A 56,655-nucleotide genomic window follows, 5' to 3' on the forward strand; every position below is an offset into this window, starting at 1 on the left:
GATTAGCCCTCGATAGGTAAATGACCAAGGTTGACCGGCTGAGAATGAATGGCCATTGCTATCCTAGGGCTAAAAAGAACTTTTTACCTTTCGACTCAGCTTTTAAGTGTCTATCTATTTGATATCTTTATGATATCACTTTGAAACGGTATAAGCAAGAAAAGAACGATTAAATCCAAAAAATACCGTCAAAAAGATTTGCGAGTTAATTTAAAAGTTGTTTTAGGGCTAGTTTTTAGGGATAAATTAGTATATGATGGTAAAAATTTAGCTTTACAAGCAATTGCAAGATGAGCGTTTTTTGCAAGCGCTAAGTAGCAGGTCAAGTGAATCGAGGAGGATGAAACATGCTGGAAGTAATTGGTGTAGGAATCGTGGTTTATTATCTGCTGGGCTGGAAAAAGCAGAGAAGTCAAAACACTTCTGATTCCAAGAGCGATCCCAAGCAGCCTTTTATGAGCTCACTTAGCTGGTCGCTCTGTTTACTGGGCTGTATGGGGATTATTTCTCATAAATTGCCTCTCTACTTAGGTTTAGGGCTGCTTCTCTTAGTCATTGATTATTTTGATAGGGCTTAGTGATTCCTTTACATATCAGCGAGTAAAAATAAGAAAACGGTATAGCTGGCCTTGGTAGCTAGCTATACCGTTGTTTTTATTTTATGGCTTGAACAATGGAACGAGTAAAGTCACGGATTGGTTGTTCGGCTTGATCTTGGTATTGGTCGATTAGTTTAATGATAGCAGATCCGATAATTACTCCGTCAGACAGGTTAGCCATTTTTTTTGCTTGGCTGGGGTTGGATACTCCAAAACCGATGGCGGCTGGAATATCAGGGTTGGCTTGGCGAATGGCTTGGACCATGGCGTCTAGGTCGGTTTGAATGCTTTGTCTGGTCCCGGTTACTCCTAGTGAAGATACCACATAAAGGAAACCTTCTGCTTCTTTGGAAATTTTATGGATGCGGTCATGGGAAGTGGGGGCGACCAGAGAAATCAAGGCGACACCATATTTTTGACTGTAGGAGAGGAGTTCATCTTTCTCTTCGTAAGGGACATCGGGCAGAATTAGGCCTTGGATGCCTACTTCTTTGCAGCGACGCATAAATTTATCAGGGCCGTAACCAAAGACGATATTGGCGTAGGTCATAAAGACGAGGGGAATATCGATCTTCTCTTGGAGGCGTTCGACCATGGCGAAGACGTCATCGGTACGCAGGCCTCCCTTTAAGGCGGTTTCAATGGCGTGTTGGATGACAGGGCCTTCCGCGGTAGGATCGGAGAAGGGAATGCCGATCTCAATTAAACTGGCACCCTCCTCAGCCATGGCTTGGATATACTTTTCCGTGCTGGCTAGGTCAGGGTAGCCGGCGGTAATATAAGGGATAAAGGCTTTTTTATTTTGGAAAACGGATTGAATACTAGTCATAAATTTCTTCCCCCGGTAACGTGCAATGGCGGCACAATCCTTATCGCCACGACCAGACAAGGTAATACAGATAATTTGGTCGGGACGCATAGTTTTGGCTAATTTGATGGCGTAGGCCACGGCGTGAGCGGATTCGATAGCAGGAATAATCCCTTCCACGCGGCTAAGGTATTCAAAAGCTTGGACCGCTTCTTCATCAGTAATCGGAACATAATTGGCCCGCTTTCTCGCAGCCAGGTCGGCGTGCTCAGGACCAATGCCTGGGTAGTCAAGACCAGCAGAGATGGAATAGACCGGGTTGACCTGGCCATCCGCATCTTGAGCAATAATGGTCTTCATGCCGTGGTAGACGCCAGTACGTCCCACTTGCATAGTGGCAGCGGTATCTGGGCTATCCACTCCATGACCAGCGCCTTCGCAACCGAATAGTTGCACTTCAGGGTCATCGATAAAGGCGGCAAAAGACCCAATAGCGTTAGAGCCCCCGCCGACACAGGCTAGTACTGCATCGGGTAAGCGACCTTCGCGTTGGAGAATTTCTTGACGCATTTCTCTTGAAATGACGCTTTGGAAGTCACGTACCATGGTTGGGAAGGGGTGGGGACCCATGGCCGAACCGATGCAATAGTGGGTGTCTTCCATGCGCCGGCTCCATTCCTTCATGGTCTCGTTGACTGCATCCTTTAAGGTCCCGGTGCCGGAATCGACGGCCACCACTTGGGCACCTAATAACTTCATACGGTAGACATTTAAGGCTTGGCGTTCAGTGTCGTGCTTACCCATGTAAACCACACAGTCCAGGTTCAATAAGGCGCAGGCCGTAGCAGTAGCAACACCGTGCTGGCCTGCTCCAGTTTCAGCGATGATCCGGGTTTTACCCATCTTCTTAGCCAGAAGAACTTGGCCGAGGACATTGTTTATCTTATGGGCTCCAGTATGGTTGAGGTCTTCACGTTTAAGATAGATTTTTGGTCCCCCTAAATCTTCGGTCATATTCTTAGCATAATAGAGTAGGCTGGGACGGCCCGCGTAATTATTTAATAAATCGGTCAATTCGCTTTGAAATTCAGGATCATTCTTATATTTATTGTAGGCTTCTTCTAATTCGATGACAGAAGGCATTAAAGTTTCTGCCACGAACTGTCCACCGTATTCTCCAAATCTTCCTTTAGACATTTTTTACCATCCTTACTATTTCTTTGATTTTATCTGGATCTTTGTATCCTTGATTTTCCACTCCAGTCGAGAGGTCCAAGCCAGCGGGGTGGACTTGGGTCATAGCGGCTTGTATATTAGTGGCATTGAGTCCTCCGGCGAGGATAAAGGGGCGGTCGAAATCCTCTAAGAGCTCCCAGTTAAAAGACTTGCCACTGCCGGCCTCCTTATAGTCGAGGAGAATCTGGTCAGCGGGACTGGCTTTAGCCTTTGCTAAGTCGCTAGCCTCACTAATGGCAAAGGCCTTCCAAATGGACTTGTTAGTGAGATTTTGTAAATAGATAATGTCAGCTGGGCTTTCTTGGCCGTGCAGTTGGGCGATATCGATGACGCCTTCATTTAATAAGTCAGCAATAACTTCTAATGGATAGTTGACGAAGACGCCCACTTTTTGAATTTTAGGGTCGACATCTTGGCTGAGTTGTTTTAAGGTGTCGATCGTGATTGAGCGTTGACTTTTAGGGAAATCGACAATGAAACCGACATAGTCTATCGGGAGGGGGTTACAGTAGCTGATATCGATTGACCGCTTGAGGCCACATATTTTAAGCTTGGGCATGGTGGCTGACCTTTCGAAAGGCTTGGATAAGGGCACTGGGGTCGGCTTGGCGCATCAAGGCTTCGCCCACCAAGACGGCATCCGCACCAATTTCAGTGAGGGAGCGAATATCTTCTGGACCTTGTACCCCGCTTTCTGCGACAAAGAGGACCGAATCTGGAATCCGACTCCTTAGCTCGGCTGCATGGTTGAAGTCAACAGAGAAGTCCTTTAAATTACGGTTGTTGACGCCGATAATTTTAGCGCCATAGGCTAGGGCCAGGTCGATTTCTTCCAGGTTATGGGTTTCCACCAGGGCACTGAGCCCTAGGTCATCGCAAATGCTGAGATAGTTTTCTAACTTCTTGGGGTCTTGGTCTAAGAGGGCGCAGATAATCAAGACCGCATTGGCGCCCATGATTTTAGCTTCATAGATCTGATAGGGGTCGACGGTAAAGTCTTTTCTAAGCATGGGCAGGTCAACGGATTGTCGGATTTCTTCAAAGATTTCCTTAGAGCCCATAAACCATTTGGGTTCAGTTAATACCGAGATGGCGTCTACTTGATTGTCTTGATAGTGCTTGGCAATGTCTAAATAGGGAAAGTCTTGAGAAATGATTCCTTTAGAGGGGGAAGCCTTCTTGATTTCAGCAATCAGGCTCAGTCCTTCCTTGGCCAAGGCCTGTTCAAAGATAAGTTCTCCCTTAGCAAGACTGAGTGCGCGCTCTTTAACGGCTTCTAGGGGAAACTTGGCCTGACTGGCTTGGACCCGTTCCTTACTATGTAAGGCTAACTGCTTTAAGATCATGGGCGACTCCTTCCTGGCTAGCGGCGATATAATCTTGTAGGAGTTGGTAGGCAGCGCCAGAATCGATGATTTGACGAGCCAGGTCAATCCCTGCTTCTAGGCTAGCCGCTTTTCTGGCCGCGTAGAGACCAGCTGCGGCATTGAGGAGGGTGATATCCCGTTTGGCGCCGTGTTCTTTGCCAGTTAAGATGTCGATAGTAATTTGAGCGTTGTCAGCTGGCGTTCCTCCGACTATATCAGCCTTTTGGTAGTTAGAAAAACCATAGTCTTCTGGTTTGATGGTGAAGCTTTCTTCATAGTCACCATCGAAGAAGAGGGCGGAAGTCGGTGCCGAGATAGAGATTTCATCCATCCCGTCTTGGCCGTAAACCACTAGCCCCCGTTCAACCCCTAAGTTCTTAATGACCTTGGCCATAGGTTGAATCAGGTCTTCTTGGTAGACACCTAGTATTTGGTATTTGGGTTTGGCTGGGTTAGTGATGGGACCTAGGATATTGAAGATGGTCTTAATCCCTAGGTCTTTGCGGACGCCACTAACGTTTTTCATAGAAAGGTGGTAGTTTTGGGCAAAGAGGAAGCAGATTCCCACTTGGTCCAATAATTGATTGGCTAGGTCAGGATCTTGGTAGAGGTTGATGCCCAGCGCTTCGATACAGTCAGCGGCACCGGATTTGGAAGAGGCTGATCGGTTGCCGTGTTTGGTAACGGGGACGCCAGCTGCGGCAATAATTAAGGAAGCGGTCGTTGAAATATTAAAGGAATAGGATTGGTCGCCACCGGTTCCGACAATTTCTAGAGTGTCTTTTTGGGTGTCGATACTTTTGGCTTGGTCACGCATAGCCGCTGCAGCTCCTGCAATTTCTTGGTCACTGGCGCCTTTGATGGCTAGGGCGGTCAGGTAGGCAGCCATTTGTGCTTGGCTGACTTGGCCAGACATCATGGCCTTAACCGCTTGGTAGGATTCTTGGTAAGATAAGTCTTGGTGTTTAATTAATTGTTCGATTGCTGCTTTCATTATGTTCTCTCCTTTTTAGCTCTTGATAGACAAAAAAACTTGCCCTTATAACTAACTTCATTGCTGATTAGTTATAAGGACAAGTTGTTTAACCTGCGGTACCACCTTGATTGGCATCACTCGATGCCCACTTAGGAGCGGTCAGTCTGACCACTCGGCTGCTGATAACGCCAGCCTTGCGTCTTGCTTTTGGCTCTAATAAGCCCTTGGCAAGCCTTCCAAAGGTCCATCGCTAAGGCTGGCTAAACGTCTTCCATCACCACGTTCTTGCTCTAAGCTAGCTACTTAGCTATTCCTTCGTCATAAGTTTCATTTACAAATAAAAAAGCGCTTATCCATAAAACATTAAAAAGTTAATGTTCTAAGGACAAGCGCTTTTCAACCTGCGGTGCCACCTTACTTGATCGCCTGGGCGATCCTCTCGAGATAAGCTAAACAGCTTATCCCTCAACCCAGCTAACGGGGGTCAATCCGTTATGGCTACTCTCCAGTTCACCATACCCTCCAAGGCCCATCCATTAAACTAATCAGACGCTCTCACCCTTCGTCCTCGCTAATGATTAGTGGTTTAATGTTACTTCCTCTTTAACGGTTTCTCGATTTCATCCATCATAGCCAAGTCTATTGATAAAAGCAAGATAAATTTAATTTTTATGAATTTTGATTATATGATCTAAATTGATCGCCTGGGCCTAAGCAAGGTGATTTAAAGTGTTATTGACAATAATAGTTAATGGCTTTTTGGACAAAGTTTGCCGTACCTTCTCCTGCAAAGGTGTCGATATTTTTGGTGAAGTCTCCACCGCTAGCATACATTTTTCCTAGTTCCATTAAGATATCATTAGAGCAAGGATAAAAGTGTGTGCTGATAAATTCTTGTAATTTTTTTACTAACTTTTGAGCGTCTTGGGACTGATAATTTTGGTTTTTGACCTGGGAAAATTCAACAAATATCAGCATTAACTGTTGATGGATTGTATTTTTTTGAATCTTAGACTGCTGGCTTTGCTTTTCTTCGTAGCGACGATATTCTTTAGTATCTCCCCAGTAATCCTTAGCTTGTTGCGTATAGTGAGCGATGTTTCTTCTATCAAAGGCCTGAAAATTGACAGAGTCCACGCCCAACACCTTGATTCCCTTAGCAAAAAGAATTAGATTTTCTAAGTGTTCCTTTTTTAAGGTTAATAATTGGATTTGTTGGTCTAAGGCCAGATCTTTATCAAAGTTTTTACTGTTGATGATCTCCTTAATCTCTTTTAAAGAGAATTCTAATTCCTTAAATAATAAAATATATTGTAACTTTTTCAGATCTTCATGACTGTATAGTCTATAGCCAGAAGCAGAACGTTTAGAAGGGGTTAGCAGGTTGATTTTGTCATAATAATGCAAAGTTCTGATACTTATGCCTGCCAATTTGCTAACTTCTTTAACTGTTTTCATATGATCACTTCCTAACTATTAAGTAATTGTCTGGCTTTTTGACTAGATAAATGGCTATTCATTATTTAGACCGGCCAATATTTTCTTTGGCTTGTTTTATAAGTTTAATAGCCTTAGAAAAATCATTATAGGTCACCATACAATCTTTTCCATCTCTAGCAACGGCAGTGGAACTAGCAGATATGACGACATTAAGAAGATCGCCACCAGAAAAGCCAGATGTTTCTAAAATGATTTTATCTTTTTCTGCTTTATCAATGCTTACTGGCAACTTGTCTGGTAAAAAGTGTTTAAAAATAACTGTTCTAGCCTCTTTTTCGGGGAGGGGAAATTCAATATGGCCTAAAATTCTTCTGATAAAGGCAGGGTCATAATTCTCCCCAAAATTCGTTGTAAAGATGACAATTCCTGAAAAATTATCCAGCTCTAATAAAAGAACTGATTTTGTGACATTAACCGCTTGGTCTGTACTTTGATTAACCTGGGCTAATCGCTTACTTAAGAGGGAATCAGCTTCATCAAAAATAAGAACAGCATCTGTTTCAGTGGCCTTGGCAAAAATGGCTTTAATATTTTTAGGGGTTTCGCCGACAAATTTAGATTCAATTTCAGCGTAATTTGCCCTTAATATATCTTTCCCGAGTTCATGAGCTATGGCCTCTGCTGTAGCACTCTTGCCGGTACCTGGAGGGCCGTAAAGGTTAATAGCCGTCCTTCCGCCACTAGGATCGATCTCTTTTAAGCCAAAGGTATTATATAATAGATCATGATGTTTAATTTTAGCGAGTAAGCTATTGATTTGTTCTCGTGTTGACTTACTTAAAATGATATCATCTAAGCTTTTTTGAGGTTTTTCAATGGAAAATATGTCTGAATGACCTTGTTTATTATTCAGTTGGTCAGGAGAGACGTATCTCCCTTTAGTCGAATTGGTTTTGCTCATTTGTCCATCTTACTTTCTAGTGCTTTTCTTCTAAGGTGTTTAATTGTTCTTGCAGCCAAATTTCTTCTAAGGAATCGACATAGTTATTAATTGTTCCAAATAGGAAATCAGGCAAATCGGGATCGACTTGTGCTAAATTCTTTCTAAAGCGCTCGTCGTCACGGTAGACATAACTTAAGCCTCTAAGAATTTCTAATGAAGGCTCATAGGACATCCCAATAAAGCGATGCCATCTTTGCATGGCTTCTTGTAGTTTTTGGCTGTCAGGGTCTTCGTTTTTTAATTGAGCAAGGTTTTTAAATACGGCCTTACTTTCATCCACCATATCTTGTTTTTCTTTTGGATCATAGTACCGCCAATTCATCTCTGCTTCATGTAATTTTTCTGATCCCCATTTATTCTTTACTTCTTGTTTTTCCTTTTTTCTCTTGATGGCAAGCGCTTTTTTCTGTTTTTTACCCGCTTTTTTCATTGAGCTCCTCCTAGTCAATAACAATCCAGTACTCTCTATTCACAAATAATAGTCCCTTTCAATATAAAGTATGACGTAAGGTTAGGGTCAAGAAATAATTTTAAAAGTGAATCTTTTCTAGTTAATCAGACTTTTTATGATTAGGAAGAGAATGGTATACTTAATAAACCGAGATGTCAGGAAAGGAGCGGTAGAGATGGCTGAGAGAATATTTGTGGTTGAGGATGATCCGGTAATTGCGACCGGCCTGGAGCGGGAACTGACCAAGTGGCATTACCAGGTCAAAAGGGCGGAAGACTTTGAAATTATCGACCAGGAATGTCGGCGTTTTGACCCTCATCTAGTCCTTTTAGATTTGAACTTGCCGTCTTATGATGGTTATTATTGGTGCCAGATGATCCGTAAAGACAGTGCGGTTCCCATCCTTTTCCTATCGGCCCGCGATACCAGTATGGACCAAGTCATGGCTATGCAGGTAGGGGGCGACGATTATGTCACCAAACCCATCGACCTGCCCCTATTGCTGGCCAAGGTCCAAGCCCTCTTACGCCGGGCCTATCGCTACAGTTCAGCCAGTGAGCTCTTGTCTTTTTCTGGGGTCCAACTTGATTCCACCAAGGCTAGGCTGCTGTACCATGGTCAGGCTAGCGATTTAACCGCTACTGAACTTCTCATCCTTAAGCAACTCTTTCAGGCTCAAGGGGACTATGTCAGCCGGGAAAGCCTGATGGAGGAGTGCTGGTTGGGGGAGAGTTATATTGATGACAATACCTTAGCGGTCAACATTTCTCGTTTGCGTAAGAAATTAGCTCAGCTGGGGCTGGCAGACTTTATCAAGACCAAGAAGCGGGTAGGCTATGCCTTAAATGAGGAGGTTGCTAGTCAGTGAAAAACTTTCTTAAGCGTCAAGGGTTGACCCTTTTTACTATGGCTTTTACCTTTCTGGTTTTAGTATTAGCGGTCCTACTTTTTGATTTAGATGACCTGGTTGCCCGTTTTCTCTTGCTTTTCTTGGGCTTTTTTTATGGCCTTACTTTGTTTATTAGCTATTGGATTTCGGGACGGCAGGTTGACTACCATAAGCTCTACCTTGAAAGCCAGGCCAAGGCTGAAGCTGACCGGGTCCAAGCTGACCTGGTCAAGCAAGAGCAGCAGGGCTATTTCTTGACCTGGCTCCACCAGATCAAGACGCCCATCGCAGCAGCTAAACTTCTCATCCAAGATCTGGACCCCAAGACCAAGGCTGACTTGGAAGCTCAGTTACTAGCTATCGAAAATTACACCACCATGGTGCTCACCTATTTGAAGGTAAGTAATGAGAAGAAGAACCTGCAGATTAAGGCTGTCAGTCTTGATGCCCTCATCGCTCCCTTACTCAAAAAGTACCGGCGAATCTTTATTAATAGTCATACCCGCCTCCACTACCAAGCCATTCCTGACCAAGTCATGACTGATCCTACGGCTTCTGAAATCATGATTGAACAGGTCCTTAATAATGCCCTTAAGTACGCCGCTGGAAGAGAGATTTGGATTACATATCAAGCGGACCAGGCCTGCCTCACTATTAGGGACAACGGCCGGGGGATTAAGGCCAGCGACTTGCCCAAGGTCTTTGACCAGGGTTACTCAGCTTTTATGGGCCAGAGTTTGCGGCGGTCAACGGGGATCGGTCTTTTTCTGGTCAAGCAATTGGCCGATCGTTTAGACCAACCGGTAGAATTAGACTCTACTTGGGGCCAGGGAACCACGGTTAGAATTTACTTCCACCAAGATGCCTTCAGTGGGTTGTAGCTTACAATTTTGTAAGATTGGGTCCTGCTTTTGTTAGTTTAGATAAAAGCAGGACGCTTTTTTTCTTTCTATAATTAAGATAAAGAATGGAGGAAAGAAGAAATGCTATTAAACGTGATTCATTTAGAAAAAATATATGGCCAGGGCGGAAATGCCACGACAGCCTTACGGGACGTGAGTTTTCAAGCGGAAGCTGGTGAGTTTGTTGCCATTATGGGGGAGTCCAGCTCAGGGAAATCCACCCTCTTAAATATTATTGCCACTTTGGATAAGGCCACTGGGGGGCAAGTCCTTTTAAATGGCCAATCCCTGGCTAACTTAGGGGAAAGAGACCTGGCTGCCTTTCGCCGCCAAGAGTTGGGTTTTGTCTTCCAAGATTTCAATATGCTTAATACTTTCACCAACCGGGACAATATTCTCCTGCCCCTAGTGCTTTCCAACATGGATTACCCAGAAATGGAGCGACGTTTAGCGAAGATTGCTCCCTTACTGGGGATTGAAGACCTCTTGGACAAGTATCCCTATCAGATTTCCGGAGGGCAGCAGCAAAGGGTGGCTATTGGTCGGGCCATTATTACCCAACCCAGCCTGATTCTGGCTGATGAGCCGACTGGGGCCTTAGATTCTAAAAACAGTGAAGCAATCATGAAACTCTTTACCCAGTTAAACCAGCAGGGTATGACCATTTTCATGGTAACTCATTCCTTACGCTGTGCGGCTTATGCTAAACGCGTTCTCTTTATTAAGGATGGGGTAGTTTACCATGAAATTTACCGAGGTGAAGATTCTTTAGCTGATTTTCAGGAGAAAATCGCCAACAGTCTCTCCTTTTTAAACCGGGAGGAGGGCTAGTATGAACCGACGCTTAATCTGGCAGTTAGCCAAACGTAATTTAAAGGTTAGCAAGTTAATTATTCTGCCTTTTCTCATAGTGAACGGGCTCTTATTTGCCCTCCAATATGTGATGATTTCCTTAATAGGTAATCAATTTGTCTTAGAGCGAAATCCTTATTTTCCAACGGTGATGGCCTTTGCTGCTGTTATTAGCTTTTTCTTAGCCCTAGCCTTTATCCTCTATGCCAATAATTTTATTCAGAAGTGGCGTAGCCAGGAGTTCGCCCTCTATAGCGTATTGGGCATGGAAAAGCGGCATATTAAGGCCCTGCTCGCTCGGGAAAGCCTCTTGGAGTTGGGATTCATTCTCCCCTTATCCATTATTGGCGGGCACTTGATTGGGACTTTTGCCTTTATGGCTGTCAACAAAGTCATGCGCCAATCGGGGATGACTTTAATGGATTATCCCTTGAAGTGGGAGGTCGCTTTGATAACCATCCTGGAAATTCTCCTGGTTCATGCCTTAGTTTATCTTCTCAATCGACGTCGCATTCAGAAAAATAACCCCCTCGAACTGATGCAGAGCGGTCAGGCAAGGGAAAAAGAGCCTAAGGGGAATGTTATTGTCGCTGTTCTCGGCTTGGCTTTGGTGGGGATCGGCTATTATATTTCCCTAACCACAACGAATATTATGCAGGTCATTTATCAATTGCTCCTCGCCATTGTCTTAGTTGTGCTGGGGACTTATTGCCTCTATAATTCCCTATCGATCATATTTTTAAACTGGCAGAAACAACGGAAGTCCTATTACTATCAACCTAAGCATTTTCTCAGCCTTTCCGGCATGCTTTACCGGATGAAGGCCAATGCCTGGAGTTTGGCCTCCATAGCGGTTCTTTCCACTGGCGTCATGCTGGTCTTAGGTTTAACCGTTTCAACCCAACGGGGGATTGAAAATTTGATTGACCGTTTTCAAGCCAGAGACTATAAAATTGAATTGCGGGGGCCAGTGGTTGAGGAATCCTTAGACCAGCAACTCGAGCGTTTAGAGACAGCAGTTGATGAATTTAGTCAGTTAGCCCCTTTGGAAGAAGTTAACTATCAGTTGAGTTTTGGCCAGTTAGCTGTTAGCCAAGTGGAGGATAAGAACTTAGTCTTACAAGCCTTTACCCCAAATAACCAAGTCACTGAGGGCCTAGTTTTCTTTGGAGAAAGTTTGGATGGCTATAACCAAAACTATGCCAGTCAGGAAAGTTTGGCAGAAGACCAGGTCTTAATGGCCACTAGTCAAGACCAATTGGACAAGGTAGACCAAATTAAATTGGGGGATAAGGTCTACCAAGTCAAGCATATGCCAAAGGACCGTTTACCTGTGGTGGCGGGGCTGGATGCCTTGATGCTGGTTTTTCCTAGTCAAGAGGCTTTAGTGCAAGCCTACCAAGCGACTAATACTAGCCAAGACATTGGTTATCTCAAGAGTCCGCTAAGTTATAATGTGACTTTTGACGCTAAGGGCAATAAGGAAGACATTGACAAGCACTTGGAGGATTATGAAGGGACAGGGATTGAAGTCACTTCCAAAACTATCTTTCGGGAATCCTTCTATCAGCTTAATGGCGGTTTTATTAGTATCGGCGCCATTGTTTCCTTGGTTTTATTGATTGGTTGCTTCTTGATGCTCTACTATAAGCAGCTTTCTGAAGGCCAGGAAGATATGAAAAACTATCGAATTATGCGCCAAATCGGTTTGCCCAATTCCTTGATCAAGGCAAGCATTCGCCAGCAGATTTTCTGGGTCTTTGTTTTACCGCTTTTGACCGCGGTTATTCATATGGGCTTTGCCTATCCCATTCTGCGCCAAGGCTTAGGTTTGATTGCCATCAAAGACCGAACCCTCATTTTAACGAGTTTCTTTGCGGTCATTGTCTGCTTTAGCTTAGTCTATTATCTCATGTATATTTTGACTTCTAAGGCTTATTACCGCATGGTAACTACAGACCAATAATGATGAATTGCATAGTCTTTCTTTTAAAGACGCAGTATACTTGTTGTTTTACAAACTTATTTTGTAAGAAGAAAAGTTTAGCTTGTAGGGCTTTCCTTCGTTAATGAGTCGATTTATTTAGACTTGTTAAAGTGATGCAAAAGGAGGTTGCATTGATGACTGAAGAAAATAAGATGGAAGAGAAGAGCTGGGGCCAGCGTTTCTTGGATATTTTGAAATGGTTGGCTCTGATGGTCTGGGGAACCCTGCCCTTTGGAATGATGTTTGTAGTTAACAGTCGTTCCCACCTGTTCTCCTGGCCAGTAGTGGCTGAGTTGACGCTCTTAGTTCTGGTGTTTGCCTATCTGACCTATCGCTTTCTTTATAAGTTTTATTACAAGCGCGCCCAAGGCAAGGATAACTTTGACCGCTTGGGCTGGAAGGACGTTGGGATTACCTTTCTCTATTATCTTGGCTTTCGAGTGGTGGTGGTAGGCTTGACCGTGGCCAACCAAGCACTCTATGGTAATGAGCTATCGGCCAATGATCAGATGCTATTTTCGGGGGATTCTAACCTAGTGTCACCGATATCCAATATTACTTTTTTCCTTATGATGGGCTTTGTGGTACCTATTCTAGAAGAATTGGTCTTCCGCGGCATCTTTCACCACCTCTTCTTCAAGGCTGAGAGTTTCTGGTGGCCGTTAATTTTGAGTTCACTGATTTTTGGCCTCAACCACATGTCTAGTAATCTCGTTGAGGCGCTCATGTATATTCTCATGGGAATTGTCCTCTATCTTGCTTACCGCCGGCGCAAGAACATTAAGGATGCCATCCTACTTCATATGATGAACAATGGTGTTGCGGCGATTATTCTTTTAGGATCCTATCTTTACGAATTTTTTGCCTAATTCACGACTCTTAGTCTCCTTAAGCTAAGAATTTCTTACTGAATACGATTAACAAGTTTTTCAGGACAGTCTTTCTCTCAAATGAGTGAAAAGACTGTCTTTTTACTGTATAAAAATATCTGAGGATATTATTTTTCATCTAGCGGAATGGTTTTTACTTGAAAATGAAAGCGCTTTATATTAAATTATATGGGAAGGCTATTTACTTATTCAAAAGGAGGAAAATCATATGGCAGATTATGTTGCAGGTACTGAAGTTAAAGACTTAAAAATCGTTAACTTATATGATGTAGAAGAAGAGGCTAGAGAAATCATCCCTGAAGCAGGCTATGGTTATATTCGTTCTGGTGCAGGGGATGAATTTACTTTAAGAAGAAATATTACCTGTTTTAACAGTAAGGGCATCCTACCGCGGGTGATTGGTGATGTTGAGCATCCAGATACATCAACTAGATTTCTAGGAAAAGATTACTCAGCGCCCTTCTTCTATGCACCAATTGCTGCTTTAGGAATTGCTCATGAAGAAAAAGAAATTGGCATGGCTAAAGCCTTTAACGAATTCGGCACCGCCTTTTCAATTTCCTCTTATGCAGGATCTAGCTGGGATGAAATGGCACCTTCCTATGAAGGTTATGAAGACCGCCCACGTTACTTCCAGTTATACATGAGTAAGAACCATGGCTTTAACGAAGCGATGTTAAACGAAGCCAAAGACTTTGGCTGCCAAGCTATTATTTTAACTGCGGACTCTACTGTTGAAGGAAACCGTGAATTAAATAAACGGAATCATTTTACTTATCCATTTGGTATGCCAATCGTTGAACGCTACTTAGCAGGTTCTGGCGAAGGTATGGCCCTAAAAGATGTTTATGCTTCCTCTAAACAAAAGATTTCACCCAAAGATATTGAATACATTAAATCCATTTGTGACCTACCAGTGATGCTTAAAGGGGTACAAACGCCTGAAGATGCCTTGAAGGGTATTGGTGCTGGTGCGGATGTGATTTACGTGTCTAACCATGGGGGACGTCAATTAGATGGAGCTCCTGGATCCTTTGAAACCCTTGAAGCCATTGCTGAAGCGGTTCAAGGTGAAGTGCCAATCGTCTTTGACTCAGGTATCCGTCGCGGGGAACATGTCTTTAAAGCGCTGGCAGCAGGTGCAGATGTCGTAGGTATTGGACGTCCAGCCCTTTACGGCCTAGCCCTAGGTGGACATAAGGGTGTCCTTTCCGTATTGAACTACTTGAAAGACGACTTGACCCGGATTATGCAATTAACCGGTTGTCAAACCATTGAAGACATTAAGAATGCACGTCTAACCGACCTCCCTGCATATAACGAAGCTGAATTAAGACATCACGGTTATTAAAAATTAAATAAATGACTAAGAAAAGACCTTAACGGATTTAACCCAAAAGCTTTGACTAAGTTTTTAGGGCCCTTAGGGTCTTTTTTTGCTTTGAATTTATTTTCACAACTGAGGAAAACTTTACTAGTGACGACGGCAAAGTTCCTGCTAACAGTATGTGAAAGCCAATAAAAACTGGGATTTTTTTGTAATTATTTGTCATTTTAATTACCAATCTTTAGTTTAGTAAGGTATAATGGGGTTCGTACAAGTCGTTATAGATTTTAGGAGGTATATTTAATGGCTTTTTTAGTAAATGGTAATGAAATTTTGAAGGACGCACGTCGCAACCAATATGCGGTGGGAGCCTACAATACAAACAATCTCGAATGGACCCGTGCCTTAGTGAGCGGTGCTAAAGAAACCAGAACCCCATTATTGATTCAAGTATCTACTGGTGCTGCTAAATATATGGGTGGTTACAAATTAGTTCGTGACTTAGTGCTTAACGTGATGGATAGCATGGATATTGATGTTCCAGTTATCTTGAACTTAGACCATGGTGATTTCGAATCAGCCAAAGAATGTATCGAGTTAGGTTATTCTTCTGTTATGTTCGACGGGCATAAATTACCAGTTGAAGAAAACCTTGCTAAAACTAAAGAAATCGTTCGTTTAGCTCATGAACGTGGTATTGCTGTTGAAGCTGAAATCGGTAAAATTGGTGAAAACCAAGGTGGCGGTGAATTAGCTTCTGTTGAAGATGCCATTCGTTTTGCTGAAGCTGGTGTTGACCGTCTTGCATGTGGGATTGGTAATATCCACGGTGTTTACCCAGAAGGTTGGGAAGGCTTAAACTTCGACCGCTTGAAAGAAATTTCCGATGCTGTTGATGTTCCACTTGTTTTACATGGTGGTTCTGGTATTCCTCAAGACCAAGTGAAGAAAGCTATTTCTTTAGGTATTGCTAAGATCAACATCAATACCGAATTCCAATTAGCTTTCCAAAAAGCTACTCGTGAATACATCGAAGCTGGTCATGACCAAGACCGTTCAAACAAAGGTTTCGACCCACGTAAATTGTTAAGACCTGGTACTGACGCAATTACTGAATCCATGAAAGAAATGATTTCTTGGATGGGTACTCGTCCAATTGACGACAGAGACTCTAAATTTGTCTTCGATGAAGCTTCCTTAAACGAAGAATAATCAAGTCTATATATAAAAAAGAAAGGATTGTGACTTAGTCGCAGTCCTTTTTTTCTATAAGCAAAATATTTTTAATTGGTCTACTGGCTTGCTATACTCTGTATATCGTTAATGTAAAAAGCCAAAAAATGGAGGATTTAATTTATGACACAATTTAAAGATCTTGCTGCTAAGCGTCGTTCGATTTACCATATTGGAAAGAATACCGACCATAGTTCAAAGGAAATCGTTGACGCTTTAAAAGCAGTCTTAAAAGATGTGCCAACCGCCTTTAACAGCCAAACTTCACGCATTGTGATTGCTTTTGGAGATAAGCACCAAGCCTTATGGGATGAAATCTACCAAGTTCAAGAAGGTGTTTTAGAAGGCGACATGTGGGAACAAATGTCTGGCGTGATTCAAGGCGCTAAAGAAGGTTTAGGAACCATTCTTTTCTTTGAAGACTTAAATGAAGTAGAAAATATGCCAGCTAACCCAGAACGGTCAACTGCTTACAAGGAAAATAACAGTGCTAACCACCAATATGCTGCCTGGTTAACCTTAGCTGAATTAGATTTGGGAGCAACCTTGCAACACTTTAACATTGGTTATGAGCAAGGCTTCGATAAGTCCATCCGTCAAATGTTTGACTTACCAGACTCATACGCTATGTTAGCGCAAATGCCATTTGGTTCTATTGAAACCCCTGCTGGCGACAAAGACTATATCGACCAAGATGAAAAAGTCCGTGTTTACGAATAAATAATTTAAAGAAAAGATACAAATAGCCGATAGGAATCAATGACTATCGGCTGTTTTGTTAGTGTCTTTCATTAGCTTTTGGGCTGCCCTAATCCAGTTTTTCCATTCTAGGGCCAGGTGAAGGCAATGGTCATTCACGATATAGGAGGGACAAGCGGCAGGAAATTCAACCAGGGTCTTGGCTTCCATGCCAGTTGCTGTGTTTCTAAATTGGTGGCGGATCCCACCGACCTGCATGTTAGTGGCCAAGTAAGCCCGTCCAACCATCTGTAAGGGATAAGCAGGATCCGCTTGACTGATTAGTCTCTGGTCGCTTGAAAAATCAATAAAAAATTGTATGGGCAGGGGGACTTGCCCCGGCCGTTTCGACCACTTCAAAAAGTTTGCCCCTAGGCTCTAGGACATAGTGTTCAGGGTTGGCTGCTAGGTTAATTTGACGAATGCCAGGGCTGTCCTTAGATATAAATTCTTTGGCTAGGGGAGCAAAAGAATCGACCGTAATACCCTTGACTTCAAGAGTACAAGTGGCATACTTTACCTGGCCAAATGAAAGTCGACTAATATAACGCATAACAAGAGCCATAAGCTTTAACTTCCAGCCTAAGCGGTGCATGATTTGATCATAGGTCATAGATTGCTTCAATTGATTGAGTTTTCTTCTTAGTGTCCTTGAATCCTCATCGGAACTCGACCGTGTCCCTAGATTTTTTAGCGCCTTACGGGTATGTCGGTATTCCCAGTTATCTAGTTGTTCCTGACTAACCACTTGGCCGGCTATGGTGATTTTCATAGTGTATACCTCTAATTTATCCTTAGTAATAATGAATTATGACTTATTTTTGAGACTAAGTCTACAATTTATTGGCAAGGTATGCTATACTAATCGTATTGATCCAATTTGATCTCGGGATGTAGCACAGTTCGGTAGCGCACTAGCATGGGGTGCTAGGGGTCGCAGGTTCAAATCCTGTCATCCCGATTGTATATTTTCTTTCTAATTGAAGGAAAGTTAACTTATCAAATCGCTTGAGGAGACGATAGGCCTACTCAGGCGATTTTTTATTTATATTGTAAATTTTATGATCATTGTTAGCGATCACAACTAATAGAATAAATATAGTTATATACAGAAATCTTATCATATCAAGCTTTTCACTGATAGGGTGAGCCAAACAAGATGGTTTTAAAAAAGAAGTCATGCTAGAATAAGATGAGTTTGATAGAGGGGAAGAATGACTATGACTAATAAAATTTTGACCACACATGTAGGATCCTTACCGCGGACACAAGCCTTGTTAGAGGCCAATAAACGACGGACAGCGGGCACCATTGCTGAAGACGAATTTAACCAAATTATCGCTGAATCGGTTGACCAAGTCGTGAAAAAGCAAAAAGAAATTGGCATTGACCAAGTCAATGATGGGGAGTACGGCCATGTGACTTCAGGCGCAGTTGACTATGGTGCCTGGTGGAACTATTCCTTCTACCGCTTAGGTGGATTAGAAATGACCGATGAAGACCGTTGGGCAAAAAGCGAAGCCATCCGGTCCACACCTGGCAATATTAAGTTAACTAGTTTCCCTGACCGCCGTGATCGGCAAAAATTTAGAGCAGCTTATGAAGATCCTGATTCTGGCGTTTTAGGGAGACGTAATAAGGTAGCTAATCCGGTTTTTGCCGACAAGGTAACCTATATTGGTCAAGACCAAGTCAACCGCGATGTGAAGCTCTTGACCGAAGCCTTAGAAAAATATGATATCAAGCAAGGCTTTATGGCGGCCATTTCTCCAGGGGCAGCGGCACGTTTAGAAGACCGTTATTACCACGATGAAGAAGCGCTCTTAAATGATGTTGCCGATGCCTTACATGAAGAATACAAAGCCATTACTGATGCGGGCTTAATTGTCCAATTAGATGCTCCAGACCTAGCGGAAGCTTGGGACCAAATTAATCCGGAACCGAGCTTAAAAGATTTCCAAGCCTGGATGCAAAAACGGGTGGATGCGGCCAACCGCGCCTTAGAGGGCATTGATCCTAGCTTGGTTCGCTTACATATTTGTTGGGGGTCTTGGCATGGGCCTCATACCACCGATATTCCTTTCGAAGATATTGTTGACCAATGCTTACAAATCAAGGCAGAATCCTTCTCCTTTGAAGCCTCAAGTCCTCGCCATGGTCATGAGTGGCGGGTATGGGAAAAAGAGGGTCGCTTAAAGGCAGGACAAAAGATTGTTCCAGGCTTTGTTTCCCACTCCACCAATGCGGTTGAGCACCCACAATTAATTGCTGACCGGATTGAACGCTTTGCCAAATTAGTGGGTCCAGAAAACGTGATTGCTTCAACCGACTGTGGTCTGGGTGGACGCTTGCATGAGCAAATTGCTTGGGCAAAATTGGAAGCCTTAGTTGAAGGAGCAGCCATTGCTTCTAAGCATCTCTTTGGCTAATCAAAGAGCTTTAATTAGGAATAAGACTTTTCCAAAAGCTGTGACTTTGTTCGCAGCTTTTTTGTTCGCCAATCTTTTCAGTGATAGTCTTTTAAATTGTTTTTATGGATGGATAAAATTATGAGAAGCAATTTTTTAATGATAAAATAAGCGTAAAGAGTGAGGAAAGTGTTTTTGGGATCAGGCTAGTCTCTGGTCGTTTGTGTGCTCTTGAAGCATTGAAAGGATGGTTAACCATGCGGATAGGCAAGGTCTTAAAGCGAATTGACCGTGATGAACGCTACGTGGTGGAGAAAGATACTGGTTTAGTTCACGGCAAGGTCAATGGTTATACTTTATTAGTCGATATGATGCATTTAGGTCAACAGTATAATATTATTTTTCACCTTACTAAAAACGGCCAGGCGCCTGACCATCAAGAACTCTTGCACAATATGCCCAAGCATAAAAAGTTGCAAAATGTTAGAGTGGAGGGCAATGAGGTCACCTATAGAGCTCGAACGGCTTTTTTAGTCCAGTCCACTGTAGATAGCTTATTTGAAATGGTGGATTTAATTACTCAAGTCCTTAAAGAATTAGACTACCAAGATGCTTCTTAATTTTGGATGCCTGCTAGAAAATTATTGCAAAGCAAAAGCCATGTTGATTTTTTCAACATGGCTTTTTGTCTTCCTAGACTTTTTTAAAAGGCCTAGTTTTGGTTAACGTAGAGAGATTCACCAATGGCATTGAGACGGTCTTCCCATTCTTCATCAGAGAGTTCGTGTTCTTTGACGTAGAGATTACGGGGGTGGCGGCGACAGTCTGCTGTGCAGCCCCGTAAGTATTTATCTTCATTTTCCTTAGAAGAGAAGAATTGCTTATTACATTCAGGGTTGGCACAGTTGACGTAGCGGTCACAGGCTTGGCCGTCATAGTGGTCTTTAGAAATAATAGTGGGGTTGACGTGGTTAATGGGTACGGAAATCCGTTCATCAAAAACATACATCTTGCCTTCCCACAAGTCACCTTGGACTTTGGGGTCTTTACCATAAGTATCGATACCGCCTTCAAGTTGGCCGACCTTATCACCGATGCCTTCTCTGAGCATCCAGCCGGAGAATTTTTCGCAGCGGACACCCCCGGTACAGTAGACGGCAACTTTTTTATCCATAAATTTTTCCTTATTGTCTCTTACCCATTGGGGAAGTTCACGAAAACTACGGATATCAGGGCGGATGGCGCCTTTGAAGTGGCCCAAGTCATATTCGTAATCGTTACGGGTATCTAAGACCACCGTATCCTCATCTAAGAGGGCTTGGTGGAATTCTTCTGGTTGTAAATAGTCACCGGTGATATCCAGCGGACTTAAGTCATCATCCAAGGACAAAGACACAATTTCATTACGGGAACGGACAAACATTTTCTTATGGGCGTAGTCATCGGCTTCATCAATCTTGAACCAGACATCTTCAAAACCGGGGATGGCGTGTAAGTGGTCCATATATTGGTCAGTTTCTTCTACTGTTCCTGACACCGTCCCGTTGATGCCTTCTTCACTGACGAGAATACGTCCCCTTAAACCAATCCGTTTACAGAAAACCAGGTGTTTTTTAGCAAATTGGTCGGGGTCTTCAATATCTTGATACTTGTAATATAGTAAAACGCGATAGTCTTTACTCACGTGAAATCTCCTCCTTTGTAGTTTTAGGCTACAAATAACTCTTATATTCACTATACTACCAAGGCCAAAGAATTACCAATTTGCAGGATAGGAGAGGGAGCTTATTAGTTCGTTCGCTTAAAAGATAAGAAAAACAGGCTGCGACCTGAGTCACAGCCTGTTTCTTGGTTGAATTAATAAACATTATTAAAGTAAGCGTCGATGGCATTAGCGGTTGCTTGGACTAATTTGTCTTGGTAATTTGAATCTCTCAAGCGACTGAGTTCTTGTGGGTTATCACCAAAGCCGTATTCAATCAAGACGGCAGGAATATCAGTTTCTCGTAAAACCGCAAAGGTATTGGATTGAACGCCACGGTTAATGGCCCCGGTATTACCGATCAATTGGTTTTGGATTTGCTTAGCTAAGTAAGCACTATTGGTAATCCGTTGGGCATTGTTGTGATAAGGGTTAATCCGAGATGGATAATTGGTAAAGTATTGGTAGTAGTAGGTTTCAATCCCTTGGGCTGTGCCGCGGTTAGCTGCTCCCATGGCATTGTGGTGCATGGAGACAAAAATGTCAGCGTTGGACCCGTTAGCAATTTGGCTACGTTGGAGTAAGCCAGTGTCACTGGTCCCAGGACGGTCAGTGAGGACGCGATAGCCACGACTTTGTAGGACCCGAGTTAATTTATCGGCGAGGTTCTTATTTAGAGTTCCCTCGTTAACGCCAGCGTAAGAGGCTCCTGACCAATTGCCATGTCCTGGGTCTAACATGACGGTCCGAACCCCATCAGAGGCTTGCGGAATATTCATTGGCTTGACCGGCGCGTTTGGAATTTGGAGTTCTTGACCATGGGCTAGATAGTTCCCAGTAATGCCGTTTGCATTCCGGAGGGCTTGTGAACTGATCCCAAAGGCGCTAGCAATACTATCGACCGTTTCATTAGGGCCGACCGTGTAAACTAAACTAGTGGTTACCGTGCCTACTTGGTCCTTAGGAATGGTGAGGACTTGGTTGGTGTAGAGCACATTACTGCTTAAACCACTGGCTTGACGAATGCCTTCAACCGTTACGCCGTATCTTTTGGCAATAGACCAGAGTGACTCACCGTGACTGACTACGTGTTGGTTTGGCCCAGGCGTCTTGGTACCGCGTTGGACGATTTGGTCGACGGGTTCTTTAGTCACTTTTTCATCAATTTGTTGACGGCTGACTTCCTTACCATCTTGGTAAGTGACTTCATAAGTGACGGTCTTTTCACCGTTTTCACCTTTTTGTAAGACTTTTTGGCTGCCAGCCTTGTAGTCATTATTGTCGGTATACTTGGTTTGGAAAGGAATGCTTACTTTTTGGGTAAGGATTTTCTTACTGGTTGGAGCCTTGGTGCCGACATGGACAATTTTATCTTCAGCCGGAACATATTCAATTGTCTTTTCAGATCGGTTAATTTCTTTACCTGCTTGGCTTTGGACGGTGGTTTCCACTACGCGTTTGCCTTCCTTACCTTCTTGGATAGTTTTTTCTTGTCCTAGACCTAATTGGTCATCAGCAACATATCTCACGCCCGGTTGGATAATGAAGGTTTTTTGAACGCTTACTGAAGTGATTTCGTCAGCTGGCTTTTCTTGATCCTTATTGGTCTTGTCTTCTGGTGTCTTTTCTGGAGCGGGTTGACTAGTTTCGGACTTGTCCTTAGGGGTTTCTTCTGGAGTTGGTTGAGTCGTTTCAGATTTTTCCTTTTCCTTATTATCTTTATTGTCGACTTTTGGATCACTTTCAGGTTGAACGTCTTTTTCCTTCACTAACCTTTCAGTTGGTGCTTGGTCCTTGTTCTTAACTTCTCCAGCTTTTGAATCCTTATTTACATCGACGTCTTCTAATTTTTCATCAATGACAGTTGCTTTTGTTTCTTTTTCTGCCTTGTTTTGTTCTGGTTCAGCCTTTGTTTCGTTGGCATTTTGATTTTCCTTATCATCATTTTCTTCTGTAAGGGCAGTGTCAACGGATGCAGGATTTTCTACGATATGTCCGCTAAGACCGGTTTCTGGGTTTACCGGTTGATAATTGCCTGGTGCGCTGTTTACATCACCTGCTTGTGCTTGGTTTTGAGGAGTTAAAACGGTAATCTTCACATTTTCAGCCAGATCTTTTTCAATAGCGGCGTCAGTTTCTGCTGGGCTTAAGTTTGCGCTGCTGTCGTCTTGACCTTGACCGCTAGTTGGTGCTTTTTGTTGGCTAGCTTCATTCGTGCTAGTAGCTGGGCTAACTGTTTTAGCTGCTTGAGTGCCAGCGTTGTTTTGGCTTACTGGTGAGAGAATCCCGGTTAGGAGGTCTCCAGTAAAGATTAGGTGGATATTGCCTAAATGGTTAGCTTGAGCCAAGCTATTAAGGTCTTGGCCAGTAGCTTCAGCGAGAACACTCAGGGTATCGCCCCATTGGACCACATAAGCTTGGTAACCGGCTGCTTGTTGGCGGGCGATTTCCGCTTTGACTTGGTCGACACTATTCTTGGTCCAAGTTCCTTTAATACGCTTGAGCGCATCCTGGCTAGCTTGTTTGATTTGTCCATTTTCTGTCAATTGCTCTTTCCCCGCAAAATTAGAACTGGAAAAGTTTTTAAATCCTTGACTGGCCAAAGTGTTGACATTGGCTCTGACTTCTTCATTGCCTAATGAAACCGCACCTAGTGAGCCGGCTAGAAGTAAACTAGCAACGACCCATTTACCTTTTGATTTGTGCATTGTCTTTTTAGTCTTTTTCTCTTGGAAAAAATTGCCTTTCATGCGGATACTCCTTTTATGATTTGTTTATTATTTGATTTTTAAAGTTTAAATCTTTTTAAAAATTGGCTAGACAAATAATATTGTAACAGGAATTTTAAAAATGTTCATTAAAATACGAAGAAATTCGCTGATTTCGTTTTTTTATCACCTAATAAAATCGTTAGGCTTTTATAACAAGACCAGCTTGAATGAAGGAGTATCTGCCAGGGGTTTATTTCGCGTGATGATGGGGAGATATGCTATGATAACCATGATTGTATTAGTGAAAAAGAAAAGAGGTATTTATGTTAAAACGAATTGCGAAAATTCCAGCGGGGACTTTCTTAGTACCGATGATTATTTCCATGTTATTGATTTCTTTCTTCCCCGGCATGTACGATGTCTTTGGTGGAACCACCCAGGCAGCCTTCCAACAAGGAACCAGTGTGGTGATTGGCTTCTTGGTTTTTGCAGCGGGAACGACCTTAGACTTTAAGAAAATAGGGCCCCTGCTCAAGCGCCACTTACCCATGGTCGTCTTTAAGTTAGTTTTGTCCACTTTATACATTTTAACTTTTTACTGGCTTTTTGGGGTTGAAGGAATTTTGGGGGTTAATCTCTTAACCTTTGCCTGTGTGATGTATTCGCTCAACCCGGCCGTTGCCTTAGCTATTCATAGTGAGTATGGCGACCAACAATTTGGTGCGGTTTATGGTATCTACGGTATCCTCGGCATGTCTTTTACCCCTTTGATTCTTCTCAGTCTCCTTACTGCGAGTGGTGGCGGTGCAGGGATTGATTGGAATCCGATTATTTCGATCTTTATTCCCCTCATTGTAGGCGCCTTACTCGGTAATATTGACCCTGATTTTGCGGATTTTTTCTCGCCTCTGATTGGTAAGCTGCTGCCCTTTTTAGGTTGGAATTTAGGGGTGGGGATGAACTTGATGGATGCTATTTCTTCTGGCTTATCCGGTTTATTAATGGCAGTGATTTTCATGGCCTTGATGTTCCCCTTAATTTTATTTGATAAGTATGTGACTAAGGTCAATGATGGCGTAGATGGTGTGGCGATCTGGAATGTAGCAGGGATGTCGGTGGCTAACCCAGCCATTATCGGTGCCGCTCTTCCTGCCGTTTTTGCCACTCAGGTGACCTCGGCGACCGCTATCGTGATGATGGTATGTATTATTACCTCTCTCGCTTCACCTGCCTTAGCGCAAAAACTTTCTAAGGAAAGTGAAAGCGAGCGCCTAGAGCGGGAACTGTCTTAAAGGTTTTATATATAAAAAGTAAAGGCACTTAAATAGCGCGGATAAAAAGGCTATTTAAGTGCTTTTTATTTTGTAAAACAAGAGAGGAATGATCAAATTTTTGTCTCAGCCTAAGTAGAGTTTCTAGCGATGATCGCCTTATGAGATCACAGCTCGTCAAAATTTAGGGCTTGTATCTGGATGAAAAAAATATATAATAGACCTATTGAAAATTACTTATTTAAAGTAAGTGAAAGGGTGACATTGATGTTTGACTTATTAGCATTAATTACGATTCTATTATTATTTTTTCTTTTACGCTGGCAGGCCGGTCAAGGAAAGAGTTTTACCGTACGGGTTTTAACCGCGACCTTGTTAGGAATCGGCGCGGGTCTGATCTTTGCGGGTCATACTAGTTATGTAGGAGCTATTGGAACCATTTATGCCCACTTATTGAAGGCAATTGTGGTACCGGTCCTATTTTTCTCCATTATCTCTACGGTTTCTTCCTTAGGAAACCTAAAAACTTTAACCACGATTGGAAGTAAAACCATCGGGGTACTTTCCCTTCATAACGTTTTAGCCTCAGCGACCACCATTATCGTGGCCTTGGCCTTAGGTGTGGGCCGCAACGCTCATATTGATTTGCCTAGCAATGTGGAAGTCAAGGAAGTTCCAAGCCTAGCTCAAGCCGTGATTAATTTCTTCCCGCAAAACATTATTGAAGACGCGGCTAATAACCGGGTGATTCCAATTATTGTCTTTTCCTTATTTGTTGGTATCGCCATCCTCACTTATCAGAACAAGGCAGAAATCAAGGCCTTTACTGATTTTATTGATGCTGGCCACCAAGTTATCTTTAAGGTGGCTGCCTTGATTACCCGCTTTACCCCTTACGCTGTTCTAGCGCTCTTAACGGATAAGCTAGGTGGTTTGAATTTAGCTTCCTTAGGGTCCTTATTATTAGCCTTGGCAACTTTATACTTAGTGACGCTTTTCCATTCTTCAGTCACCACAGGAGCCATTATTGGCCTCTTAGGGCGGCTCAATCCTGTGATTTACTTGAAGAAATTCTTCTCCGTGTGGATGATTGCCTTTTCTACCCAAAGTTCAGTAGGTTCAGTGCCTGCTAATGTGAGTGCTCAAAAGGAGATGGGGGTGCCAGAACACATTGCTTCCTTTACTTCTTCTATTGGAACCACCTTTGGGATGCCAGGCTGTGCTGCGGCTTGGCCAGTGCTTTTAGCTATCTTTACCATTAACGCTTTAGGACTGGACTTTGGTCTGGTGGATTATCTTTATATGGTGGTTGTCGCCCTCTTAGTATCGGCAGGAACGGTTGGTGTTCCAGGGACAGCGACCATTACCGCAACCGCTATGTTTACAGCCATTGGCCTGCCGGTGGAAATGATTATCGTCTTAACCCCAATTTCAGCCATTGCAGACATGGCTAGAACCGCAACCAATGTTACTGCTTCGGGTTCGACCGGGCTTTTGGTTGCCCGCTTTGAAAAGGTCTTAAATCTTGACCAATACTATGACAATGATGGGCAAGAAGGCAAGGCTTACGCGAATTCATAAGGAATGACAGGAAAGTAAAAAGCGTGTGATTAGTCCACTTTGATTGGACTAGCCACACGCTTTTCTTTTATTATTGGTTAATTTCGCGGCGGTTTTCCACAACCAGGTTGCCTAGGAAGCGGTAGAGGGGCAGGATGTCAGTTTGCTTAGGAAATTCAAAGGTCAAGTTTTGGGTGTCTTCCTCACGGGGACGACGGTAAATGTTTTTTAGATAGGTGATGGTGATCTCGCTATCATCAAAGGCCAGTCCGGCACTCTCCATTTCTACATCAACGATGTGGCTGAGGTAAAGGGAACGGAGGGCAGTCTTCTTTCCGCTGGCTCCTTGTTTATCGACTATGATAATACGAATATTAGTAAAGATGATGGCGTCCCGAACCAATTGATAGCCGGAATAAATTTCTTCATCTTTAAAGAGGAAGTCGCCATATTCTTCGTTTAGCTCTTGTTGATCCTTTTGGGAAAAGTTTCCCAGGGCCCCTTGCATTAAGTTACTCAAATTAAAAGCCATCTTGTCATACTCCTTCACAGATTATTTACCCCATCCTAACACAGTCCGTTCAGGAGAGGAAGAAATTGCTCTTTGTTGAATAAAAAGACCGCCAAAGCTTAGCAGATTGAAGCTAAACTTTAGCGGCCTGGATTAATTAAGTATTGCTTGCTGACTCTTTATCTTTCATGGCAGCGTAGAGACTGAAGGCGCCAGCGACTAATAATGCTGGCAAGAGCCATTCTAAACCCAGTTGACTAAGAGGAAGCTGGTAAGTGAATTTGGCGAGCGGGCCAAAGAGGCTTTCGAGCGCGCCTAACCCAGTGCCAGCCAAGGCTTGAACCAGTCCCACGGCTCCAGCGCCAATAACGGCCCCCGTATAGGTTAAGTCGTAGCTGATCTTTCGGTCAAAGACGGAGAAGAGAATCAGCACCATGAAAATAGGATAGATGGTAGTTAATACAAAGGAAGCCAGGAAAATGATCTGGTTAGTTCCTAAGAGAGAAATCAAAAATTCAATGGCGACGGCCACCAAGGTGATGGCTTGGTAGGACCAACGTCCCTTGGAGACTTCCACAAAGAAGTTACTAAAAGCAGAGGTTAGCCCAATAGCGGTGGTTAGACAAGCCAGGGCGACACAAATTCCCATAATTAAGTGCCCCCATTGCCCTAGAATCGCGGTCACCGTTCCATTGAAACTCGCAGTCCGGTCAATATCAGCAGCCATCAAGCTGGAAACCGTTGAACCAGCGTAAGTCAGGGAGAGGTAAACCACAGCTAAGAGAACAAAGGCAACCAATCCAACTAAGGCGCCGGCTTTCATTTGGGTCTTCTTGTCACTGTAGCCGCGAGCCTTTAATTCTGACATGACAATGCTTGCCATTAAGGAAGCCCCTAGAGCATCCATGGTTTGATAGCCTTCTTTAAAGCCATAGGCGAAAGCTTGGTCAATTTGACTGGGAGCTGCAGGAGCTGGTGGATTGAATAGGGTAACTAGGACTAAGAAAAAAAGAATAATCAGAATTCCGGGGGTAAGATATTTTCCAATATTATTAATAACCTTACTTGGATTTAAAGCCAGGTAAGCGGTCAAAGCGAAGAAAACCAGACTGCTTAGCCAAATGGGAATATTGGGCCAGAGCGACTGGATAAAGACCTCATGGGTGGTTGCTCCAGTCCGCGGTACTGAAAAGAGCGGTCCAATTAAGATAATGGCAATTCCGGCTAGGACAGTCCCGAATTGAGGGTGGATTCGCTTACCCAGGTCGTTGGCCCGACCGCCTAGGTAGATGGTAACTAGTACTCCTAAGATTGGGAAGAAGGGGTCAGAGGTGAGGAAGCCCAGGGCAGCACTCAGCCAACTTTCCCCACTGACGATCCCTAGGTAAGGAGGAAAGATTAAATTCCCAGCGCCAAAAAAGATCGCAAAGAGGGCAAAGCCGATGATTAAAATGTCTTTGGTTTTTATTGTCATGATCATTTCTCTTTCTGTCTATTTCGTGCTTATTTTTCTCTATAATCAAATCAATAGGACATATAATAGCATAAAATTGTTCCCTTGCGACAAAGGAATCAGCCATCTGGGTAAGTTTTTATAGGGAAACAGCAGATTCAAAAGTTTACTTAGTCAGGAATGTTTTTTTTAAAAGACAGACAAAAAATCAACCGAAATATTTGGCTAAAAGACTTGTCAACTGGGGGCGATTTGTATATATTGGCTAGTAATGATTAATCGTGTCTGAATAGAAAGGGGTTTTTAGTCCAGGCAGATGGATAGTCAATGATAGGGAGAAAGGAAGAAAGTTTATGGCAATAACGGGTGCGTTGGTGAATGCTGGCTTGATTTTACTAGCTGGTATCTTGGGGAGGTTCTTTGGGCATTTTATCCAGGACGATTTGGCTAAGGCTATTAATCAGGTCTTGGGTCTGTCGGTGGTTTTGATCGCTATTCAAGGCGCCTTGACCACAAAGAGTATTATCGTCGTCATTTTATCCATGGTGGTGGGGGTCATTATAGGCCAGCTGATAGATATTGATGGCCGGCTTAACCGCTGGGGCAATCGGATTCAAAGTCGGCTTGCAGGTCCAGACCCTGAGTCGCAATTTGCTGAAGGCTTAGTCACAGCGGTTTTGATTACTTGTGTTGGTGCCATGGGTATTGTAGGAGCTATCCAGTCCGGCTTATATCATGACCATGCGACCTTATTTGCTAAATCGATTTTGGACTTTATTATTGTGCTTATTCTTGGGGCAACCTATGGGATGAGTCCAGCTTTTGCCAGTTTACCGATTCTCTGTTATGAAGGGGGCATTGCTCTCCTAGCTCAGTGGCTAGCTCCTTACTTGCCGGAAGCCTCTCTCAATGAGTTATCAGCAGTTGGATCCCTTCTGATTGGGGTGATTGGGCTGAGCCTCTTGGGTGTTAAGGACTTCAAAGTCTCGAACATGTTGCCAGCTACCTTCATCCCCCTGATACTGGTTCCACTCTTTCAATATTTGGGCTTATATTAAATAAAAAATGCTTCCGCTAACACTTAGACTGCGGAAGCATTTTTTAATTATATTTCAAATTCCTTATGACAAATTATTGGTCATTGGACTTAATTTTTTCTTGGTAGATTTTATCGATAAAGACGGCGATGGCATTATCTCCAGACACATTAGCAGCGGTGCCAAAGCTATCTTGGGTAATATATAGGGAGATCATAATTTGTTGCATGGCTTGGCTGGCGATCCCAATCATGGGGAGGAAAGGTAAAGCAGACATAATCGCACCCCCAGGAGTTCCTGGAGCAGCTACCATAGCAACCCCTAACATTAAGATAAAACCGAGCATCATCAAGAAGCCATGAGGCATATCATAAATCAATAACAGGGTTGTTGCGCAGGAAGTGATGGTGATAATCGACCCTGCTAAATGGATAGTCGCACAGAGCGGTACTACAAAGTTAGCGATCCCTTCAGAAACGCCGTTCTTTAAGGCGCATTTCACATTGACTGGAATGGTGGCAGCTGAGGATTGAGTTCCTAGGGCAGTCATGTAGCCAGGGATTTGATTTTTGATGAGTTCGATCGGATTCTTGCCGGCATAGGTCCCAAAGACAAAGAAGAGGAAAGTAATATAAAGTAAATGCATAATCAACACGCAGATAAAGACCTTCCAAAAGACATTTAAAATCGCAAAGACCGTCCCCGTGTAGGCCAAGTTGGCAATATTACCAAAAATGTAAACCGGTAGGAGGGGGACAATAATCGTGGCCAGCACTTGACTGATGATCCCGCCAAAGTCACTAAAGGCTTCATAGAGAACTTTCCCGCGACCGTGTTGACGTAACCAGGAAATCCCCAGTCCCATCATGAAGGCAAAAATAATTGCTCCCGTCACATCAAAGAAAGGCTCTAAGGGAATGGTAAATAAGGGCTTGATCCCCTCACCGGCTTGACTGAGTTGGTCAACCAGGTCAGTCGTAATGAAGAGCGGGAAGAGGTTGCTGGCAACCAGATAGGCCAGTAACCCACCAATGACAGTCGAAATATAAGAGGTTAAGACTGTTATCCCCAGTAATTTCCCTGCCCCGTGGCTCAAGTCAGCGATCCCTTGGACCACAAAGCCAATGATCATAAAGGGAATGACAAAGCTGAGGAAGTCAGAGAAAATCGTAGTGAAAGTTGCAAAGATCTGTAGTACAAATTCGGGAACAATTGGTAAGCGGCCCACAATAATTCCTAAGATAATCGCTAAAATAATACGAGGAACCAAACCAATTTTCCGTTTTTCAAGACGTTTGGTCATAATCATGCTCCATTCTAAAAAAATTATTAAGCTTGATCGCTTGATATAATAACTATCCTACCAAACTTCATTCAAATTTGGTATAGGCTTTTTTGCGATTTAATAGGAAAAGTTAAATTTTTATAAATACTTTTTAGTTTAAAATAAAGCAATCTACTTTCCTTAAAGTGTCATTAAAAAATTGCCGCCTGATGAGTCCCTGTTTCCTCAATTTCCCATAGAAAAAAGCCATGACAGCTGGAAGGCTAACATGGCTTTGTCTTACGATATTTACTTTACAAATTTAAGCTTTTTCCAGTTCTCCTGGGTAGTCAGGAACGCCTTTTTCGACGTTGGTAACGTCAAAGCCGTTCTCATCTAAAATTTCGCTGGCTTTTTTAGAGCCTTTACCATCATGGCAAATTGCATAGTAATGTTTGTCTTTGTCTAATTCATCAAGATGGTCTTCAATTTGTGAAAGAGGAAAATGTTTGGCTCCAGGCACGTGACCTTCTTCATAGAGTTCGCGTGGACGAACATCTAAAATGTTAAGATCATCTTCATTCTCGACAATTTTATGAAATTCTTCAATAGTAACTTCTTTCATATTCTGTACCTCCTCTTAACTATATAACACACTAACTAAGTATAGAATAACAAACTTACCTATACATATAAACTATTTAGCCTCTGTCAGCTGTCTTTCACTAAGTCTTCATTCAAAATTTGGTGACTTATATTGAAAGAAAAGGGCAGCATTTTGCTTGTGTTAAGAGGAATTTTTAAGGGCTAGCTGTATAGCCTCTTAAAATATTTATCATATTTTTTTGAAAAGTAAAATCGTCATGTTATATTTAGCGTAAAGGATTTATATTATTTAAAAAAATTATTCATGATGGAGGAATGTTTTTATGAGAATCATCGTAGCAGGCGGAGACGGATTTTGTGGTTGGCCTACCGCCTTATATCTATCCAAACAGGGTCATGATGTGACAATTGTCGATAATTTAGTGCGTCGGCAATACGATAAGGAGCTCAACTCCAATTCCATCACGCCCATTGCCTCCCTCAACGAACGTGTTGATAAATGGAAAGAATTAACCGGAAAAGACATTAGTGTTTACCAAGGTGACTTAAACCACTATGACTTTCTTTCCATTGTCTTTAAAGAATTTCAACCAGAAGCTTTTGTTCACTATGCAGAACAACGCTCTGCGCCTTATTCCATGATTGACCGAGACCACGCCCGCTATACCCAAGCTAATAATGTCTTAGGGAACCTCAATGTCCTCTTTGCTATCCATGACTATGCCCCAGATTGCCACCTGATTAAATTAGGCACCATGGGAGAGTATGGAACGCCAAATATCGACATCGAAGAAGGCTGGTTAGAAGTTGAACATAAGGGCCGCACTGACCGCATGCTTTACCCTAAGAAACCAGGGTCTTTCTATCATTTAACCAAGGTGCATGATTCTCATAATATTGAATTTGCTTGCCGATCCTGGGGCATTCGGGCGACTGATTTAAACCAAGGGGTCGTTTATGGGGTCAATACCCAAGAAACCGCTATGGATCCCGTTCTTTACAACCGCTTTGACTATGATGGCATCTTTGGGACGGTCTTTAACCGTTTTGTGGTCCAAACGGCCAATGGTTTACCAATGTCGGTTTATGGTAAGGGTGGTCAAACCCGGGGCTTCATCAATATTGAAGATACCGTCCGCTGTATTGAAATTGCCGCCCTTAATCCCGCTGAACGGGGAGAGTTCCGCGTCTTTAACCAAATGACTGAACAATTCTCAGTCATGGATATGGCTCACAAGGTAGAAAAAGTGGCCCAAGAAATGGGATTAAATCCTGTCATTAACCATGTCGATAACCCACGGGTGGAAGAAGAAGAACATTATTTCAATGCGGTAATGACTGAGTTGAAAGACTTAGGCTTGGATCCACACTACTTAACCGATGAAGTGACCAAGAACCTGCTGGAACTGGCCATGGAGAACAAGGACCGTGCTCACCAAGAAGTGATCATGAATTCACCTTCCTGGAAGTAATGCCATGAAAATCGTAATAATCACGGAAACCTTCTTGCCGGCAACGGATGGGGTAGTGACCCGTTTAACCCATGCCATTGACTATATGTTGGACTGTGGCCATGAGGTGGTTATTTATGCTCCCGAGATGGAGGAAATGCCCATACAATATAAGGAGGCTTTGATTATTCCTTTTAAAGCGGTCTGGTTTCCCTTCTATCGTTACCGGCCCTGGGCCATTCCAAGCACTGATATTCAAAAGCAGTTAGCTATTGATGAGCCGGATATTGTGCATTCGGTTAATCCAGTAGGCTTCGCTGCTGCCGGAATCCATTATGCGGTCAAGATGGACATTCCTTTAGTGGCCAGTTTCCATACTAACGTTCCCCAATATCTTTCTTATTATCACTTGGATGTATTGTCTCCAGTCATCTGGTCCTATTTGCGCCACTGGCATAATTTAGCCGTGGCGAATATGGTCACTAGTCAGGCCATGTATGACTTATTGGCTGACAATGCTATTGAAAATTTGGTCATTTTGCCTAAGGGAGTGGACCTTGACCAACGTGATCCTAAATTTTATTCAGAGCACATGCGGGAGCGTTTGACGGCTGACCCCAAGCGGAACAAATTATTGCTCTTTGTGGGCCGGATTGCTGCGGAAAAGGAGATCGATAGCTTACTCCCTTGGCTAGAGCAACGTGATGATGTTAACTTAGCTATTGTGGGGGATGGCCCGGAAAAAGAAGACTTGGAAGAAAAATTTGCCCATCTACCGGTAACTTTTACCGGTTTCTTGCATGGGGAAGAACTGTCAGCAGCCTATGCCAGTGCCGATGCCTTTATCTTTCCCTCGGTTAGTGAAACCTTGGGCCTAGTGATTACTGAAGCCATGGCTTCGGGACTGCCAGTGATTGCTGCTGAATCAGCTCCAACTAATGAACAGATTAAGCACTTAGAAAATGGGCTCATTTATCAACAAGGGGATACGGATTCCTTAGACCAATGCTTGGCGCTCCTAGACCAAGAAGGTGTCATAGAAAATATTGTGGCTAAGGGGCAAGACTACGCCCAACAGTTTTCCTGGGAAAATGCTTCCCAGGCCATGGTGGCTGTCTATGAGTCTGTCTTAGAAAAACAGAAAAAAGTAGAGTAAGGACACTCTAATTGGGGTCGAATAATTGTAAGGAGAAGGCGGTGGCTGCGTGAAAGAAAATAAATGGGAGTTTTCTCAGCTGATCTCGGGAATTCTATGGATATTAGCCGGACTAGCCTTTATCTTATGGCAGGGGCAGGCTTTATTAGGCTTGAATAGTTTGGTGGCTTGGGTTATTGGTTTACAAGGGATTTTTCGTATATTAGCCCAAGTGATCTTTGATAAAAATGCTGGTGGGGCCAAGAACCGTATTTTCCAGCTCTTTGTCGCTTTAGGACAGGTTGTCGTCGCTTTTATTATGTTGTCTTTCCCTATTTCATCAACCTATTTTTTGATGCGGGTGATTGGGATTTACCAATTATTAATGGGCTTGGTGTCCTTTGTTAGTTACTGCTTAATGCGGATCGACCATGTGCCTGGCCGACTTAAGCGGCTCTTATTTGCCTTGGTCCATTTGATTTTTGCTTTGGCGAGTTTGTTTTTGCCTATCCAAGATCATAATGTCCTCTTCTGGCTAGGCCTTTACCTGGTCTTCATTGGACTGACTTATATCTCTGATGCTAGGATCAGCTTGCCGAGTCGAAGCCAAGATCAGAAGATTAAGCGGCGATTTCGTTTTCCAGTGCCTATTGTGTTTAACCTACTAGAGCCGAATCGTTTGGCCAATAAGTTAAATCATTTTATCCGTCAAGAGGTAGAAGATGAGCTGGCCTTTAGTACGGCTTATCAGGATTATATGGAAGAAAATGAGACCGGTGCGGTTGATAGCCTGCAAGTCTTGGTCCAAACCTCCAATGCTCATCTAGACTTGATCGGTCATTTAAATATTGCCTACCATGGAACGGTTTATTCTTATGGTAATCACGACGTCGATTCGGGGCACTTGTTTCGTTCAATTGGGGACGGTGTCTTATGTAAGATCGACCACCAAAAAAGTATTGAGTTTGAATTGGCCAATGGGATTACGATTTTTGAATATGATATTCAATTAAACCAGCGTCAAAAGGAAGCTTTGGAAGCCAAATTAGCTAAAATCGATGACTTACTCATTCCCTGGTCACCGAAAACTGAGAGTCAGTGTGATTCCTTTGGCGGACGCTTAAAACGCGCCACCGATTGCGACATGTTTAAGTTTAAAGCCGGCCAGTATAAGACTTATTTTGTCTTTGGGAGTAATTGTGTGCTCTTCTGTGATGAAATTATTGGTTCTATTGGCTTGGACCAATTTTTGATGGTAGGAGTGATGACTCCGGGGACCTATTTTGACTATTTTAATAAGCAATATGAGAAAGGCTCCACACCGGTCATTAATCGGAGAATTTATTCCACTGACTTATTGCAATTTACCCAGCTAGATAAATTGAAAGATCGATAAATCAGTCTAGAGAGATAAACAAGCTAAGCTTTAGGGCCCGGCTTGTTTTTTTATGCTTGAATCGCTAAGCTTAAGGGAGTAGAGAAAGGGTGGCATGTATGGAAGAAGATAAATTAGTTGAGATTGCTATCGAATTACAAAGTATTGCCCAGGCCGGCTTGCATTACGGGCGTGATGATTTCGACCGGGAACGTTACCAAAGGATTCGCGATATTGCGGCAGAGATTATGGCTGAGAAAGCGCAGCTCAATTGGCAAGAAGTCCAAGACCTCTTTTGTGGGGATGAGGGTTATCAAACCCCGAAAGTGGATACCCGGGCAGCGATTATCCAAGATGATGAGATCTTATTAGTGAAGGAACGCAATGGCCTATGGTCCTTACCTGGCGGCTGGTGTGAGATGAATATGTCTCCGATGGAAAATACCATCAAGGAGGCCCAGGAAGAAGCTGGGCGTAAGGTGAGGGTGAAGTCGGTCATCGCTGTCCAAGATCGTGATAAACATAACCAACCGCCTTATGCTTATAGTATTGTAAAAATATTTTACCTGTGTGAAGACTTGGGCGGTCAGTACCAAGAGAATATTGAAACCAGTGATAGTCAGTACTTTAAAGCTGACCAATTGCCAGAGTTGGACCCAGAACGAACTACCCAAGAGCAAATTGCTATGTGCTTTCAAGCTTATCAAAGTGAGAACTGGCAGACCCAGTTTGATTAATTAAAGGATTTTAGAGTCCAAGTAAGAAGGGAGTGAGGGGAATGATGCCTTATAAAAATCCTAGTCCAGGTAAGATTAAAAACGCCCACCCACTCTTAGTGACTTGTATGCAGTGTAAACACGATCTCTGTGTTTACTGGAAGGTTGGCCGCGGGAATCTGATCAAATTACAAATTCACCGGATTATTGAGTCAGTGTATGACTTTGGCCGGCGAGACAATGCCTTATTATGTCCGCACTGTCAGGAACAGTTGGGTTCTCTTAGTGAACATAAGGGCAGGCCGTGTTACTTCTTGCATCGGGGCCGAGTACAGACTAAACGTTTGCAGCATTATAAAAGCTAGCCAAGGTTCTCGTCATTTTGTTGTGATAAAATAAAAGTAAATATATTTGGCCAGGTTAGGAATTACAAAGCTTGATGTTAAAGGGATCTTTTACTTTTTCCCGCACCTGCGGGGGTGATCCTGTGATAGAGTTTTACCGATGTAAGGGGAAATTGTAGAAAGAAGGAACTGCATGGGCTTATTTGATTTTTTTAAGAAATTTACAAGCCAAGAGGAAAACAATCAAAATAAAATGAATATTGCTATTAATATTGAAAATGAAATACCCGCAATTTTAAAAAAGAAATTGCCTAACGGCTTATTACCTGGAGAAATTATATTAATGGACTGGGTTAGGGGAAAATCAGCCCCCTTAAATTACCCTCAATATTTTGAGTTGTCTTATGGCATTAACCCTAGTCATTCAACTGTTAAATTGTTTCAAAAAGGATATTTAGAATATTCAAACGATCCATGTTTGGCTCTTTCAAATTTAACTGTTTCAGAACTGAAAGCTATTTTGAAAAGCCACAATTTAAAAGTATCGGGAAAGAAGTCAGAATTAATTAATCGGATAATTGAAAACGAAGCATATAATGATCAGGAGATTAATTCAGAAAAAATCTATGATATATCAAGTGCAGGATTAGCGTATTTTCGGCCATACTCTTATATAGTAGAAGCGCACAAGGACAGATATGTTCCCGTAGATGAAATTATTCAATATCAAGATACTTTCCCAGATTGGTGTACTAATTACAATGATATGAAATGGGCCTACCTTGGTATAAAAGGGATGGAATATTGGCAAAGTTATTCTTTTGGTCTTCTTAGAAATAACTATTCTGCTAGAGCTGATATGCTTTTAAGAGAAGGCAGACTAATTGATTCGCTTAGAGATTATATTGTTGTAACGCTTTATGATTGCAGTGGCCTCGACAATTCTTGCGAATTTACAAAGAAGGCTCATTATATGGAAGATCAAGCAGTCGAGTATATGCTTGACAAGATAATAAAAATAAACAATAAAATTGATAGTAAGGATTACGAGGAAGCTTTTCAGGGAGCTATAACTGAATTTAGCCCTGCTATGCATTTGACGTATATTGATAAAGAAGATTTGTTATATTTCAAGAAAGAATTACGTAATCCAAGCAAAAAAAGAATTGATAATTATTTAAAGAAGTATGATAAACCAGAGTTTTATTGATACTTTCAGATAGGATTATTTCCTTTTCCCGCACCTGCGGGGGAGAACCTGAAAGGAAGTTAACTATGTATTTATACTATGCAATTTTTACCTCATCAGAAGGGAAATATGATATCGAATTTCCTGATTTAGGTGGTGCTTACTCTTTTGGTTAAGATATGCACGATGCCCTCTATATGGCTAGGGATCTTCTTGAAGGATGGCTATTTGTTGCCAAAAAAGAAGCCGATCCAATTCCTGAAGCATCATCTCCTGACGACTTGACAGTTTCTAAAGATGCATTATTGATTCCTATTAAAGTGGATCTTGAACTTGTCTAATTAAATATACTCAACAATTAGTCGAAAAAACTTTAAGCACTCTGTGATAATGAGAGAATTTTGGTTTAAAGGTAGGAGCTTTATTGTTGACTTACGATATTGATAATAGAAAGTAGGAAACATACTGTGACACAAGAAAAGAAACGCCCTCGTGGACGTCCAGCAACAGGGCGGAAGCGCAATATAGATATCGGGATGAAAGTCACTAGAGAAGAAAGAGATTATCTAAAAAATCAAGCAAAGAAATATGGTCTTACCCTAGCTGACTACTTTTTAACAGTAGCCAAGGAATATGAAAAGAAGCATTAGCTGTTAAATTTTCTCGCACTTGTTTGGAAATAAAAAAGAAATTAATAATATTTGATTTAATAGAGGCTTTAAAGAAGTCTCTTTTTTATTGGCCTTGATTAATTTTACCTTTGAAATCTTCAGCTCGATTTAGCCAAGCTTTGTAGTGAACATGCTATAATATAAAAGTAAAATAAGTTTATCATCCTTTCCTGTGCTAGAGGGGATTTAAAGCAAATAGGCATCATTGTAAACTTTAGGAGGTAGTAGCTTATGGCTGAATCCACTCGGAGTGTTTTCATATCTGGGTCGAGAACGCAAAACCAATTATCCCGAGAAGTACTAGATTCCATTGACGCAATTATTGACCAAGGCATAAAGGTTAACCTAGGGGATTCCAACAAGGGGGTCGATAAGGAAGTGGCTGACCTGCTTCGACTCGAAAATTATCAGGCGGTTGAAATCTTCACCATCAATCAAAAGCCACGGATTGCCCTTGAAAAGGATTGGAAGGTCCGCTATGTTCATCCTGATGACAATCTTAATGGTCAAGAGCAACAAATGATGAAAGACCGGCAAATGGCCAATGACTCCCATTGGGGCTTAGCGATTTTTGACCCTATCAAGAAGAACCGTTTTGGCGCCCTGCAGGTTTCTTCCGGCACCCTAAGGAACACGATCCAGATGCTCTTGCAGGGCAAATCAGTGAAGTTTTTTTATGTCTTTGAGAATGCTATGCGCTATCACAATTTAAAGGGCCAGGACGGGCTCAAACAATTAGAAACATTGATTAATAGCTATCAAGAGGAGAAATTAACTGGAGAAGAAACAGACTTAATTCTCTCCTCTCGTGGCGTAAATACAAACGACCATCCCGCTACAATTAAGCGCGATAAAATTTTTAGTAAATTTACTGATTTATTACAAAGCGAACTTCAATTGACGGATCGTGAAGATTCTGATTTTCAACAAACGACGCTTTTTTAGTCTAGAAAGGCTACCATTATGACAGTGAATCAAGCAGAAAAACTAAAACATATTCATCCTATTAAAGAAATCACTGATTTTGAGGCTTATTATCTGGATTGGTATAAGGACAAAATCATTGAGGATAGAGGTCCAGAGCATACCGACATTGGCAAGTGCGTTTATCGATTAAAGTATGTCTATACGCCGCAAATGCGCCAGCCCTACAATGATTTACCCGAATGGCTGACGAAAGCTTATATGGAAGAGTTAATCAAATTAGCGAGTTTTGTCGTCCAAGGACTTAAAGAAATTGACTTAGCTTTTGATTTCATTATTCCGGCTCCTTCTTTCAATCCACGGACAGAATTTAATCCTCATGGACAAGTGAAATTTATCTATGATTTAGTCAATGTTCTCTCTGCCCAATTAGGGGTTCCCTATCACAAACACTGTCTTTTTAAAAAGGATAATGTAACGGCTAAAGACAGTATAGTCAGCAGTGAAAACTTCGAGGCGTCTTGTATTCGACTCCCCCAAGATTTTTCCAAGTATTCAAAAACGGGCTCAGCGCAACCGATTGGCTTAGTGATTGATGATCTCTTTGAAAGAGGGGATACGGCTAAGATTTCGCTGGAGCTGTTAAAGGCGAAGAATCCGGGAATGCAATTTAAATTTTTATCCTGTACCAAGAATAAATACCATGGCCTAGGGAAAAAAGTTCAAGTGAAATTCTCTTCTTTTCAAGAGTTTACCGCAAAAAATGACAGTCAATTTATTAAATTAAAAGTTGTTTCTCCTGGCGAATTTCAGGGCAAGATAGTTTGTGTATTTTCTGATAATGCGGGGTACGAAACCTTTAAAGAACAGTTGGTAAACCATAATACAAATTCCTATAATAATATTTCTTCCCCAGTTGATCCGATCTTTAATATCAAGATTAAGGAAGGTAAGGATGGCTATATCGACTTTTTTGGCTTCTTAGATAGTCCCCAAGAACCTATCAATCAACCGATTGACCTTGGCTTTGCCCCTAACTTTGAGCCTTCCCCTGCTCCTGATCCTGATCCTTACTTTGACTTTGATCTTCCTTTTTAGTGAAATACAAGAGTTCGCTACTTTGTTGATAGCGAGCTCATTTTTATTGCTTTAGGCTTCTGTTAATTAATCTTTTATTACTATAAAAGCACCGGCTTTAGTATAATTAAATTGAATAAGTAAACAAAGGTGGTGGAGCTCGTGAAAGAAGATTTTAATCATTTTCAAAAGCGCAGGCACTTTATCCGCTCGCTGTGGCAGAGAGACCGGTATTTCTGTCTGGCAGCAATTATTTTAGAAATTGTCTTTGTAGTGATTATGGTAGAATTTACAGTCAATCCTTCCTGGTCGATTGCCCTAGTTTTTCTATTTTTAATTTGGCTGCTTTTAACTGCTTTTGTCAATGGTTCCTTACTAGTGCGAAATGCTCCTAAAGGACACTATTGGCACCGGGTGGGCAATATCCTGATAGAAAAATCCATTGAAGCCCTTTTGGTGGGCTTAGTGGCTGCGGGAGCGATTATGATTTTAACGATGGCTAGTTAAGTAAACTTAGTAAAAAATATCGTCTTGAGCGGGAAACTATCAACAGTCAAGTCCCTCTTATATAATGAGAGAGTAAGAAGACATGAATTCAACCAAGAGGAGGGCTTTTATGACAACCGTTTATGCCAAAGATTATGATTATCCCGTTGAGAGTGCTCGCTATCAATTAGTGATTTCCCAGTCTTGTCCCTTTGCACAAAGAACCGATATTGTGCGTTCTTTGTTAGGTTTGGAGGAAGTGATTGGAAAATCAGTCACTTCTCCGATTAAGACGGATAAGATTTGGGACTTTTCCAACCAGTCGGGTAATAAAGATGCTGTCTTAGATGTGGAATATTTGAGTGAACTCTACCATAATACCAACTCTGAATATGATGGGCCCTATTCAGTACCAGCCCTAGTTGACTTGACCACCAAAAAAGTGGTCAACCAAGAATCCCTCGACATTATCAAAGATTTTTCTACTCGCTTTAAGGACTTAGGGACAAGTCAAGTGGGGGACTTGTATCCTGAAGACCAACGCCAAGCGATTGACCAATGCTTTGACTGGGTGGGTGCTGACCTTATCGGAGCGCCAGCAAAGGCCCACAAGGCCAGTGACCAAGCAGAATACGATCAATATGCCGATCAATTCTTTGACCGACTAACAGAAATCGACCAAGTTCTAGCTGACCAGGATTATTTAGTGGGCGACCACTTGACCCTAGCGGATGTGGTTCTCTACACCCCCTTAGTGCGTTTTGATACCACTTATTACACGGCCTTTCAGGTCAATAAGTACCGCTTAAGAGACTTCCCCAATTTATGGAGTCATTTACAGAAATTACACCAAATTCCTGCCTTCCAGCAATCGACTAACTTTCAAGCCATCAAGGAAGGCACCTACCTGGGTAAGAATGGACGCGATTCCTTTGGTAAAGAAATCCTGCCCCAAGGTCCAGTTTTGGATATGTGGGAAGTGAAATAAGGCATTCATGACCATAAGAAAATAGCGCATCTCGCTTTCATTAAAAGCGTAGATGCGCTATTTGTTTTTTTACCGGTCGGTTTTGCTTATCTTTTGACTTATTAAGCAGAGAACAATGGTTATGGTAGCTGGGAGGAGCCAGGCAAAGCCGAGGTCGAAGAAGGGCAGGTAATGACTGGCCCATTGAGTTAGACTACTTCCCAAGGCGCTTTGGCTAATAAAACCAGGCGAAGCCTTGATAAAGTCTAAGCAGGCTGGGATGAAGGTCACTGCCATAGAAATTTGGTAGAGAGCCGGACTTTGCCAGCTCTGAGGTAAGAGACTAAGTAAGATTAAAACACAGGCTAAAGGATAGAGTAGCATCAATACTGGCAGGGATAGGGATAGAATCGCTTCAAAACCGATATTGGCCACCAGAAAGGCTAAGAGGCAGGCGATAATGGTCCAGTGTTTTTGCTTGAGATTAAAAAAGTGAAATGTAGCAAAGGTTTCTGCTAGAGCTACCACTAAGCCAATGGCGGTCTTTAAACAAGCGACGGTAATCATAACCGCTAAGAGAACTTGTCCCGCTAAACCAAAATAGTGACGGGTAATCAGTGACAAAGCCTGGCCACCGTTTACGGATAAGGGGATAAATTGTAAGCTGTGGGTCCCTAGTAAGGCTAGGGCAATATAGATGAAAGCCATCAAAAGAATACTTAAGCTGCCAGATGTCATCACTTCTCGGGAGATTTGCCGAGGTTGTTGGATGCCAAAGTCACGGATGGATTGAATAATAATAATCCCAAAGGCTAGCCCGGCTAAACTATCCATGGTGTTATAACCTTCTAATAAACCCATGGCTAAAGGGGCCATCTGGTAGGCTGGGGTAGGATAGAGCACCTGGCGAAAGCTGCCGGTGTCAAAGAGGGCTCGGACTAAGATGACACCCAGTAGGATTAGAAAGGCTGGGGTTAAGTATTTACCCACCCATTCAATGATCTTAGAGGGGCGTAAACTAAAGCATAGGACCAAAAGAAAGAAGAGCGCCGAATATAAGAATAGGGCGGGAGTTTCTAGATGGTCCGGGACAAAATCAGTGATACCGACCTCGTAGGAAACGGTGGCTAAACGCGGTGTGGCAAAGAGTGGCCCGATAGTGAGATAGAGGGCAATGGTAAAGAAATAGGCGAAGGGGCGGTTGACCTTATTGGCGATTTGGAAGACGGATTCGGTTTCTGAAAAGCCCATAGCCGCAATGGCGAGTAAGGGTAAGCCGACCGCCGTAATGTTAAAACCGGTCACAGCCAGTCCCACATTGCCGGCTGCTTGTTGACCTAAAGAGACGGGGAAGATGATATTCCCGGCCCCAAAGAAAAGACCAAAGAGCATGAGAGCGATGATCAGCCGCTCTTTCCAATTTAAAGCAATTTTAGACATAGATAATTCCTCGTTTCTAACATTGAGGATTATAGCATTAAAGCTGCTTGGCTGAACAGTGAGAAAGCATAAAAATCGTGAGATAATTGCTGTGCTGCACGTGAGGATCCGTGATAGTGGTGTTTGTGTCGATTGGGCTATTCTCAATTTTTGTTTGATACCTTAAATTAGGAATTGGTTTGGGAAGAAGTTATTATAGCCAAAGCCTAATTTTCATAGTACTATTATTAAAAAGTGAAAGAGGCGATTTTATGACTAAAATTATCGTTTATGCTGTGACTGCTGAAGAGAAACCTTTGGTAGAAGCCTGGGCCAGTCGTCATCAGGTTGAAGTGAAGCTGGTAACAGAAGAGTTGACGGTGGATACTGTGGACTTGGCGGCAGGTTTTGACGGAGTATCGACTTCCCAAGTGCCTAGGATTGAAGAACCGATTTTTTCGCGTTTACGTGACTTAGGCATTCAACAAATCGCCCAACGTTCAGCCGGTGTAGATATGTATGACTTAGACCAAGCTAAGGAAAATGGCATTATTATTACCAATGTGCCTACCTATTCCCCTGTTTCTATTGCTGAATACACCTTGGGAACAATTATTTATCTAAATCGGCGTTTGAATAATATTCTGCCACGGACCAAGGCCCATAATTTCTCGCGGTCTCCTGAGGTACGTGGTCGGGTCTTAAAAGACTTAACCCTAGCTGTCATTGGGGCTGGGCATATTGGGCAAGAATTAGCCCGTATTTATTCCGGCCTTGGTGGAAAGGTTGTGGCTTATGATATTGCTCCTGACCCAGCGGCTGAAAAATATTTAAGCTTTGTCGACTCGGTAGAAGAAGCGGTAGCTCAAGCAGATATTGTCAGCCTCCATATGCCACTAACCAAGGATAATTACCATATGTTTGATGCTGACTTATTGGCCCAATGTAAGGAAGGAACTATTCTGGTTAATAATGGTCGGGGAGCTTTAGTAGATACCGATGCCTTGCTAGCAGCTATTGATTCCGGTCACATTGCTTCAGCCGCTTTGGATACCTATGAAGCGGAAGGCCCTTATGTCTTCAAAGATTGGAGCGACAAAACCGTTGAGGACGAACGGCTAAAGACACTGATTAACCATCCTAAGATTCTCTACACCCCTCACTTGGCCTACTACACCGATGATGCCATTAAGGCCTTGGTCGATGGTGGCTTAGACAGTGCCCTGGAAGTGATTGAAACGGGTGACGCTAAGAATCGGGTTAACTAATCCTTGTCAATAACTCACAAAATCTAGCTACACTAACCTCTGCAGGTGAAGACTGACTTGCAGGGGTTTTCCTTTACTTACTAGTCGCTTTCATTTTAGTATAATGATGATAAGCACCTTAAGGAAAGGAGGTCAAAATTATGCGCTTACTGGGTCAGGAATTCCCTAAAAAAATCTATGAACGCGGCTATCGCTATTATGCTGATGACCGGGTAGAAGATAACTATGTCAAGGATCAAACCTATCATTTCTGGGTTAGGGGTAGTGAAAAGTATCAAGTTCAATTGAACCTGGACCCAAAAGAAGAAGTGTCAAAGATGACCTGTGACTGTCCCTATGCGGATAATGGTAAAGCCTGCAAACACATGGCGGCAGCGGCTTTGTACTATCAATTCGGACCCTATAGTGAATATGCCATGAGTCATCACTTTCCTGAATTGGACCGCTTGCTTTCCCAATTGCCTAGATTAAGCTTGCTCCACTACTTTAAGCAAGTCCTCCTTGACTATCCTCAACTTGTTCATGATGTTTATGATAGTCTCTTAGCAAGAGAAGATGAAGTTGCCGATGACGAGTTAAATGTTATTCTTGATTTGTTTGATGAGGTCGATGACATTTACTATAAACATAGTCAGTCTGGAAAAATTCCTATTTTTAAGGGTTTTGCTTTAGTTGAGGACTTGACCAAGTATTTGAACAACAACCTTAATGACATTCTCCACCATGGTCAGACCCTTATTGCTCTGATGTTATTAAATCATGTCATTGAAATGGTCGACCAGGTCGAATTTGAAGAGGAATTTGGCCAAGCCGCGATTGTGATCAACCTTTGCGACCAGGCTTATGGATCAATTGTTGATTATCTCAGCCGGGAAGAGCGCGAAGAAGGGCTAGCCATGCTACTGGCTCTGTTAAATAACCACCACAGTTTCTGGATTGACCTCCTCCTTCCCCAAGTGATTGGCCGTCATTTTGACCGTTTCCAAGAGCGTCAACGGCTATTGAGAGCTTGTTTGTATCGTATGGAGACCTTGCAAGAAAAGTTCCCAAACCAGGATTTAGAATGGTATTTTGAAGCTCTGTTTAAACTCTACCAAGATCTAGAGCCTAGTGAGAAGGTGGTCGACTTTGCTAGTCGGCATTTAGATTACCTAGCTAGTGTCGATTATTTGCGCCGTTTTGCTCTTAGCTATAGAGAGGATAGCGATCAAGTCTCAAACAAGTCGGAGAAATATCCTGTACAAATCTTAACCGGCTACCTGAAACAAGCCCTTGTTGATCTGGAAACCGCCAAGAGTCGACCACAGTATCAAGAAATTGCGGCTTTCCTAAAGAATATGGATACTATCGACGGGGGACAATTTGTTCGTCACTGCTTTATTAGTCAGTTGGAGGCTCATTATCCTGATCGCCATGCATTACTGGAAGAATTTGAAAGGTCTTGGTGATGAGTGCTTTTCTTATGATAGCTAGTAGAGGCTAGAGACTCTTTAGCGATCCTTAGTAATAGGGCATCACGCTGCTTTATGATAAACTGAAAGAACTGAAAGAAAAACTAAAGGAGCCGAGTAATTAATGAAATTTATCTCATGGAATATTGATTCTTTAAATGCCGCCTTAACTAGCGATTCCAATCGGGCCCAATTGTCACGAGAAGTCTTACGGACAATTGACCAATACGATCCTGATGTTATCGCCATTCAAGAAACCAAATTATCCGCCAAAGGGCCTAGCAAAAAACACCAAGAGGCCCTAGCCGAATGGTTCCCTGACTATAGTAGCGCCTGGGTCAGTTCAGTCGAACCAGCCCGCAAATCCTATGCCGGGAATATGGTTCTCTACAAAAACAACCTTGAACCAAGTATTTCCTATCCTAAGATTGGAGCGCCAGATACCATGGATAGTGAGGGACGGATCATTACTCTCGACTTTGGGAGCTTTTACTTTACTCAAGTTTATACCCCTAATGCTGGGAATGGCTTGAAACGTTTAGATGAACGTCAAGTTTGGGATGAAAAATATGCCCAATATCTCAGTCAATTAGACCAAGAAAAGCCCTTGATAGCGACGGGTGACTTTAATGTGGCTCATAAGGAAATCGACTTAGCTCATCCGGAAAATAATCATAAATCAGCCGGTTTTACTGATGAAGAACGGTCTGGCTTTACCAAGCTATTAGACCAGGGCTTTACTGATACTTTCCGTCACATTCATGGGGATGTAGAAGGCGTCTATAGCTGGTGGGCACAAAGGGTCAAGACCAGCAAAATTAATAATTCCGGCTGGAGAATTGACTATTTCTTGGTCAGTGACCGTATTGCTGACGCTGTTGAAAAGTCGGAAATGATTGATTCCGGCACCCGTCAAGACCACACCCCAATCTATTTAGAGATTTCTGATGAAATCAAAGCAGGGGAATAGCTGGTGGCCTTCTTGTTAGGTAACAGCACAGTTATCAATGGTTTAGATTGAATATTCCTGCACTTGCGGGGGAGACTTCTTGACTTCAATTAAGAAGTCTTTTTTATATAATGAGATTAATTCTGTAAGAAAATTAGTTAATTTGAATAATGGTTACGGTACATTCTTAGTATTTGAATTCATGATACAAATAATATCGCACTTTTTGATGTATAATCGATTATACCGATGGTGGTGACGGATGTTTCTGAGGTATTTAAACCTTGATGAATTAGTTGATGTCAGCCTAAGTATCCCTCGATGGGCTGAAAGTTTGGCTATTGTAGATGAATTTGATTTATCGCAGTTACTTACTGAAGCGATAAGTGATAAACATTCCCGCTTATAATTTCTAAAGATTTTAACTGAAGCGCTCAAAGAAAAATTAGGCGTCTAATTTCTAGATACAAAAACAGCTGCCAAGAGCGGTCACAAGTATGTATCATACCGGTCCGCTCTTGGCAGCTGTTTATTTATTATTCATTCAGCAGTTTTAATGAAGAAGGGTTATTTCGATTGGCCTTTGCCGTGGTGTTCCGCTTGGGCTTGTTTGAGTTTTTCTGGGGTAATGTCGGTGCCTTCAGGGTCGATGACTTTGGTATTCATCATGATGTTTTTGAAGTTACCGCGGAAGATCTTCAAATATTCTTGACGAAGTTGTGTTTGTTCTTCCTTTTCTTCGGCAGTTAAGCCGTCTTCTTTTTGTTTTTTAGCTAATTCATTGATGCGTTTGAGTAATTCGTCCATGTTAAGACCTCCTTTAATCTTGGTCAGTTGACCTTAAGCTTTTTGCAGCTAGTACAATATACCAAGTATCTGATTAGCCTGCAACTTTCTTGCTTTTAAGTGCCAAGCTAGCACCTAGCCCCATTCCTATAATAATGTTAGAATAGACCTACATGAGTTTGAAGCACAAAGGGGATTATCATGCGAACATTAGCTATCGATACATCAACGGTTTCTATGAGTATTGCGCTGATTGAAGATCAGACCAGCAAAATGGAAATCACCACAAATACTAAAATTAAACACTCTAAAGCCCTTTTACCCTTGATTAAACAGTTGTTTACCACGGTTGCTTGGGAAGTAAGTGACCTGGATCGGGTGATTGTTACTCGGGGACCGGGTTCCTATACTGGACTTCGAATCGGGGTAACCACTGCCAAAACCTTGGCTTGGACCTTAAATATTCCACTTTATTCAGTGACCAGTTTAGAAGCCATTGCTGCCAATGCCGCAGGAGAGGATGGCATCATTTGTCCTCTGATTAATGCTAGACGCCAAACTGTTTTTGCTATGGCTTATGATAGTAATGGACAGGAAGTAGAAGGCCTAACTATGGGGCATTACCGGCTAGCAGACTGGCTAGACCAGTTAAAGGCAGCTTGTCCTGACCAAAGCTTGTATTTTATCAGTTCGGATATTGACCAATTTGAGGAACTAATTAAAGAACACTTGAGAGACCAAGCTAAGTTATTACCGGCAGAAAAAGGGGTTATCCACGCTTCCTTACTGGCTAAGCTAGAACTAGAGGAAGAAGATGTCGCCACTTTCTTACCAGAGTATGCTAAATTAGCGGAAGCCGAAGAGCGTTGGGAGGAGAAACACCCCGAAGAAGCGGCAGCAAACCGAGGCCATTATGTGGAAAGAATGCTTTGATCGTTGGCTCTTTCAACTGGGCAATAAAATTACCCAGTTATTTGCTGATGAACCCAGCCAGGCTTTGAGTCAGCAGATCGATTTGGATAAGGCCACTTTAACTTATGGCCTAGACCAGGAGCTCGATTTAGCCATCTCCGATTCGGAGTGGATTGACCAAATGGTGGCTTTGGAGCGGGCGGCTTATGATGGGCATCAGATGTGGTCCAAGAAGGATATCTATAATGATATGCTTTACAATCCGTCAACTTTTTACCTACAAGCTTTTAAGGAAAAAGAACTGCTGGCCTTTGTAGGTTGTCGGCGGGACAAAGAATCGATTCACATTTCGAATTTAGCCGTACGACCCAGCTACCAGTCCTTAGGGATTGGGTCCAAGCTCTTAGACTTGGTCAAACACTTAGCTCCTGAGCTGGAACGCGACTCGATAACCTTAGAAGTGCGTTTATCCAATGAAGGTGCCAAGAAATTCTATCTACGAGAGGGGTTTAAGGCAACAGGAAAGATGGCGCGTTATTATCGTGATAATCATGAAGATGCGCTCACTTTGACTTGGCAAAATGAAGTCCACCAGGTTGCCCAAGAAGATGAAGCAAATCATAGTCTACCACCGACCGGAGGCCAAACAGATTCCCGGGATTAGTCAGCAGGTGTTGGCTTTTTACCAGGAGGCTTTTGACCGTATGCCTCACATCGCCAGGGATTGGTTGGAACGGGGCTTAGCCAGTCCGCGGCTCTATTTATTCCTCTTGCTAGATGAAAAGCAAGTCGTCTTAGCGGCAGCGACTTTTCAATTATTGGCTGATGAAGGGGAATTATTACATTTTGCAGTCAGCCCCCAAAGAAGGCGCCAGGGCTTGGGGGCCTTACTTTTGACTCAAGCCCTGGTCCACTTAGAAGAACAAGGCTTAGCCCGTTGTTTCTTAGAAGTCCGTGCCCACAACATCCCTGCTCAGGCCTTGTATGAGAGCCAGCGCTTTAAGTGTATTGACCAGCGCAAAAACTATTACCAAGATAATCATGAAGATGCAAAAGTTTATTTATGGGAGAGATCGACCAGTGACAACAATATTGGGAATTGAATCAAGCTGTGACGAAACCGGTGCAGCGATCGTTATTGATGGCAAAGAGATGAAGTGTAATGTCGTTGCCACACAAATTAAAAGTCATATGCGTTTTGGCGGGGTAGTCCCAGAGATCGCTAGCCGCCACCATGTCGAGCAAATCACTCAGGTGATTGATTATGCCATGAAGGAAGCAGACGTAACCTGGCCAGAGATCGATGCTGTGGCGGTTACCAAGGGGCCTGGCTTAGTGGGCTCTTTACTTATCGGGATTACTGCGGCTAAAACCCTGGCTTTTGCCCATGACAAACCCTTAATCGGCGTCAACCATATGGCAGGTCATATCTATGCCAATAATATATCTGATCAAATGGTTTTCCCTTTATTAGCCTTAGTGGTCAGTGGGGGACATACGGAATTGGTCTATATGAAAGAAGACGGCCACTATCAAAAAATCGGCGATACCCGTGATGACGCTGTGGGGGAAGCCTATGATAAGGTCGGCCGTATTTTAGGGGTTCCTTATCCTGGGGGTAAACGCATGGATGAAATGGCCCAAGAAGGTCAGGCCATTTATGACTATCCCCGCCCCATGATCAATGAGGATAATTTTGACTTTTCATATAGTGGACTGAAATCAGCGGTCATTAACCATACCCATAATGCGGAACAAAAAGGGGAAAAATTAAATCCTTATGATGTGGCAGCCAGTTTCCAAGCAGCGGCTGTTGAGGTCCTAGTAACTAAAACCATGCGGGCCATCGCTGCTTACCCGGTTAAACAATTAGTGGTTGCTGGCGGGGTAGCTGCTAACTCTGCTCTTAGAAAAGGCTTAGAAACTGAGCTAGCCAAGCAACACCCTGAAGTGCGCTTGTCCTATCCGCCTCTGAGTCTATGCGGAGATAATGGTGCCATGATCGCTGCAGCTGCCTACCCGCAATACCAAAAGGGTGATTTTGTCGGCTTAGATTTAGATGCCAACCCAGGTCTAGACTTAGGTGATGAAAATTAGTTGCCCTTAGGCGGAGGTCACTTGATTTTTAGAGAAAGCTTAGGGAGGAAAGATGGTCTTAATTGGTTTAGAAGTCACTTTTATTATTGACCAAGCTTATACTTTGAAGGATAAGCGCCGGATCGTCAAAAGTATGGTGGAACGGGCCCAACAACGTGAAAAGATGACTGCTGCTGAGATTGCTGACTTAGACTTAGTCAACCAAGCGGTAGTTGCTTTTGGCCTTGTTTCTAATTCATACAGTAAGAGCCGGCAACGCTTGCTGAACTATCTCGATAAAATTGAAGCCTGGTACCCCATTGAGGTCATTCATACCGAATGGCTGGAAGCCTAAAAAGAAAAGGTATGCGCACAGGAGGACTTGATCTTGAGTTCTCCTGTGCGCATACCTTTTTTATCTTTATTGGTCAAAGTCTTCTAATTGACTTTGAACGACTTCCCATTCCTTAAAGAGTTCTTCTTGTTGGGCTTGTTTGTCTTTAAGGGACTGGTCGAGTTGGTTTAATTCATAGTAATTTTGTAAAATGTCAGGATCAGTCATTTTTTCCTGAATTTCTACCATTTCTTCATCTAAGCTTTCAATACTTGCTTCGATTTTTTCGCTTTGTCGTTGGAGTTTTCTTTTTTCTTTTTGGCGTTCCTTACGATTTTGATAGGCTTGGGCGGACTGGCTGGATGCTGGCTTTTCTTCAGCAGGACTGGTTTGATTATCTTTATTTTCTTCGGCTAGCCGGGCTTCTTGCTCGGCTTTTTTACTAAGGTAATAATCGTAATCGCCTAGGTAGAGGGTAGAGCCCTCGGGACTAATTTCAAGAACTTGGGTAGCAATTCGATTAATAAAATAGCGGTCATGGCTAACAAAAAGTAGGGTGCCGTCGTATTCAATCAGGGCATTTTCTAAGATTTCCTTAGAATCAATATCCAAGTGGTTGGTTGGTTCGTCGAGAACCAAGAAATTATCGTGGTTAAAGGAAAGTTTGGCGAGGGCAAGCCGGGCCTTCTCCCCTCCACTCAGCATGGCGACAGATTTTTCCACGTCTTGTCCGGAAAAGAGGAAAGACCCCAGGATGGTACGAATGTTTTCCTCGTTAATGGTCGGATGGTCATCCCAAAGTTCGTGGAGGACATCCTTATTGCTGTGGAGTTTGGCTAATTCTTGGTCATAGTAGCCAATGGTCACATTAGCCCCATAGTGAATTTCCCCCTTGATGGTGGGAATTTCTTGGATAATGGTTTTTAAGAGGGTAGATTTACCCACGCCGTTGGGTCCCACCACTGCGATAGCTTGTTGCTTTCTAATATCCATCTCAATCGGATAAGAAAGTAAGTGATCATCGTAACCAATGCCTAAGTGGTCAGCAGTAAGGACCACATTGCCACTGGACTTGTCCGTTAGAAATTGAATGTGGGGACTTTTTTCGTCTTGCTTAGGCTTTTCGATTTTGGGCATCTTTTCGAGTTGCTTACGCCGACTCTGGGCCATCTTGGTGGTCGAAGCCCTAACAAGGTTACGAGCCACATAGTCTTCTAACTTGGCGATTTTCTTTTGCTGTTTATCATAGGCCTTTTGCCAGCTTTCTAGGCGAACAGCCTTTTCTTTGAGGTAAAAGGAATAATTCCCCTTATAATATTCCATACTGTGTCCGGTCATTTCATAGGTTTCATTGGTGACATGGTCTAAGAAATAACGGTCGTGACTGACGATCAAAAGGGCTCCAGGATAGGAAGGTAGGTAATCTTCTAGCCAGGTTAGGGTTTCAATGTCTAAGTGGTTGGTGGGTTCGTCGAGGATGAGAATATCGCGCTTTTCAAGGAGGACCTTGGCCAGGGCTAGTCGCGTCCGTTGACCACCAGATAATTGGTTAATGGGTTTGTCGTAATCTGATTCGGGAAATTGAAAGCCGTGGAGGACCATGCGAATCTCGGAATCATAACCGTAAGCATTGCTTTGGTTGACTTCTTCTTGTAATTGGTCATAGCGTTTGAGGGCCTCTTGGTAGCTTGCTTCATCCTGGGCATCGGCCAAGTCTTGAGCGGCTTGCTCGGCATGGTGGATGAGAGCGATAGATTCCTTAAAAACTGACCGCATTTCTTCATAGATCGTCCGTTGACTGTTTTCAATGGCGGCATGTTGGTCCATGTAGGCAATGGTCTTTCCCTTAGCCCGGGTGACTTGCCCTTGGTCAGGCTCTTCGATCCCTGCCAACATTTTGAGTAGGGTTGATTTGCCAGTGCCGTTTCGCCCGACTAGGGCAGTCCGACTATTATCTTGGATGGTCATTTGGACATCTTGGAAAAGAATATCGGAGCCAAAACGTCGCATGAGTTTTGATCCTTGTAATACAATCATTGGATCCTTTCCTCCTAAATCGTTTATTATTGTCTTCACTAGTGTATCATATTTTATCGATAGATATTTTTGACTTTGTGAACTTTCCCTTAGAAAGGGGCGGGATTATTCACAAAGTTTTAAAATTAATGAAAATTAGCCAAAAAGATTTATGTGATTTTTCACAAAGTTCTTTCCATTTTATGATTTAGGTGATAAAATGTATTTGATATCTTGTGAAAAGGAGTGGAAACATGAAGGAAATTCCACGTGCAACGGCTAGGCGGTTACCGCTTTATTACCGTTACTTGCATAATTTTAAGAATATGGGTAAGACACGGATTTCTTCCAGTGAACTCAGTGAGGCGATCAAAGTGGACAGCGCCACTATTCGCCGGGATTTCTCACATTTTGGTGCCCTAGGGAAGCGTGGTTATGGCTATGATGTTGAAGCTCTATTGGACTTCTTTAGTCGCCAACTCTACCAAGACCGCCTCACCACAGTGGCTTTAATCGGGGTCGGTAATTTAGGGAACGCCTTATTAAATTATAACTTTAAACGGACCAATAATATCCGGATTGGGGCGGCCTTTGATATTAATCCTGAGATTGTAGGAACCGTCCATAGTGGGGTACCGGTTTACCCCATGAGTGAATTAAAGGAACGGATTCAAGAAATGGAAATTCTGATTGCTATTATGACCGTTCCGGAAAAGGTCGCCCAAGATACCGTGAGTGAATTAGGAGAAGCCGGTATTCAAGGCATCTTGAACTTTACGCCGGTGGTTTTAGATGTTCCTGAAGATATTCATGTCCAAAACGTCGATTTAGCCAATGAGCTGCAAACTCTGATTTACTATATTGGTAATCGAAATGGCAACAATAAAAAGAAAAATTAGTAGAACTAGCAGAAGTTAGCAGGAACCTGACAGAATGATCAGGTCTAACTTATGCCAGTCGCTTAGTAAAGCCCTCTTCAAGTGAGGGCTTTTTTCTTGTCATTAATAGTAAAAATCAAGAGTCTGGGACAAAAGTCCCAGACTCTTTTCAAAATACGAACTATCTAATCAAAACGTGTTCCCAAAGTCAGCCCTGACGTCCACTTCACAAACTATGTGCGATAGGCTTGTGCCTATCTTCCATAGTTTGTTCCAGTGGTTCAGGGCTCTTTTGACTTTTGTCACACTCTCATCTCAATTTCCTAACTTTACGGGCATATACTTTTTAAATGATAATTTATACTTTTAAAGTGATAAAAAGAAAAAAGGTCAAAAAAAGTCAACGAATTACTTGATTTATATCTGGAAATGTTTTACTATAAATATTGTAAGTTAGCAGTCGGAGATGATGAGTGCTAACAAATCATTAAAAGTGTTATTAATTAGTATGTTAAATTTGGAGGGATATTTTAAATGTTAAAGCCGTTAAATGAACGTGTGATTATTCAAGTCCAAGAAGAGGAAGAAAAAACTGCTTCTGGCATCGTTTTACCATCTGCTGCTAAAGAAAAACCTCAAGTAGGTCAAGTGGTAGCCGTTGCTGATGCTACTGATGACTACACCCCTCAAGTTAAAGTGGGCGACCAAGTTATTTTTGAAAAATATGCAGTAAGCGAAATCCGCTATGAAGGGGAAGATTACCTCATCATTAAAGAAAAAGATTTAACTGCTGTAGTTGAATAATCATTGACTGAACTTCGACAACCAACAAAAAAACATTGAATTCTCGATCATGCTTAGATTTAGAATAGGAGATAGATAGAATGGCCAAAGATATTAAATATTCAAGTGATGCAAGACAATCTTTAGTAGAAGGTATTGATAAATTAGCTAATACCGTGAAAGTGACCTTAGGACCTAAGGGACGTAACGTTGTCCTAGAACGTAGCTATGGGTCTCCATTAATCACCAATGATGGGGTGACCATTGCTAAAGACGTTGAATTAGAAGATCACTTTGAAAATATGGGAGCTAAATTAGTTTCTGAAGTCGCTTCTAAGACCAATGATGTTGCTGGTGACGGGACAACTACCGCTACCATCCTAACTCAAGCTCTCGTCCATGAAGGCTTTAAGAACGTGACAGCAGGGGCAAATCCTGTGGGCATTCGTCGTGGGATGGATCAAGCTATCCGCAAGGCAGTAGAAGCTTTGAAAGAAATTTCTGTTCCAGTGAATGCTAAAGAATCTATTGCTAACGTTGCGGCAATTTCTTCCGGCGACCAAGAAGTAGGTCAATTAATTGCAGACGCTATGGAAAAAGTAGGCCAAGATGGTGTCATTACCATTGAAGAATCACAATCCATGGACACTGCCTTAGACGTTGTTGAAGGGATGCAATTTGACCGCGGTTACTTATCCCAATACTTTGTAACCGACAACGATAAGATGGAAGCTGTTCTCGATGATCCTTACATCCTTCTCACTGATAAGAAGATTTCTAATATCCAAGATATCCTTCCATTATTAGAACAAATCGTACAACAAGGTAAATCCTTATTATTAGTGGCTGACGATGTTGAAGGTGAAGCACTTCCTACTTTAGTCTTGAACAAGATTCGTGGGACATTCAATGTCGTTGCTGTGAAAGCGCCTGGCTTCGGTGACCGTCGTAAAGAACAATTAGAAGACTTAGCTGTTCTTACCGGTGGGACAGTTATTACTGAAGACTTAGGTCTTGAATTGAAAGACACCAGCATTGATCAATTAGGTCAAGCTGCCCGCGTAACCATTACTAAAGACGATACCACCATTGTTGAAGGTAAGGGTAACAAGGAACAATTGGAACAACGTGTGGCTCATATCAGAAAACAAATTGAAGAAACTACTTCTGACTATGACCGTGAAAAATTACAAGAACGTCTTGCTAAATTAGCTGGCGGGGTTGCCGTTGTTCGCGTGGGTGCAGCGACCGAATCTGAACAAAAAGAACGTAAATTACGTATCGAAGACGCTTTAAACGCTACTCGTGCTGCGGTTGAAGAAGGTATCGTAGCTGGTGGTGGTACTGCCTTCATGAATATCCAAGACAAGGTGAAAGAAGTCGTTGACTCCTTAGAAGGTGACGAACAAACTGGTGCAGACATCGTGGTCCGTGCCCTCGAAACCCCACTACGCCAAATCGCTGAAAATGCTGGTCTAGAAGGTTCTGTCATTGTAGAACACATTCACGATAAAGACCAAGGCGTTGGTTACAACGCTGCTAGTGGTGAATGGGTAGACATGATTTCTGATGGTGTGGTTGACCCAACCAAGGTGTCACGTTCTGCTTTACAAAATGCAGGCTCAGTAGCTGGTTTGATTTTAACTACTGAAGCAGTTGTTGCTGACCATCCAGAAGAAAATGCAGGAAATGATGCAGCTGCAGGAGCAGGCGCACCAGGTATGTATTAATCCGAAAACTGAATAGGATAAAGATTGAAAGAGGCTGGGACAAAAGCCTCGAAATAAAAAGGGATAAGAAGTTAGTTTTCACTAATTTCTTATCCCTTTTACTTAAAATTAGGTATAAAAAAAGCACCCTGCTATAATATTAGTAACCACACTAAAGATTAAGGGGTGCTTCTTGTGTACATACAATATAACATGAATCAAACAACACTTCCACTAGAATTATCTGCATGTATCGATCCAGATCATATTGTATTTTCAATCTATAATTTTATTGAATCTCTGGATGAAAAACATTTTGAAAGCTTCAGTACCCAGGACGGACGTCCTGCCTATCATCCAAAACCTTTAATTATGGCGCTTTTATACGCTTATAGTAAAGGCGTATTTAGTGGAAGAAAAATAGAAGAATTAATGGTTGAAAATATACCCATGCAGTGGCTAGTCGCTCAATAAGTTATTAGCTATCGAACGATTAATCGCTTCCGTTCCTCAGAAAA

General features: G+C 42.6%; 56 protein-coding genes, 1 tRNA gene, 2 pseudogenes and 1 other annotated feature (1 of these 60 cut by a window edge). Of the genes and pseudogenes, 40 read left to right on the top strand and 19 right to left on the bottom strand.

Going from position 1 to position 56,655, the window contains the following annotated elements:
- The first annotated feature begins 347 nt into the window (after window positions 1–347).
- A complete protein-coding gene (locus tag DBT50_RS00805) occupies window positions 348–578 on the top strand; it encodes a hypothetical protein (RefSeq protein WP_111852391.1) in 231 nt (76 codons plus the stop codon).
- A 76-nt stretch (window positions 579–654) separates the two neighbouring features.
- Here the strand turns inward: DBT50_RS00805 and trpA are convergent, their stop codons facing one another.
- The 8 genes and pseudogenes from trpA to DBT50_RS00845 form a co-directional block, all read right to left on the bottom strand.
- On the bottom strand, window positions 655–1,428 hold the full coding sequence (trpA, locus tag DBT50_RS00810) for a tryptophan synthase subunit alpha (protein ID WP_224785051.1): 774 nt from the start codon (window positions 1,426–1,428) through the stop codon (window positions 655–657).
- 6 nt (window positions 1,429–1,434) lie between these two features.
- Window positions 1,435–2,604 (bottom strand): annotated as a pseudogene (gene trpB / locus DBT50_RS00815) (tryptophan synthase subunit beta); the annotation flags it as partial.
- On the bottom strand, window positions 2,597–3,202 hold the full coding sequence (locus tag DBT50_RS00820) for a phosphoribosylanthranilate isomerase (RefSeq protein ID WP_111852393.1): 606 nt from the start codon (window positions 3,200–3,202) through the stop codon (window positions 2,597–2,599). The pseudogene trpB and the gene DBT50_RS00820, both read right to left, overlap by 8 nt.
- Entirely contained in the window at window positions 3,189–3,989 is an 801-nt protein-coding gene (trpC, locus tag DBT50_RS00825) for an indole-3-glycerol phosphate synthase TrpC (protein WP_111852394.1), read from the bottom strand. Before trpC ends, DBT50_RS00820 begins: the two co-directional genes overlap by 14 nt.
- Entirely contained in the window at window positions 3,961–5,004 is a 1,044-nt protein-coding gene (trpD, locus tag DBT50_RS00830) for an anthranilate phosphoribosyltransferase (protein ID WP_181566118.1), read from the bottom strand. Before trpD ends, trpC begins: the two co-directional genes overlap by 29 nt.
- A 360-nt stretch (window positions 5,005–5,364) precedes the next feature.
- Window positions 5,365–5,602: a binding site (T-box leader), on the bottom strand.
- A gap of 116 nt (window positions 5,603–5,718) precedes the next feature.
- Entirely contained in the window at window positions 5,719–6,444 is a 726-nt protein-coding gene (locus DBT50_RS00835) for a MerR family transcriptional regulator (RefSeq protein ID WP_111852396.1), read from the bottom strand.
- A gap of 61 nt (window positions 6,445–6,505) precedes the next feature.
- Window positions 6,506–7,387 (bottom strand): ATP-binding protein, encoded by an 882-nt coding sequence (locus DBT50_RS00840; protein ID WP_111852397.1) that lies wholly within the window; start codon window positions 7,385–7,387, stop codon window positions 6,506–6,508.
- Window positions 7,388–7,403: 16 nt separating this feature from the next.
- The gene (locus tag DBT50_RS00845) at window positions 7,404–7,859 is read right to left on the bottom strand and encodes a TipAS antibiotic-recognition domain-containing protein (RefSeq protein ID WP_111852398.1); all 456 of its coding nucleotides are present in this window, start codon (window positions 7,857–7,859) and stop codon (window positions 7,404–7,406) included.
- Window positions 7,860–8,055: 196 nt separating this feature from the next.
- On the opposite strand from DBT50_RS00845, the gene DBT50_RS00850 reads away from it, so the two are divergent.
- The 8 genes from DBT50_RS00850 (at window position 8,056) to DBT50_RS00885 (ending at window position 16,680) form a co-directional block, all read left to right on the top strand.
- Window positions 8,056–8,748: a response regulator transcription factor gene (locus tag DBT50_RS00850; protein ID WP_224785048.1), complete on the top strand. Its 693-nt coding sequence runs from the start codon at window positions 8,056–8,058 to the stop codon at window positions 8,746–8,748.
- Entirely contained in the window at window positions 8,745–9,650 is a 906-nt protein-coding gene (locus DBT50_RS00855) for a sensor histidine kinase (protein WP_111852400.1), read from the top strand. The genes DBT50_RS00850 and DBT50_RS00855 overlap by 4 nt, the downstream gene beginning before the upstream one ends.
- Window positions 9,651–9,752: 102 nt before the next feature.
- Window positions 9,753–10,502, top strand: coding sequence for an ABC transporter ATP-binding protein (locus tag DBT50_RS00860; RefSeq protein WP_111852401.1), 750 nt, complete (start codon window positions 9,753–9,755; stop codon window positions 10,500–10,502).
- A 1-nt stretch (window position 10,503) separates the two neighbouring features.
- Complete coding sequence (locus tag DBT50_RS00865) at window positions 10,504–12,489, top strand: ABC transporter permease (protein ID WP_111852402.1); 1,986 nt, start codon at window positions 10,504–10,506, stop codon at window positions 12,487–12,489.
- A 155-nt stretch (window positions 12,490–12,644) separates the two neighbouring features.
- Complete coding sequence (locus tag DBT50_RS00870) at window positions 12,645–13,379, top strand: CPBP family intramembrane glutamic endopeptidase (protein ID WP_181566119.1); 735 nt, start codon at window positions 12,645–12,647, stop codon at window positions 13,377–13,379.
- A gap of 229 nt (window positions 13,380–13,608) precedes the next feature.
- Complete coding sequence (locus tag DBT50_RS00875; RefSeq protein ID WP_111852404.1) at window positions 13,609–14,751, top strand: alpha-hydroxy-acid oxidizing protein; 1,143 nt, start codon at window positions 13,609–13,611, stop codon at window positions 14,749–14,751.
- 279 nt (window positions 14,752–15,030) lie between these two features.
- A complete protein-coding gene (locus tag DBT50_RS00880) occupies window positions 15,031–15,939 on the top strand; it encodes a class II fructose-bisphosphate aldolase (protein WP_060777608.1) in 909 nt (302 codons plus the stop codon).
- A 144-nt stretch (window positions 15,940–16,083) separates the two neighbouring features.
- Window positions 16,084–16,680, top strand: a complete 597-nt coding sequence (locus tag DBT50_RS00885; RefSeq protein ID WP_111852405.1) for a nitroreductase family protein — start codon at window positions 16,084–16,086, stop codon at window positions 16,678–16,680.
- 36 nt (window positions 16,681–16,716) lie between these two features.
- On the opposite strand, the gene DBT50_RS00890 is transcribed toward DBT50_RS00885, so the two are convergent.
- On the bottom strand, window positions 16,717–17,058 hold the full coding sequence (locus DBT50_RS00890; RefSeq protein WP_146742904.1) for a hypothetical protein: 342 nt from the start codon (window positions 17,056–17,058) through the stop codon (window positions 16,717–16,719).
- Entirely contained in the window at window positions 17,003–17,470 is a 468-nt protein-coding gene (locus tag DBT50_RS00895; RefSeq protein WP_111852407.1) for a hypothetical protein, read from the bottom strand. The genes DBT50_RS00890 and DBT50_RS00895 overlap by 56 nt, the downstream gene beginning before the upstream one ends.
- Window positions 17,471–17,585: 115 nt before the next feature.
- Here DBT50_RS00895 and DBT50_RS00900 point away from each other — a divergent pair.
- The 3 genes from DBT50_RS00900 to DBT50_RS00910 all read left to right on the top strand — a co-directional run bounded on the left by DBT50_RS00900 (window position 17,586) and on the right by DBT50_RS00910 (window position 19,726).
- Window positions 17,586–17,659: transfer RNA gene (locus DBT50_RS00900), tRNA-Pro, on the top strand.
- A gap of 259 nt (window positions 17,660–17,918) precedes the next feature.
- Window positions 17,919–19,127, top strand: coding sequence for a cobalamin-independent methionine synthase II family protein (locus DBT50_RS00905; RefSeq protein ID WP_111852408.1), 1,209 nt, complete (start codon window positions 17,919–17,921; stop codon window positions 19,125–19,127).
- Window positions 19,128–19,363: 236 nt separating this feature from the next.
- On the top strand, window positions 19,364–19,726 hold the full coding sequence (locus tag DBT50_RS00910) for a hypothetical protein (RefSeq protein WP_111852409.1): 363 nt from the start codon (window positions 19,364–19,366) through the stop codon (window positions 19,724–19,726).
- A 92-nt stretch (window positions 19,727–19,818) separates the two neighbouring features.
- Here the strand turns inward: DBT50_RS00910 and trhO are convergent, their stop codons facing one another.
- Both trhO and DBT50_RS00920 read right to left on the bottom strand, forming a co-directional pair.
- A complete protein-coding gene (gene trhO, locus DBT50_RS00915; RefSeq protein WP_111852410.1) occupies window positions 19,819–20,790 on the bottom strand; it encodes an oxygen-dependent tRNA uridine(34) hydroxylase TrhO in 972 nt (323 codons plus the stop codon).
- 173 nt (window positions 20,791–20,963) lie between these two features.
- Window positions 20,964–23,558, bottom strand: coding sequence for an N-acetylmuramoyl-L-alanine amidase (locus DBT50_RS00920; RefSeq protein WP_111852411.1), 2,595 nt, complete (start codon window positions 23,556–23,558; stop codon window positions 20,964–20,966).
- Between the two features lie 284 nt (window positions 23,559–23,842).
- Here DBT50_RS00920 and DBT50_RS00925 point away from each other — a divergent pair, with 284 nt between their 5' ends.
- Window positions 23,843–24,811 carry a 2-keto-3-deoxygluconate permease gene (locus tag DBT50_RS00925; protein ID WP_111852412.1) on the top strand — a complete coding sequence of 323 codons (969 nt, stop codon included), beginning with the start codon at window positions 23,843–23,845 and terminating at the stop codon, window positions 24,809–24,811.
- A gap of 246 nt (window positions 24,812–25,057) precedes the next feature.
- Complete coding sequence (locus tag DBT50_RS00930) at window positions 25,058–26,371, top strand: dicarboxylate/amino acid:cation symporter (protein WP_111853440.1); 1,314 nt, start codon at window positions 25,058–25,060, stop codon at window positions 26,369–26,371.
- Between the two features lie 70 nt (window positions 26,372–26,441).
- Here the strand turns inward: DBT50_RS00930 and DBT50_RS00935 are convergent, their stop codons facing one another.
- A complete protein-coding gene (locus tag DBT50_RS00935; protein WP_111852414.1) occupies window positions 26,442–26,882 on the bottom strand; it encodes a PH domain-containing protein in 441 nt (146 codons plus the stop codon).
- A 136-nt stretch (window positions 26,883–27,018) separates the two neighbouring features.
- Window positions 27,019–28,335, bottom strand: coding sequence for a branched-chain amino acid transport system II carrier protein (gene brnQ / locus DBT50_RS00940; RefSeq protein ID WP_111852415.1), 1,317 nt, complete (start codon window positions 28,333–28,335; stop codon window positions 27,019–27,021).
- 332 nt (window positions 28,336–28,667) lie between these two features.
- Between brnQ (DBT50_RS00940) and DBT50_RS00945 the strand changes: the two genes are divergently transcribed.
- Window positions 28,668–29,372 (top strand): DUF554 domain-containing protein, encoded by a 705-nt coding sequence (locus DBT50_RS00945; RefSeq protein WP_111852416.1) that lies wholly within the window; start codon window positions 28,668–28,670, stop codon window positions 29,370–29,372.
- Window positions 29,373–29,445: 73 nt separating this feature from the next.
- Here DBT50_RS00945 and DBT50_RS00950 read toward each other — a convergent pair whose 3' ends face one another.
- Both DBT50_RS00950 and DBT50_RS00955 read right to left on the bottom strand, forming a co-directional pair.
- Entirely contained in the window at window positions 29,446–30,654 is a 1,209-nt protein-coding gene (locus tag DBT50_RS00950) for a dicarboxylate/amino acid:cation symporter (protein WP_111852417.1), read from the bottom strand.
- Between the two features lie 283 nt (window positions 30,655–30,937).
- Window positions 30,938–31,240, bottom strand: coding sequence for a rhodanese-like domain-containing protein (locus DBT50_RS00955; protein WP_060777622.1), 303 nt, complete (start codon window positions 31,238–31,240; stop codon window positions 30,938–30,940).
- A 304-nt stretch (window positions 31,241–31,544) separates the two neighbouring features.
- Between DBT50_RS00955 and DBT50_RS00960 the strand changes: the two genes are divergently transcribed.
- The 12 genes from DBT50_RS00960 to DBT50_RS01015 all read left to right on the top strand — a co-directional run bounded on the left by DBT50_RS00960 (window position 31,545) and on the right by DBT50_RS01015 (window position 41,577).
- The gene (locus tag DBT50_RS00960) at window positions 31,545–32,693 is read left to right on the top strand and encodes an NAD-dependent epimerase/dehydratase family protein (protein ID WP_111852418.1); all 1,149 of its coding nucleotides are present in this window, start codon (window positions 31,545–31,547) and stop codon (window positions 32,691–32,693) included.
- Window positions 32,694–32,697: 4 nt separating this feature from the next.
- Window positions 32,698–33,828, top strand: coding sequence for a glycosyltransferase family 4 protein (locus DBT50_RS00965; RefSeq protein WP_111852419.1), 1,131 nt, complete (start codon window positions 32,698–32,700; stop codon window positions 33,826–33,828).
- Between the two features lie 49 nt (window positions 33,829–33,877).
- On the top strand, window positions 33,878–35,203 hold the full coding sequence (locus DBT50_RS00970; RefSeq protein ID WP_111852420.1) for an HdeD family acid-resistance protein: 1,326 nt from the start codon (window positions 33,878–33,880) through the stop codon (window positions 35,201–35,203).
- A 98-nt stretch (window positions 35,204–35,301) separates the two neighbouring features.
- On the top strand, window positions 35,302–35,919 hold the full coding sequence (locus DBT50_RS00975) for an NUDIX hydrolase N-terminal domain-containing protein (protein WP_111852421.1): 618 nt from the start codon (window positions 35,302–35,304) through the stop codon (window positions 35,917–35,919).
- A 41-nt stretch (window positions 35,920–35,960) separates the two neighbouring features.
- A complete protein-coding gene (locus DBT50_RS00980; RefSeq protein WP_111852422.1) occupies window positions 35,961–36,263 on the top strand; it encodes a hypothetical protein in 303 nt (100 codons plus the stop codon).
- A gap of 172 nt (window positions 36,264–36,435) precedes the next feature.
- Window positions 36,436–37,452 carry an SAP domain-containing protein gene (locus DBT50_RS00985; RefSeq protein ID WP_111852423.1) on the top strand — a complete coding sequence of 339 codons (1,017 nt, stop codon included), beginning with the start codon at window positions 36,436–36,438 and terminating at the stop codon, window positions 37,450–37,452.
- A gap of 176 nt (window positions 37,453–37,628) precedes the next feature.
- Window positions 37,629–37,772 (top strand): hypothetical protein, encoded by a 144-nt coding sequence (locus DBT50_RS00990; RefSeq protein ID WP_181566120.1) that lies wholly within the window; start codon window positions 37,629–37,631, stop codon window positions 37,770–37,772.
- 126 nt (window positions 37,773–37,898) lie between these two features.
- Entirely contained in the window at window positions 37,899–38,081 is a 183-nt protein-coding gene (locus DBT50_RS00995; protein WP_111852424.1) for a plasmid mobilization protein, read from the top strand.
- 252 nt (window positions 38,082–38,333) lie between these two features.
- Window positions 38,334–39,047 carry a hypothetical protein gene (locus DBT50_RS01000; protein WP_111852425.1) on the top strand — a complete coding sequence of 238 codons (714 nt, stop codon included), beginning with the start codon at window positions 38,334–38,336 and terminating at the stop codon, window positions 39,045–39,047.
- Window positions 39,048–39,065: 18 nt separating this feature from the next.
- Window positions 39,066–40,124, top strand: a complete 1,059-nt coding sequence (locus tag DBT50_RS01005; RefSeq protein WP_111852426.1) for a hypothetical protein — start codon at window positions 39,066–39,068, stop codon at window positions 40,122–40,124.
- Between the two features lie 141 nt (window positions 40,125–40,265).
- On the top strand, window positions 40,266–40,610 hold the full coding sequence (locus DBT50_RS01010; RefSeq protein ID WP_111852427.1) for a hypothetical protein: 345 nt from the start codon (window positions 40,266–40,268) through the stop codon (window positions 40,608–40,610).
- Between the two features lie 109 nt (window positions 40,611–40,719).
- Window positions 40,720–41,577, top strand: a complete 858-nt coding sequence (locus DBT50_RS01015) for a glutathione S-transferase C-terminal domain-containing protein (protein WP_181566121.1) — start codon at window positions 40,720–40,722, stop codon at window positions 41,575–41,577.
- A 69-nt stretch (window positions 41,578–41,646) separates the two neighbouring features.
- Here the strand turns inward: DBT50_RS01015 and brnQ (DBT50_RS01020) are convergent, their stop codons facing one another.
- Window positions 41,647–42,996, bottom strand: a complete 1,350-nt coding sequence (brnQ, locus tag DBT50_RS01020) for a branched-chain amino acid transport system II carrier protein (RefSeq protein ID WP_111852429.1) — start codon at window positions 42,994–42,996, stop codon at window positions 41,647–41,649.
- 251 nt (window positions 42,997–43,247) lie between these two features.
- On the opposite strand from brnQ (DBT50_RS01020), the gene DBT50_RS01025 reads away from it, so the two are divergent.
- The 4 genes from DBT50_RS01025 (at window position 43,248) to DBT50_RS01040 (ending at window position 47,052) form a co-directional block, all read left to right on the top strand.
- The gene (locus DBT50_RS01025) at window positions 43,248–44,243 is read left to right on the top strand and encodes a D-2-hydroxyacid dehydrogenase (protein WP_111852430.1); all 996 of its coding nucleotides are present in this window, start codon (window positions 43,248–43,250) and stop codon (window positions 44,241–44,243) included.
- A gap of 140 nt (window positions 44,244–44,383) precedes the next feature.
- A complete protein-coding gene (locus DBT50_RS01030; RefSeq protein ID WP_111852431.1) occupies window positions 44,384–45,691 on the top strand; it encodes an SWIM zinc finger family protein in 1,308 nt (435 codons plus the stop codon).
- 127 nt (window positions 45,692–45,818) lie between these two features.
- The gene (locus DBT50_RS01035; RefSeq protein ID WP_111852432.1) at window positions 45,819–46,664 is read left to right on the top strand and encodes an exodeoxyribonuclease III; all 846 of its coding nucleotides are present in this window, start codon (window positions 45,819–45,821) and stop codon (window positions 46,662–46,664) included.
- Window positions 46,665–46,905: 241 nt separating this feature from the next.
- Window positions 46,906–47,052 carry a hypothetical protein gene (locus DBT50_RS01040; protein WP_181566122.1) on the top strand — a complete coding sequence of 49 codons (147 nt, stop codon included), beginning with the start codon at window positions 46,906–46,908 and terminating at the stop codon, window positions 47,050–47,052.
- Between the two features lie 158 nt (window positions 47,053–47,210).
- Here the strand turns inward: DBT50_RS01040 and DBT50_RS01045 are convergent, their stop codons facing one another.
- Entirely contained in the window at window positions 47,211–47,450 is a 240-nt protein-coding gene (locus tag DBT50_RS01045; protein ID WP_111852433.1) for a DUF896 domain-containing protein, read from the bottom strand.
- A 180-nt stretch (window positions 47,451–47,630) separates the two neighbouring features.
- Between DBT50_RS01045 and tsaB the strand changes: the two genes are divergently transcribed.
- From tsaB to DBT50_RS01070, 5 genes are read left to right on the top strand one after another with little or no spacing between them, the layout of a single operon-like run.
- Window positions 47,631–48,362 (top strand): tRNA (adenosine(37)-N6)-threonylcarbamoyltransferase complex dimerization subunit type 1 TsaB, encoded by a 732-nt coding sequence (tsaB, locus tag DBT50_RS01050; protein ID WP_111852434.1) that lies wholly within the window; start codon window positions 47,631–47,633, stop codon window positions 48,360–48,362.
- A complete protein-coding gene (gene rimI, locus DBT50_RS01055; RefSeq protein WP_111852435.1) occupies window positions 48,343–49,005 on the top strand; it encodes a ribosomal protein S18-alanine N-acetyltransferase in 663 nt (220 codons plus the stop codon). The genes tsaB and rimI (DBT50_RS01055) overlap by 20 nt, the downstream gene beginning before the upstream one ends.
- Window positions 48,950–49,444, top strand: coding sequence for a ribosomal protein S18-alanine N-acetyltransferase (gene rimI / locus DBT50_RS01060; protein ID WP_181566123.1), 495 nt, complete (start codon window positions 48,950–48,952; stop codon window positions 49,442–49,444). The genes rimI (DBT50_RS01055) and rimI (DBT50_RS01060) overlap by 56 nt, the downstream gene beginning before the upstream one ends.
- Window positions 49,422–50,438: a tRNA (adenosine(37)-N6)-threonylcarbamoyltransferase complex transferase subunit TsaD gene (gene tsaD, locus DBT50_RS01065; RefSeq protein WP_224785050.1), complete on the top strand. Its 1,017-nt coding sequence runs from the start codon at window positions 49,422–49,424 to the stop codon at window positions 50,436–50,438. Before rimI (DBT50_RS01060) ends, tsaD begins: the two co-directional genes overlap by 23 nt.
- A 52-nt stretch (window positions 50,439–50,490) precedes the next feature.
- Window positions 50,491–50,772 carry a DUF503 domain-containing protein gene (locus DBT50_RS01070; protein WP_111852438.1) on the top strand — a complete coding sequence of 94 codons (282 nt, stop codon included), beginning with the start codon at window positions 50,491–50,493 and terminating at the stop codon, window positions 50,770–50,772.
- A gap of 66 nt (window positions 50,773–50,838) precedes the next feature.
- Here DBT50_RS01070 and DBT50_RS01075 read toward each other — a convergent pair whose 3' ends face one another.
- Window positions 50,839–52,788, bottom strand: coding sequence for an ABC-F family ATP-binding cassette domain-containing protein (locus tag DBT50_RS01075; RefSeq protein WP_111852439.1), 1,950 nt, complete (start codon window positions 52,786–52,788; stop codon window positions 50,839–50,841).
- A 233-nt stretch (window positions 52,789–53,021) separates the two neighbouring features.
- Between DBT50_RS01075 and DBT50_RS01080 the strand changes: the two genes are divergently transcribed.
- From DBT50_RS01080 to DBT50_RS01100, 4 genes and pseudogenes are all read left to right on the top strand, one after another.
- Window positions 53,022–53,666: a redox-sensing transcriptional repressor Rex gene (locus DBT50_RS01080; RefSeq protein ID WP_064293403.1), complete on the top strand. Its 645-nt coding sequence runs from the start codon at window positions 53,022–53,024 to the stop codon at window positions 53,664–53,666.
- A gap of 513 nt (window positions 53,667–54,179) precedes the next feature.
- Window positions 54,180–54,449, top strand: coding sequence for a co-chaperone GroES (locus tag DBT50_RS01085; RefSeq protein ID WP_013668958.1), 270 nt, complete (start codon window positions 54,180–54,182; stop codon window positions 54,447–54,449).
- 80 nt (window positions 54,450–54,529) lie between these two features.
- Window positions 54,530–56,158: a chaperonin GroEL gene (gene groL / locus DBT50_RS01090; protein WP_013668604.1), complete on the top strand. Its 1,629-nt coding sequence runs from the start codon at window positions 54,530–54,532 to the stop codon at window positions 56,156–56,158.
- A gap of 174 nt (window positions 56,159–56,332) precedes the next feature.
- Window positions 56,333–56,655 (top strand): annotated as a pseudogene (locus tag DBT50_RS01100) (IS1182 family transposase) (it continues 1,207 nt past the right edge of the window).

The sequence above is a fragment of the Aerococcus tenax genome (assembly GCF_003286645.3).
Lineage (GTDB): Bacteria > Bacillota > Bacilli > Lactobacillales > Aerococcaceae > Aerococcus > Aerococcus tenax.

What these genes read in the sequence shown, in the direction of transcription:
- DBT50_RS00805 (WP_111852391.1), top strand. Translation starts at nt 348, where the DNA reads ATGCTGGAAGTAATTGGTGTAGGAATCGTGGTTTATTATCTGCTGGGC.
- trpA (WP_224785051.1), bottom strand. Translation starts at nt 1,428, where the DNA reads ATGACTAGTATTCAATCCGTTTTCCAAAATAAAAAAGCCTTTATCCCT.
- DBT50_RS00820 (WP_111852393.1), bottom strand. Translation starts at nt 3,202, where the DNA reads ATGCCCAAGCTTAAAATATGTGGCCTCAAGCGGTCAATCGATATCAGC.
- trpC (WP_111852394.1), bottom strand. Translation starts at nt 3,989, where the DNA reads ATGATCTTAAAGCAGTTAGCCTTACATAGTAAGGAACGGGTCCAAGCC.
- trpD (WP_181566118.1), bottom strand. Translation starts at nt 5,004, where the DNA reads ATGAAAGCAGCAATCGAACAATTAATTAAACACCAAGACTTATCTTAC.
- DBT50_RS00835 (WP_111852396.1), bottom strand. Translation starts at nt 6,444, where the DNA reads ATGAAAACAGTTAAAGAAGTTAGCAAATTGGCAGGCATAAGTATCAGA.
- DBT50_RS00840 (WP_111852397.1), bottom strand. Translation starts at nt 7,387, where the DNA reads ATGAGCAAAACCAATTCGACTAAAGGGAGATACGTCTCTCCTGACCAA.
- DBT50_RS00845 (WP_111852398.1), bottom strand. Translation starts at nt 7,859, where the DNA reads ATGAAAAAAGCGGGTAAAAAACAGAAAAAAGCGCTTGCCATCAAGAGA.
- DBT50_RS00850 (WP_224785048.1), top strand. Translation starts at nt 8,056, where the DNA reads ATGGCTGAGAGAATATTTGTGGTTGAGGATGATCCGGTAATTGCGACC.
- DBT50_RS00860 (WP_111852401.1), top strand. Translation starts at nt 9,753, where the DNA reads ATGCTATTAAACGTGATTCATTTAGAAAAAATATATGGCCAGGGCGGA.
- DBT50_RS00865 (WP_111852402.1), top strand. Translation starts at nt 10,504, where the DNA reads ATGAACCGACGCTTAATCTGGCAGTTAGCCAAACGTAATTTAAAGGTT.
- DBT50_RS00870 (WP_181566119.1), top strand. Translation starts at nt 12,645, where the DNA reads ATGACTGAAGAAAATAAGATGGAAGAGAAGAGCTGGGGCCAGCGTTTC.
- DBT50_RS00875 (WP_111852404.1), top strand. Translation starts at nt 13,609, where the DNA reads ATGGCAGATTATGTTGCAGGTACTGAAGTTAAAGACTTAAAAATCGTT.
- DBT50_RS00880 (WP_060777608.1), top strand. Translation starts at nt 15,031, where the DNA reads ATGGCTTTTTTAGTAAATGGTAATGAAATTTTGAAGGACGCACGTCGC.
- DBT50_RS00885 (WP_111852405.1), top strand. Translation starts at nt 16,084, where the DNA reads ATGACACAATTTAAAGATCTTGCTGCTAAGCGTCGTTCGATTTACCAT.
- DBT50_RS00895 (WP_111852407.1), bottom strand. Translation starts at nt 17,470, where the DNA reads ATGAAAATCACCATAGCCGGCCAAGTGGTTAGTCAGGAACAACTAGAT.
- DBT50_RS00905 (WP_111852408.1), top strand. Translation starts at nt 17,919, where the DNA reads ATGACTAATAAAATTTTGACCACACATGTAGGATCCTTACCGCGGACA.
- DBT50_RS00910 (WP_111852409.1), top strand. Translation starts at nt 19,364, where the DNA reads ATGCGGATAGGCAAGGTCTTAAAGCGAATTGACCGTGATGAACGCTAC.
- DBT50_RS00920 (WP_111852411.1), bottom strand. Translation starts at nt 23,558, where the DNA reads ATGAAAGGCAATTTTTTCCAAGAGAAAAAGACTAAAAAGACAATGCAC.
- DBT50_RS00925 (WP_111852412.1), top strand. Translation starts at nt 23,843, where the DNA reads ATGTTAAAACGAATTGCGAAAATTCCAGCGGGGACTTTCTTAGTACCG.
- DBT50_RS00930 (WP_111853440.1), top strand. Translation starts at nt 25,058, where the DNA reads ATGTTTGACTTATTAGCATTAATTACGATTCTATTATTATTTTTTCTT.
- DBT50_RS00935 (WP_111852414.1), bottom strand. Translation starts at nt 26,882, where the DNA reads ATGGCTTTTAATTTGAGTAACTTAATGCAAGGGGCCCTGGGAAACTTT.
- brnQ (WP_111852415.1), bottom strand. Translation starts at nt 28,335, where the DNA reads ATGACAATAAAAACCAAAGACATTTTAATCATCGGCTTTGCCCTCTTT.
- DBT50_RS00945 (WP_111852416.1), top strand. Translation starts at nt 28,668, where the DNA reads ATGGCAATAACGGGTGCGTTGGTGAATGCTGGCTTGATTTTACTAGCT.
- DBT50_RS00950 (WP_111852417.1), bottom strand. Translation starts at nt 30,654, where the DNA reads ATGACCAAACGTCTTGAAAAACGGAAAATTGGTTTGGTTCCTCGTATT.
- DBT50_RS00955 (WP_060777622.1), bottom strand. Translation starts at nt 31,240, where the DNA reads ATGAAAGAAGTTACTATTGAAGAATTTCATAAAATTGTCGAGAATGAA.
- DBT50_RS00960 (WP_111852418.1), top strand. Translation starts at nt 31,545, where the DNA reads ATGAGAATCATCGTAGCAGGCGGAGACGGATTTTGTGGTTGGCCTACC.
- DBT50_RS00965 (WP_111852419.1), top strand. Translation starts at nt 32,698, where the DNA reads ATGAAAATCGTAATAATCACGGAAACCTTCTTGCCGGCAACGGATGGG.
- DBT50_RS00975 (WP_111852421.1), top strand. Translation starts at nt 35,302, where the DNA reads ATGGAAGAAGATAAATTAGTTGAGATTGCTATCGAATTACAAAGTATT.
- DBT50_RS00980 (WP_111852422.1), top strand. Translation starts at nt 35,961, where the DNA reads ATGATGCCTTATAAAAATCCTAGTCCAGGTAAGATTAAAAACGCCCAC.
- DBT50_RS00985 (WP_111852423.1), top strand. Translation starts at nt 36,436, where the DNA reads ATGGGCTTATTTGATTTTTTTAAGAAATTTACAAGCCAAGAGGAAAAC.
- DBT50_RS00990 (WP_181566120.1), top strand. Translation starts at nt 37,629, where the DNA reads ATGGCTAGGGATCTTCTTGAAGGATGGCTATTTGTTGCCAAAAAAGAA.
- DBT50_RS01000 (WP_111852425.1), top strand. Translation starts at nt 38,334, where the DNA reads ATGGCTGAATCCACTCGGAGTGTTTTCATATCTGGGTCGAGAACGCAA.
- DBT50_RS01005 (WP_111852426.1), top strand. Translation starts at nt 39,066, where the DNA reads ATGACAGTGAATCAAGCAGAAAAACTAAAACATATTCATCCTATTAAA.
- DBT50_RS01015 (WP_181566121.1), top strand. Translation starts at nt 40,720, where the DNA reads ATGACAACCGTTTATGCCAAAGATTATGATTATCCCGTTGAGAGTGCT.
- brnQ (WP_111852429.1), bottom strand. Translation starts at nt 42,996, where the DNA reads ATGTCTAAAATTGCTTTAAATTGGAAAGAGCGGCTGATCATCGCTCTC.
- DBT50_RS01025 (WP_111852430.1), top strand. Translation starts at nt 43,248, where the DNA reads ATGACTAAAATTATCGTTTATGCTGTGACTGCTGAAGAGAAACCTTTG.
- DBT50_RS01030 (WP_111852431.1), top strand. Translation starts at nt 44,384, where the DNA reads ATGCGCTTACTGGGTCAGGAATTCCCTAAAAAAATCTATGAACGCGGC.
- DBT50_RS01035 (WP_111852432.1), top strand. Translation starts at nt 45,819, where the DNA reads ATGAAATTTATCTCATGGAATATTGATTCTTTAAATGCCGCCTTAACT.
- DBT50_RS01040 (WP_181566122.1), top strand. Translation starts at nt 46,906, where the DNA reads ATGTTTCTGAGGTATTTAAACCTTGATGAATTAGTTGATGTCAGCCTA.
- DBT50_RS01045 (WP_111852433.1), bottom strand. Translation starts at nt 47,450, where the DNA reads ATGGACGAATTACTCAAACGCATCAATGAATTAGCTAAAAAACAAAAA.
- tsaB (WP_111852434.1), top strand. Translation starts at nt 47,631, where the DNA reads ATGCGAACATTAGCTATCGATACATCAACGGTTTCTATGAGTATTGCG.
- rimI (WP_111852435.1), top strand. Translation starts at nt 48,343, where the DNA reads ATGTGGAAAGAATGCTTTGATCGTTGGCTCTTTCAACTGGGCAATAAA.
- rimI (WP_181566123.1), top strand. Translation starts at nt 48,950, where the DNA reads ATGAAGCAAATCATAGTCTACCACCGACCGGAGGCCAAACAGATTCCC.
- DBT50_RS01070 (WP_111852438.1), top strand. Translation starts at nt 50,491, where the DNA reads ATGGTCTTAATTGGTTTAGAAGTCACTTTTATTATTGACCAAGCTTAT.
- DBT50_RS01075 (WP_111852439.1), bottom strand. Translation starts at nt 52,788, where the DNA reads ATGATTGTATTACAAGGATCAAAACTCATGCGACGTTTTGGCTCCGAT.
- DBT50_RS01080 (WP_064293403.1), top strand. Translation starts at nt 53,022, where the DNA reads ATGAAGGAAATTCCACGTGCAACGGCTAGGCGGTTACCGCTTTATTAC.
- DBT50_RS01085 (WP_013668958.1), top strand. Translation starts at nt 54,180, where the DNA reads ATGTTAAAGCCGTTAAATGAACGTGTGATTATTCAAGTCCAAGAAGAG.
- groL (WP_013668604.1), top strand. Translation starts at nt 54,530, where the DNA reads ATGGCCAAAGATATTAAATATTCAAGTGATGCAAGACAATCTTTAGTA.